At 68.4% G+C, this 57,211-nt stretch carries 48 protein-coding genes and 8 pseudogenes (2 of these 56 only partly in view); 28 read left to right on the forward strand and 28 right to left on the reverse strand.

Annotation, left to right across the window (positions count from 1 at the left end; translation table 11 throughout):
* The 4 genes from OHA03_RS33890 to OHA03_RS33905 all read right to left on the reverse strand — a co-directional run.
* Positions 1–182 carry the 5' end (the start) of an NADPH-dependent F420 reductase gene (locus OHA03_RS33890; protein WP_267007494.1) on the reverse strand. The gene continues 481 nt to the left of window position 1, outside the view, so the window shows 182 of its 663 coding nt (coding positions 1–182); its start codon is at positions 180–182; its stop codon lies off the left edge, out of view.
* A gap of 933 nt (positions 183–1,115) precedes the next feature.
* Positions 1,116–1,490 (reverse strand): hypothetical protein, encoded by a 375-nt coding sequence (locus OHA03_RS33895; protein WP_267007495.1) that lies wholly within the window; start codon positions 1,488–1,490, stop codon positions 1,116–1,118.
* Between the two features lie 1,012 nt (positions 1,491–2,502).
* Positions 2,503–3,081, reverse strand: a complete 579-nt coding sequence (locus tag OHA03_RS33900) for a TetR/AcrR family transcriptional regulator (protein ID WP_267007496.1) — start codon at positions 3,079–3,081, stop codon at positions 2,503–2,505.
* A gap of 358 nt (positions 3,082–3,439) precedes the next feature.
* Entirely contained in the window at positions 3,440–3,889 is a 450-nt protein-coding gene (locus OHA03_RS33905; RefSeq protein WP_267007497.1) for a lipocalin-like domain-containing protein, read from the reverse strand.
* A gap of 329 nt (positions 3,890–4,218) precedes the next feature.
* On the opposite strand from OHA03_RS33905, the gene OHA03_RS33910 reads away from it, so the two are divergent.
* A complete protein-coding gene (locus OHA03_RS33910) occupies positions 4,219–4,848 on the forward strand; it encodes an isochorismatase family cysteine hydrolase (protein WP_267007498.1) in 630 nt (209 codons plus the stop codon).
* A 1-nt stretch (position 4,849) separates the two neighbouring features.
* Complete coding sequence (locus OHA03_RS33915) at positions 4,850–6,427, forward strand: aldehyde dehydrogenase (NADP(+)) (protein WP_267007499.1); 1,578 nt, start codon at positions 4,850–4,852, stop codon at positions 6,425–6,427.
* Positions 6,428–6,658: 231 nt separating this feature from the next.
* On the opposite strand, the gene OHA03_RS33920 is transcribed toward OHA03_RS33915, so the two are convergent.
* Positions 6,659–9,436, reverse strand: coding sequence for a LuxR family transcriptional regulator (locus tag OHA03_RS33920; RefSeq protein WP_267007500.1), 2,778 nt, complete (start codon positions 9,434–9,436; stop codon positions 6,659–6,661).
* Positions 9,437–9,643: 207 nt separating this feature from the next.
* A complete protein-coding gene (locus tag OHA03_RS33925) occupies positions 9,644–10,315 on the reverse strand; it encodes a pyridoxamine 5'-phosphate oxidase family protein (protein ID WP_267008257.1) in 672 nt (223 codons plus the stop codon).
* A 37-nt stretch (positions 10,316–10,352) separates the two neighbouring features.
* Between OHA03_RS33925 and OHA03_RS33930 the strand changes: the two genes are divergently transcribed.
* On the forward strand, positions 10,353–11,684 hold the full coding sequence (locus OHA03_RS33930) for an aminotransferase class I/II-fold pyridoxal phosphate-dependent enzyme (protein WP_267008258.1): 1,332 nt from the start codon (positions 10,353–10,355) through the stop codon (positions 11,682–11,684).
* A 38-nt stretch (positions 11,685–11,722) separates the two neighbouring features.
* Here OHA03_RS33930 and OHA03_RS33935 read toward each other — a convergent pair.
* The 3 genes and pseudogenes from OHA03_RS33935 to OHA03_RS33945 all read right to left on the reverse strand — a co-directional run.
* Positions 11,723–12,016, reverse strand: a pseudogene (locus OHA03_RS33935) (alpha/beta hydrolase fold domain-containing protein); the annotation flags it as partial.
* 266 nt (positions 12,017–12,282) lie between these two features.
* Positions 12,283–12,750: an SsgA family sporulation/cell division regulator gene (locus OHA03_RS33940; protein WP_267007501.1), complete on the reverse strand. Its 468-nt coding sequence runs from the start codon at positions 12,748–12,750 to the stop codon at positions 12,283–12,285.
* A 424-nt stretch (positions 12,751–13,174) separates the two neighbouring features.
* Positions 13,175–13,513, reverse strand: a pseudogene (locus tag OHA03_RS33945) (transposase); the annotation flags it as partial.
* Between the two features lie 328 nt (positions 13,514–13,841).
* Here OHA03_RS33945 and OHA03_RS33950 point away from each other — a divergent pair.
* From OHA03_RS33950 to OHA03_RS33975, 6 genes are all read left to right on the forward strand, one after another.
* On the forward strand, positions 13,842–15,041 hold the full coding sequence (locus tag OHA03_RS33950) for an epoxide hydrolase family protein (RefSeq protein ID WP_267007502.1): 1,200 nt from the start codon (positions 13,842–13,844) through the stop codon (positions 15,039–15,041).
* 1,230 nt (positions 15,042–16,271) lie between these two features.
* Entirely contained in the window at positions 16,272–16,676 is a 405-nt protein-coding gene (locus tag OHA03_RS33955) for a sigma factor-like helix-turn-helix DNA-binding protein (protein ID WP_323181298.1), read from the forward strand.
* A 515-nt stretch (positions 16,677–17,191) separates the two neighbouring features.
* Positions 17,192–18,091, forward strand: coding sequence for a Bax inhibitor-1/YccA family protein (locus tag OHA03_RS33960; protein ID WP_267007503.1), 900 nt, complete (start codon positions 17,192–17,194; stop codon positions 18,089–18,091).
* 610 nt (positions 18,092–18,701) lie between these two features.
* Entirely contained in the window at positions 18,702–19,904 is a 1,203-nt protein-coding gene (locus OHA03_RS33965) for an epoxide hydrolase family protein (RefSeq protein ID WP_267007504.1), read from the forward strand.
* Between the two features lie 667 nt (positions 19,905–20,571).
* Positions 20,572–21,084, forward strand: coding sequence for a peptide-methionine (S)-S-oxide reductase MsrA (gene msrA / locus OHA03_RS33970; RefSeq protein ID WP_267007505.1), 513 nt, complete (start codon positions 20,572–20,574; stop codon positions 21,082–21,084).
* A 364-nt stretch (positions 21,085–21,448) separates the two neighbouring features.
* Complete coding sequence (locus OHA03_RS33975; RefSeq protein WP_267007506.1) at positions 21,449–21,625, forward strand: hypothetical protein; 177 nt, start codon at positions 21,449–21,451, stop codon at positions 21,623–21,625.
* Between the two features lie 595 nt (positions 21,626–22,220).
* On the opposite strand, the gene OHA03_RS33980 is transcribed toward OHA03_RS33975, so the two are convergent.
* On the reverse strand, positions 22,221–22,454 hold the full coding sequence (locus OHA03_RS33980) for a hypothetical protein (protein WP_267007507.1): 234 nt from the start codon (positions 22,452–22,454) through the stop codon (positions 22,221–22,223).
* Positions 22,455–24,122: 1,668 nt separating this feature from the next.
* Between OHA03_RS33980 and OHA03_RS33985 the strand changes: the two genes are divergently transcribed.
* Positions 24,123–26,903 carry a LuxR family transcriptional regulator gene (locus tag OHA03_RS33985; RefSeq protein ID WP_267007508.1) on the forward strand — a complete coding sequence of 927 codons (2,781 nt, stop codon included), beginning with the start codon at positions 24,123–24,125 and terminating at the stop codon, positions 26,901–26,903.
* A 307-nt stretch (positions 26,904–27,210) separates the two neighbouring features.
* Here the strand turns inward: OHA03_RS33985 and OHA03_RS33990 are convergent.
* A pseudogene (locus OHA03_RS33990) lies at positions 27,211–27,447 on the reverse strand (helicase C-terminal domain-containing protein); the annotation flags it as partial.
* A gap of 248 nt (positions 27,448–27,695) precedes the next feature.
* Here OHA03_RS33990 and OHA03_RS33995 point away from each other — a divergent pair.
* On the forward strand, positions 27,696–27,854 hold the full coding sequence (locus tag OHA03_RS33995) for a hypothetical protein (protein ID WP_267007509.1): 159 nt from the start codon (positions 27,696–27,698) through the stop codon (positions 27,852–27,854).
* Positions 27,855–28,100: an integrase gene (locus OHA03_RS34000; RefSeq protein WP_267007510.1), complete on the forward strand. Its 246-nt coding sequence runs from the start codon at positions 27,855–27,857 to the stop codon at positions 28,098–28,100.
* Between the two features lie 505 nt (positions 28,101–28,605).
* Here OHA03_RS34000 and msrB read toward each other — a convergent pair.
* From msrB to OHA03_RS34035, 7 genes and pseudogenes are all read right to left on the reverse strand, one after another.
* Complete coding sequence (msrB, locus tag OHA03_RS34005) at positions 28,606–29,013, reverse strand: peptide-methionine (R)-S-oxide reductase MsrB (RefSeq protein WP_267007511.1); 408 nt, start codon at positions 29,011–29,013, stop codon at positions 28,606–28,608.
* A 75-nt stretch (positions 29,014–29,088) separates the two neighbouring features.
* Entirely contained in the window at positions 29,089–29,589 is a 501-nt protein-coding gene (locus OHA03_RS34010) for a cysteine dioxygenase family protein (protein ID WP_267007512.1), read from the reverse strand.
* A gap of 40 nt (positions 29,590–29,629) precedes the next feature.
* Positions 29,630–29,785, reverse strand: coding sequence for a hypothetical protein (locus OHA03_RS34015; RefSeq protein ID WP_267007513.1), 156 nt, complete (start codon positions 29,783–29,785; stop codon positions 29,630–29,632).
* Between the two features lie 91 nt (positions 29,786–29,876).
* Positions 29,877–30,479: a GPP34 family phosphoprotein gene (locus OHA03_RS34020; RefSeq protein WP_267007514.1), complete on the reverse strand. Its 603-nt coding sequence runs from the start codon at positions 30,477–30,479 to the stop codon at positions 29,877–29,879.
* A 10-nt stretch (positions 30,480–30,489) separates the two neighbouring features.
* Positions 30,490–30,741 carry a hypothetical protein gene (locus OHA03_RS34025; protein ID WP_267007515.1) on the reverse strand — a complete coding sequence of 84 codons (252 nt, stop codon included), beginning with the start codon at positions 30,739–30,741 and terminating at the stop codon, positions 30,490–30,492.
* A 264-nt stretch (positions 30,742–31,005) separates the two neighbouring features.
* Positions 31,006–31,508 (reverse strand): annotated as a pseudogene (msrA, locus tag OHA03_RS34030) (peptide-methionine (S)-S-oxide reductase MsrA).
* Positions 31,509–31,975: 467 nt separating this feature from the next.
* Positions 31,976–32,206, reverse strand: a complete 231-nt coding sequence (locus OHA03_RS34035; protein ID WP_267007516.1) for a hypothetical protein — start codon at positions 32,204–32,206, stop codon at positions 31,976–31,978.
* 654 nt (positions 32,207–32,860) lie between these two features.
* On the opposite strand from OHA03_RS34035, the gene OHA03_RS34040 reads away from it, so the two are divergent.
* The 4 genes and pseudogenes from OHA03_RS34040 to OHA03_RS34055 all read left to right on the forward strand — a co-directional run.
* The gene (locus OHA03_RS34040) at positions 32,861–33,385 is read left to right on the forward strand and encodes a hypothetical protein (protein ID WP_267007517.1); all 525 of its coding nucleotides are present in this window, start codon (positions 32,861–32,863) and stop codon (positions 33,383–33,385) included.
* A 119-nt stretch (positions 33,386–33,504) separates the two neighbouring features.
* Positions 33,505–33,684 (forward strand): hypothetical protein, encoded by a 180-nt coding sequence (locus tag OHA03_RS34045; protein WP_267007518.1) that lies wholly within the window; start codon positions 33,505–33,507, stop codon positions 33,682–33,684.
* Complete coding sequence (locus OHA03_RS34050) at positions 33,684–34,448, forward strand: hypothetical protein (protein ID WP_267007519.1); 765 nt, start codon at positions 33,684–33,686, stop codon at positions 34,446–34,448. The genes OHA03_RS34045 and OHA03_RS34050 overlap by 1 nt, the downstream gene beginning before the upstream one ends.
* Positions 34,449–34,676: 228 nt before the next feature.
* Positions 34,677–35,708: pseudogene (locus OHA03_RS34055) on the forward strand (sensor histidine kinase); the annotation flags it as partial.
* 453 nt (positions 35,709–36,161) lie between these two features.
* On the opposite strand, the gene OHA03_RS34060 reads toward OHA03_RS34055, so the two are convergent.
* Complete coding sequence (locus OHA03_RS34060) at positions 36,162–36,662, reverse strand: MarR family winged helix-turn-helix transcriptional regulator (RefSeq protein ID WP_267007520.1); 501 nt, start codon at positions 36,660–36,662, stop codon at positions 36,162–36,164.
* Positions 36,663–36,797: 135 nt separating this feature from the next.
* On the opposite strand from OHA03_RS34060, the gene OHA03_RS34065 reads away from it, so the two are divergent.
* Positions 36,798–37,313 carry a YceI family protein gene (locus OHA03_RS34065; RefSeq protein ID WP_267007521.1) on the forward strand — a complete coding sequence of 172 codons (516 nt, stop codon included), beginning with the start codon at positions 36,798–36,800 and terminating at the stop codon, positions 37,311–37,313.
* Positions 37,314–37,806: 493 nt separating this feature from the next.
* Here the strand turns inward: OHA03_RS34065 and OHA03_RS34070 are convergent, their stop codons facing one another.
* Entirely contained in the window at positions 37,807–38,289 is a 483-nt protein-coding gene (locus tag OHA03_RS34070; protein WP_267007522.1) for a helix-turn-helix transcriptional regulator, read from the reverse strand.
* Positions 38,290–38,771: 482 nt separating this feature from the next.
* On the opposite strand from OHA03_RS34070, the pseudogene OHA03_RS34075 reads away from it, so the two are divergent.
* The 4 genes and pseudogenes from OHA03_RS34075 to OHA03_RS34090 all read left to right on the forward strand — a co-directional run.
* Positions 38,772–39,047 (forward strand): annotated as a pseudogene (locus tag OHA03_RS34075) (helix-turn-helix domain-containing protein); the annotation flags it as partial.
* A 51-nt stretch (positions 39,048–39,098) separates the two neighbouring features.
* A protein-coding gene (locus OHA03_RS34080) for an IS3 family transposase (protein WP_267007523.1) occupies positions 39,099–40,351 on the forward strand; the annotation gives its coding sequence in 2 pieces (ribosomal slippage) (positions 39,099–39,381 and positions 39,381–40,351; 1,254 coding nt in all).
* Complete coding sequence (locus OHA03_RS34085) at positions 40,348–41,319, forward strand: transposase (protein WP_267008260.1); 972 nt, start codon at positions 40,348–40,350, stop codon at positions 41,317–41,319. The genes OHA03_RS34080 and OHA03_RS34085 overlap by 4 nt, the downstream gene beginning before the upstream one ends.
* A gap of 55 nt (positions 41,320–41,374) precedes the next feature.
* Entirely contained in the window at positions 41,375–42,331 is a 957-nt protein-coding gene (locus OHA03_RS34090; RefSeq protein WP_267007524.1) for a hypothetical protein, read from the forward strand.
* Between the two features lie 118 nt (positions 42,332–42,449).
* Here OHA03_RS34090 and OHA03_RS34095 read toward each other — a convergent pair.
* Positions 42,450–42,746 (reverse strand): annotated as a pseudogene (locus tag OHA03_RS34095) (helicase associated domain-containing protein); the annotation flags it as partial.
* A gap of 193 nt (positions 42,747–42,939) precedes the next feature.
* Between OHA03_RS34095 and OHA03_RS34100 the strand changes: the two are divergent.
* On the forward strand, positions 42,940–43,491 hold the full coding sequence (locus tag OHA03_RS34100) for a SigE family RNA polymerase sigma factor (RefSeq protein WP_267007525.1): 552 nt from the start codon (positions 42,940–42,942) through the stop codon (positions 43,489–43,491).
* On the forward strand, positions 43,488–44,870 hold the full coding sequence (locus OHA03_RS34105) for a PQQ-binding-like beta-propeller repeat protein (RefSeq protein WP_267007526.1): 1,383 nt from the start codon (positions 43,488–43,490) through the stop codon (positions 44,868–44,870). The genes OHA03_RS34100 and OHA03_RS34105 overlap by 4 nt, the downstream gene beginning before the upstream one ends.
* A 687-nt stretch (positions 44,871–45,557) precedes the next feature.
* Here OHA03_RS34105 and OHA03_RS34110 read toward each other — a convergent pair.
* The 3 genes from OHA03_RS34110 to OHA03_RS34120 form a co-directional block, all read right to left on the reverse strand.
* Positions 45,558–46,388: an oxidoreductase gene (locus OHA03_RS34110; protein WP_267007527.1), complete on the reverse strand. Its 831-nt coding sequence runs from the start codon at positions 46,386–46,388 to the stop codon at positions 45,558–45,560.
* A 15-nt stretch (positions 46,389–46,403) separates the two neighbouring features.
* Complete coding sequence (locus tag OHA03_RS34115) at positions 46,404–47,279, reverse strand: NmrA family NAD(P)-binding protein (protein ID WP_267007528.1); 876 nt, start codon at positions 47,277–47,279, stop codon at positions 46,404–46,406.
* Between the two features lie 154 nt (positions 47,280–47,433).
* On the reverse strand, positions 47,434–48,855 hold the full coding sequence (locus tag OHA03_RS34120) for an MFS transporter (protein ID WP_267007529.1): 1,422 nt from the start codon (positions 48,853–48,855) through the stop codon (positions 47,434–47,436).
* A gap of 111 nt (positions 48,856–48,966) precedes the next feature.
* On the opposite strand from OHA03_RS34120, the gene OHA03_RS34125 reads away from it, so the two are divergent.
* The gene (locus OHA03_RS34125) at positions 48,967–49,593 is read left to right on the forward strand and encodes a TetR/AcrR family transcriptional regulator (protein WP_267007530.1); all 627 of its coding nucleotides are present in this window, start codon (positions 48,967–48,969) and stop codon (positions 49,591–49,593) included.
* Between the two features lie 396 nt (positions 49,594–49,989).
* Here the strand turns inward: OHA03_RS34125 and OHA03_RS34130 are convergent, their stop codons facing one another.
* Positions 49,990–50,631: a TetR/AcrR family transcriptional regulator gene (locus tag OHA03_RS34130; protein ID WP_267007531.1), complete on the reverse strand. Its 642-nt coding sequence runs from the start codon at positions 50,629–50,631 to the stop codon at positions 49,990–49,992.
* Positions 50,632–50,759: 128 nt separating this feature from the next.
* On the opposite strand from OHA03_RS34130, the gene OHA03_RS34135 reads away from it, so the two are divergent.
* The 3 genes and pseudogenes from OHA03_RS34135 to OHA03_RS34145 form a co-directional block, all read left to right on the forward strand.
* Entirely contained in the window at positions 50,760–52,358 is a 1,599-nt protein-coding gene (locus tag OHA03_RS34135) for an MFS transporter (protein ID WP_267007532.1), read from the forward strand.
* A gap of 248 nt (positions 52,359–52,606) precedes the next feature.
* On the forward strand, positions 52,607–53,092 hold the full coding sequence (locus OHA03_RS34140; protein ID WP_267007533.1) for a DUF2269 family protein: 486 nt from the start codon (positions 52,607–52,609) through the stop codon (positions 53,090–53,092).
* A 131-nt stretch (positions 53,093–53,223) separates the two neighbouring features.
* Positions 53,224–53,566: pseudogene (locus OHA03_RS34145) on the forward strand (MBL fold metallo-hydrolase); the annotation flags it as partial.
* A 153-nt stretch (positions 53,567–53,719) separates the two neighbouring features.
* Here OHA03_RS34145 and OHA03_RS34150 read toward each other — a convergent pair.
* Positions 53,720–55,177, reverse strand: a complete 1,458-nt coding sequence (locus OHA03_RS34150) for an MFS transporter (protein ID WP_267007534.1) — start codon at positions 55,175–55,177, stop codon at positions 53,720–53,722.
* Between the two features lie 169 nt (positions 55,178–55,346).
* On the opposite strand from OHA03_RS34150, the gene OHA03_RS34155 reads away from it, so the two are divergent.
* On the forward strand, positions 55,347–55,799 hold the full coding sequence (locus OHA03_RS34155) for a MarR family winged helix-turn-helix transcriptional regulator (protein ID WP_267008261.1): 453 nt from the start codon (positions 55,347–55,349) through the stop codon (positions 55,797–55,799).
* Positions 55,800–55,852: 53 nt separating this feature from the next.
* On the opposite strand, the gene OHA03_RS34160 is transcribed toward OHA03_RS34155, so the two are convergent.
* Both OHA03_RS34160 and OHA03_RS34165 read right to left on the reverse strand, forming a co-directional pair.
* Positions 55,853–56,101, reverse strand: coding sequence for a hypothetical protein (locus tag OHA03_RS34160; protein WP_267007535.1), 249 nt, complete (start codon positions 56,099–56,101; stop codon positions 55,853–55,855).
* Positions 56,091–57,211, reverse strand: the 3' portion of a protein-coding gene (locus OHA03_RS34165; RefSeq protein ID WP_267007536.1) for an MFS transporter. The gene runs 103 nt beyond the window's last position; 1,121 of the gene's 1,224 nt are visible here — the last part of the coding sequence; its start codon lies beyond the right edge, outside the window; the stop codon is at positions 56,091–56,093. The genes OHA03_RS34160 and OHA03_RS34165 overlap by 11 nt, the downstream gene beginning before the upstream one ends.

Here is a 57,211-nt window from a genome sequence, read left to right on the forward strand (position 1 = left end):
ACGATTTCCGCGCCGCGGGCGGCTTCGGCGGCAGTGACCGGGGTGGCACCGGTCTCCTCGGCCAGGTCGGCCAAGGTCTCAGGGCCACGGGAGTTGGCCACGGACACGTCGTGCCCGAGCGCGGTGAGGCGACGGGTGAGATTGCCGCCGATATTGCCTGCTCCGATGATGCCGATCTTCATGAGCTGCCCTTCGAGAGTGGTTCGGTGTCCGGCGTCGGCATCCAGCGTCGGTCAGACGGGGCTGCTGAGCGCGTCGAACTCGCCGTCGGTGAGGGTGATGAGCGCGGACACCGGTGTGCGCCGAGGACGCCGGCCGCGCGGGGCCTGCCCCAGGGCCTGTCCGGCCGTTCATGTGACTACTTCACATCCGGATGGTTGTTGTGGACATGGGGCGAGGCGATCCGACGGATGCCGAGTGGGAACGGCTGAGGCCGTTCCTGCCGGAAGGTTGCGGTCGTTCGTAGCTGTTGATGTCGGAGGTGAATGTCAGCGGAACGGCATCGGGCGGTCCGCGAGCCGGCTCATCCGGCTGAGTAGCCCCCAGTCGTGCACCGACGAGGCGGGAAGCGATCAGCTCGTCCGCCGCCGGCACGGATGCTGCGAGGTGCGGTCTTCTGCTCACTTGGTCGGAGCCTGTCGGACGACTGGACGAAGACCGCGTCGGCGGTGTGATCTACGAACGAATCCCGTCCGGGCTCCGCGCCTGGAGCGTCCTGCATCACGGCAGAGCCGCATGCAGATCGACCGTGCACTTCGGGTTGTCAGCTGAGCCAGTGGCGCCAGCGAGCTGCCGGCGGCTCGCAACGTCCTGACGCGACCAGGTCCTGGTAGGCACGTTCGTCCAATTCACCCCAGGTCACTTCCTCCCCGCCCTCGGGGAGCGGCTGTCCGTCACCGTCAGCAAATGCGGAAACAGTGACCTCGCAGTCAGGAGGACGTACGGTCTGGGTGGCGTACCACCCAAACGCAACGACGGCGACGACGGAGCAGGCCAGCAGTATTCGGCCGCGATGGTTGTTCACCAGCCGCATCGTAGGACACCCGTACGACTTCCCACCTCGGGTGCCGCCCGCCAACTACTGTCCTGAGTCAGAGATTCTCCGACTCAGGTAACTAGCGGGTCAGCGTCTCGAAGCCGACATCTCCGCAGTACTGCACGATGCGCCCCTCCGCCTCGGAGTCACTGTTGTTCATCGCTGCCACCGTCGCCTCCGCCAAGGTGCGGCCTCCGCCGACGGCCTCGTCCCGGAGCGGTCGCATCGCGAGGAAGGCGTCCTGAGCGACGGCCCCGACCTCGTCGTACCCTGACGACTCCGGCGTGTCCGTGCCCGCCGCGTTCCGCGCCTTCTGCCACGCCCCCAGCTGCGTGCAGTAGTTCTCCCGCTGCGCGGTCAGCCGCTCCTCGTCCTTGGCCTCGGACGAGGAACACCCCGCCGCCACCGTCACCAGGGCGAGGACCGGGACTATCGCCTTAAGTACACGCACCACGTTGCCCCCGGCTGAAACTGCGCCCGATCGTCCCTGTCACCTGCAACTCAGGCAGCAGGATACCCGCGTGGGATACCCGGGGAATCTCCCCAGCAGTACTGCCCTGTTGCTGACCGGCTACGGACTCTCGGCCTGGTTGCCCGCTGCCGCAGCGCCTCCGGTGAACTGTCATCTCCGGTCCCGCACAGCAGCCGCTGCCGCCTCGAATCGGCCGAGCCCGACGTGCGGACGACCGACCGACAGCGAGGGTCCTTGGGATCGGACGAGGGCACCATGACTCGCTGAGCGGTGCTGCTGCGACTCGCTGAGCGGTGCTGCTGCGCAGCATTCGCATGACGTTGCCAGTCGTCGCCGTAGAGGGTTCACAACTGCTGGGCACACAAGCCGCTTTGGCAAACATGGGCACGATTGAGTGAACGGTGTGACGGTCTGTGGGCATGGCTGGCGGGGTGTGCGTAATGTTCTCGGTGCGATCTGGGACGCCGGGTGTGGCGTCAGCGGTCGGGGCCCCCGTGTCACCAGCGAGATGGTTCGGGGCCTCCCCGTCGCCTCTGGCTACACCCATATGGCCAGGTCGTGAGGGATTCCGCCCACTTGGGACGGACCGCATACGGGATATGCGTCGCCGACCGGGACGCGAAAGCGGAGGACCAGCGCGCCCAAAACCGTTCGGGGCGCGCCGGTGAGCCAGGACTCACTCCTGCTCACTGCCCAGGAACGGTGCGCATCACCTCGTTTCCCATCCCTGCGGCCGGCAAGGCGCGCAGCCGTGGCCGGGAGACCACGCGCAGAGCCCAGTCGGCAGCCCGGTGGCGGTCTTGCCAGGCAGGTTCCTGGGGCGGACACGACCGTCGCACTGGTGATCGCCGGGAGCAACAACTCCTGCTCAGGAACCGACCGCTGAGCGCGGAGCGCCGCGCCGCGGGCGCGGCGGGAGGGCCGGGGGTGGGGATGGGCAGCGGGCGGCCCGCGCCCTGATGGCGTCGGCCCTGGGGCAGTGGGATGCGTTCGGTCAGGCCTTCACGGGCGTGCGCTTGAGCCGCGCGGCGACCGTCTGCAGAAGCTGATCGGAGAGTTCGGGGTCGGCAACCGCCCGCGACATCAGCAGGGCGCCGACCATCGCACTCAGCGTGAGCATGGCGTCGGCCTGCACCTCATCGGAGTCGCCGCCCGCCGTCTCGCTGATGAGTTCCAGATAGCCTCGCACCTGCTTTTCGTACGCCTCCTTCATCTCGGCTTCGCCGCGCCCTGCCGAGGCGCCGAGCGTCACCACTGCGCAGCCCGTTCCGGGAGTATCACGGTGGCGGGCGCTGAGGTAGGAGTCGATCAGTCCCGTGCGGGGCTCCTCGCGGTTCCGACGGGCGGCGTCCGCCATCTTGCTCTCCCCATCGGCCAGGGCGAGGGCCGCAGCCTGATTCATCAGGTCGTCGCGCGAGGCGAAGTGCTTGTAGAACCCGCCGTGGGTCAGACCGGCCTCGTTCATCAGCTCCGCGACGCCCGGGCGGGTCAGCCCCTCCTCGCGGATACGGCGAGCGGCGATCCGTAGGACCCGCTCACGCGACTCCGCCTTGGCTGCCTGGGAGTGACCCATTTCAAGACCTCCCGATCTGCGACAGACTGCACCGAGCAAATGTGGATGACGGTCATCATACATCCTGATCGGGAATGCAGCCTCCCTCGCGACGGTCACGAGCGCACCATCCGACGCTCACGCTGTTGCTCGGGTGGGGTGACTGCGTTCAGGCACCCGGCGGCGAGGCCCGGCCGAGTCCGGTCCGGCAGGGCGAGGAGTGCGATTCGGCCGGGCCGGTGCCGCCTTGAGTGATCCACGCACCCACTCGTGCTCCCGGGCTGTCGCGCCGGCCGCGGCCGCACAGCGGTGAAGCCGAGGGTGCCTCGGACGCCTCACACACGCCATCCGGTACACGCGAAGTGCGACGGGGTGACCGTCACTGCGCGCGCTTCCAGATGAGGACGCCCGTGCGGCGGGCGCCCCGGATCAGGGCGGGCTCGGGCAGGGTCAGCCGGAGCCTGTTGCCGTCCCAGTCGGCGACCCGGGCCAGGGTGGTGCCCACCCAGTTGGGAAACAGGCTGAGTTCGACGTGGTGGACCACGAAGTCGTCTTCGGGAACCTCGTAGGTCCCTCCATAGGCCATATAGCCGTCGGCCGCCGTGGCCAGTTCCTCGGGCAGCCCCTCCTCGAGGCGCCCCTGTCGGAAACGGGGCCGCAGCGGACGCATGATCTGGGCCGACATGTGGCCACTGGGTGTGTACGTGATGAGGCCCTGGGGCTGCGGGCCGAAGGGCTCGATGACGTTGCCGTCGTCGACGGCGGTGGCCTTGTACGACACCAGGCGCCAGGCGCCGACAAGGGCCTTGCGCAGTTCATCGGGATTCATGTGGTTCCTCACTGGTATTTGACGCTTGCGAGGCGCCGTCTGCCGGTCGCCGCCCGGGGCGCTTCGAGGGGCGATAGGGCGACGAGGAGGCGCATGGCGCCGAATCCTCGGCACCGTCCCTCCGGCGGCCGTCGAGCCAGGGGGCAATCGGGGGCGCGCTCACGCCGCCCGCAGGCGCGTCGCCGCAGGGTTCCGGTGGCGACGTCATTGTGGATGATGCTCATCATACAGATGACCTCACGCCAAGCGCCTCCCTTTGACATTCAGGATGACGTCAATCATCCTGAATGTGGATGATGACAGTCATCCACGCTAGAGAAGGACGCACCATGACGGACACCTACGACCCCACCCGCACCGCGGTCCTGCTGGTCGACCCCTACAACGACTTCCTGTCCGAGGGGGGCAAGATCTGGCCGGCGGTCCGGCAGGTGGCCACCGACGTCGGCCTGCTGGACAACCTGCGCGCCGTCGTCGCCGCCGGCCGCCAGGCGGAGCTGCAGATCGCCTTCGTCCCCCACCGCCGCTGGCACGAAGGCGACTACGAGGACTGGGACCACCCCAACCCCACCCAGCAGCTGATACAGCAGCGCCACAGCTTCGCGCTGGGCACCTGGGGAGGCGAGTTCCACCAGGACCTCCAGCCCGCCGACGGTGACGTGATCGTCCAGGAGCACTGGGCGCAGAGCGGTTTCGCCAACACCGATCTGGACTTCCAGCTCAAGCAGCACGGCATCACCCATGTGATCGTCATCGGCCTGCTCGCCAACACCTGCATCGAATCCACCGGCCGTTACGCGATGGAGCTCGGCTACCACGTGACCCTCGTCCGCGACGCCACCGCCGCGTTCATGCCCGAGATGATGCACGCCGCCCACGAACTCAACGGCCCCACCTACGCCCACACCATCACCACCACCGCAGAACTGCTGCGGACGCTGGACAACGGAGAGTACTGAGATGGCACTGACCGGAGACATGCTGATCGGCTCGTCGAACGTCCCGGCATCCGCCGGCACGATGAAGGCACTCAACCCCGCAACGGGCGAGCACATCGGACCGGAGTTCGCGCTCGGCGGCCCGGCCGAGGTCGACCGTGCCGCGCGCCTGGCCGACGAGGCCTTCGACAGCTACAACCGCACCGGCCTCAAGGAACGCGCAGCGTTCCTCGAGCTGATCGCGGACCGGCTGGACGGGATCAACCAGGAGCTGGCCGAGCGGGCGGCACTGGAGACCGGCCTGCCCGCAGCGCAACTTCAGGGCGAGGCGGCCAAGGCCGCCTCCCAGTTCCGGCAGTTCGCCGACGTGGTCCGCGAGGGCCGCTTCCGCGACGCCACCGTCGACCCGGCGCAGCCTGAGCGGCATCCGCGGCCGCGGATGGACCACCGCATGCAGAAGATCGCTATCGGGCCGGTCGCCATCTTCGGCGCGAGCAACTTCCCCATCTCCTACTCCATCGCCGGCGGCGACACCGCCTCCGCGCTGGCCGCGGGCGCCCCAGTCATCCTCAAGGCCCACAACGCCCACCCGGGCGCCTCGGAGCTGCAGGCGCGCGCCATCCGGAGCGCGGTCGTCGACTCCGGGCTGCATGAGGGAGTGTTCTCCATGGTGCGGGGGGCGGGCAACGAGATCGGTGAGGCGCTGGTGGACCACCCGCTGATCAAGGCGGTGACCTTCACCGGTTCCGAGGGCGGTGGCATGGCGCTGTACCGGCGGGCCCAGCTGCGCCCCGACCCGATCCCGGTCTTCGCCGAGATGACCAGCGTCAACCCCACCTTCATCCTGCCCGCGGCGCTCGCAGCACGCGGCGCCGAGGCCGGCGACGGTTTCGCCGAGCGCATGCTCGTCAACGTCGGCCAGGCCTGCCTCAAACCGGCCATCCTGCTCGCTGTCGACGGTCCGGGCTACGCCGAGATGCGCGACGCGGCCAGAGCACGGGTGAACGCCATGGGCGCGCGCACCATGCTGACCCCGGGCATCCACGACGCATACGACCAAGGCGCGCAGCGGCTGCGCGAGTCCGGCGCCGAGACCCTCACCGAGGGCCCGGAGCCCCAGGGCTCCTGGGAGGGCCGCTCGCGGCTGCTCGAGGTCGACGGGGAGCGGTTCCTGGCAGATCCCGGCCTGTCCGAGGAGGTCTTCGGACCGGCCGCGGTCCTGGTCCGCCTGACCGGCATGGCCCAGCTCCTCGAGGTGGCCCGGACATTCCGCGGTCAGCTGTCGGCGACGATGCACCTCGACGAGGCCGACCACAGTGACGCCGCGCGCCTGCTGCCGATCCTGGAGCGCCGTACCGGCCGGATCGTGGTGAACGCGTTCGCCCACCCGCAGGAGGTCGGACACGCCACCATCCACGGCGGCCCCTTCCCGGCCACCACCGACAGCCGCTTCACCTCGGTCGGCATGACGTCGATCGACCGTTTCCTGCGACCCGTCACCTACCAGGGCTTCCCTGACGCGCTGCTGCCGGACGCACTGGCCGCGGACAACCCCCTGGGGCTGCGGCGGCTGGTCGACGGGCACCCCACCCAGGACTGACGCACCCGTTCCGCCAGTTGCCCTGCAAGCGACCGCCCGCGATTCCCGCCACACCGGAGGCGGTACTCGTGGTCCGGTGCAACGGGCAGGGTCCCGTCGCGACCACCGCCCCTGCGGTCGTCACCGCCCCCGAGAGGCGACTGCTCGCTCCCCAGCGCGCGCACCCCGTCGGGGGCCTGCCCCGTGCTTCTGCTCGCACCGGCCTCGCACCCGCTCCGAGTTTGAGGGGGATCAGGATTCCAGGGCGTCTCGCAGCATGGCGCGGGAGGTGATGCCCAACTTCGGGTAGATCTGGTAGAGATGGGCGCCGACGGTCCGGTGGGAGAGGAACAGGCGCTCCGCTACCTGCTTGTTGGTCAGGCCGGAGGCGGCGAGCCGGGCTATTTCCAGTTCCTGGGGGGTGAGCGTATGTGCTGTGGAAGCCCCGGGTCGGCGCCTGCCGGAGCCGGCGGCCCGCAGTTCCGTCTCGGCGCGTTCGACCCATGGACGGGCCCCGAGGTGTTCGAATGTGGACAGTGCGGCGCTGAGGGGTCCTCTGGATTCTGTGGTTGCCCTGACGCGTCGCAATCGTTCGCCGTAGGCGAGTTGGACGCGGGCGAAGTCGAACATCCACCGCTCAGCGCCCGCGACCGCCAGGGCTTTCGTGAACAGTGCGAGGGCCTCGTCGTCGTCGGTGGTGGCCAGGGCGGCGCAGGCCTCCATGAGCAGGGCGTGGCGTGAGGAGATCCTGGCCACGTCGGCTTCCCGCATCGCGCGTACATGGGCGGCGGCCTCCTTCTGCTTGTTGGTCCGGACGGCGGCTTCGACCAGGTCCATCGTCGCCCACAGGGCGTGCGGCGCGTGCGAGGCGAGGGTCCCCGCGGGGCTGATGGCGGCTGCGTGCTCGTATGCGTTGGCGAAGTCACCGCGTCCCAGGGCTGCCACGGCTGCCGCGTGATGGGCATAGTGCGCGGCACAGAACGCCCTGCGGCGCGTCGCCCAGTGGATGACGCCCTCGGCTGTCGCGTCCGCTCGGTCCGCGTCCCCGCGGGCGCCGGCGAGGAGGGCCTGGACGTACAGGAAGTACCAGGCGAAGGCGGTGTAGCCGTGTGTTTCGCACAGCTGGACCCCCTCGTCGGCCAGTTGCGCCGCCTCGTCCCACATTCCGGTGAGGTAGTCGTCCAGGCACAGGTGGATCAGTCCGGCCAGGTGCCGGCGGGCCGGCCCGCCGTCGCGTCCCATGCGGACCATCCGCCACTGTGCTTCGCGGACATCTCCCAGCCGGTCGACATAGAGGGCCGCCGAACCGGTCCGCTGCATCGGGACGGGGTCGGTCATCTCGGCCAACTCCGCCACGAGGTGGTCGAGTTCCTCCGTGGCCGCGGCACCGGTGCGTGCCGGGTCGGAGAACGTTTTGCCCAGCGCGGACAGGACCACGGGCACCTCGGGCGTCAGCTTCTCCAGCGCCCGGTAGTACGGCTGCCACAGATCGTGCCGGGCACCGAAGAAGCAGACCAGCGCAAGCGCGTGAAGCGCGTCCACGAGCGCCTTGTCGTCGGCGTCGTACGCGTGGGTTCCGGCTTCGATCGCGTCGACCAGCAGACGGTGGGCCGTGTCGACATCGCTGTCGCCGTTGAGGATGAGAACGGCAGTGGTTGCCGCCGAGTGCAGGCAGCTCTGTGAACCCGGGGCCGTGTGCCTGGCGTCGTCGAGGAGTTTTTGGGCGCTGGGCAGCGCGCCGGTGGATTCGGCGCCGACGTAGGCCGCCTCCGCAAGCCGGCGGGCGCGGTCGGGCCCGGGAGGGGTGAGGTCTGCGGACCGGATCAGTGTGCGCATGCTGCCCGCGGCGTCACCGCGGCGCAGAGTGATCCGGGCGGCGTGCTCCAGCAGGGCGGCCACGTTCTCGTCCGGTTCCAGGGTCGCCTCGCCCAGGTGCCAGGCCCGTCGTTCGGGCTGGTCCACCAGGACATGGGCGAGCGCGGCGTGCACCGCACGCCGTTCGCCGCTGGTGGAGTTCTCCACCACTGCCGAGCGGATGAGGGGGTGACGGAACCTCAGCCGTCGCCCTCCCTCGTCGATGTGGACCAGTTGGTCGCGTTCGGCAGGTGCCAGGTCGTCCAGGTCGTATCCGTCGTTCGCCTGCCGCGTGGCCGCCTGCAGCACTCCGAGGTCGCCTACACCTTCCAGTGCGGCCAGCAGCAGAAGGCGCTGCGACGGCTGCGGCAGACTTGTGATCCGGGAGCCGAAGACTGTCTCCAGGCGCCGGCTGAGCGGCAGCACGGCGGGGACATCGCCGGCCGGGCCCCGCATCGCGGGCAGGGCGGACGGCAACTCCAGCAGGGCCAGTGGGTTGCCATGCGCCACGGTCAGCAGGCGCCGGCGGGCACTGGCGACCAGGTTCGGGAACCTTGTACTGACCAGGTGGTCAGCCGACGCTTCGTCCAACGGCTGCAGCTGGTATTCGGGCAGGACACCGCTGTCGTGCAGGCTCTGCGAACCGGAACGCGATGTGGCGAGAAAGCTCACGCGGATGCCGGTTGCCCGGCGCGCGACGAAACCCAGCACGGCCGCACTCGCCCGGTCGAGCCAGGGCAGGTCGTCGATGAGCAGGAGAAGCGGGTCACCGGCCGCCACCTTCTGCAGCAGGAGCAGGACGGCGTTGGAGACCATGAGCCGTTCCGGCGGTGAGCCGCTTTCGAAACCGAGCGCGACGCGCAGGGCGTCGCGGAAGGGCGCCTGCAGTTCGCCGAGCGCGTCCTGGAAGGGAAAGAGGACCTGGTTGAGACCCGAGTAGCTGCAGTTCGCCTCGAACTCCACACCACCGGCGCGCAGAACCCGGGTTCCCTCCGCCCGGGCCGCCTCGGCCAGAGCGTCCAGCACGGCCGTCTTCCCGACGCCCGCTTCCCCCGACAGCAGAAGTGCGCCGCCTGCGGCTCCGATGCCGAGAAGGGCACGGATCCGCTGAAGGTCGCGGTCCCGGCCGATCAGGCGGTCGGCCGTGCCGCGCGCGGGGGAGTGACTGCCGATCATTACACGCTCTCATTGCTGTTCGCGGGCCTGGGGGGTGGGCCGGGCGAGGTGGGCGACGGCCTCGCGTTGCTGCGCACCGTGGGCGATGTGCAGCAGCTGGGCGAAGGACGGCCGGCCGGGTGAAGTCGTGCGCAGTGAGTCAGTCCTGCCATGCGCTGTCGTCGACGGCGGCGTCCCGGGGACGGATGATTGTGCGCGGGACTTCTTTCAGCGTTCCGTGAGGTAGCCGGGGACGGTGATCGACGGGGCGAGGTCGTCGGCGGGCACAGGCTCCCCGTAGGTACGCGTCACGGGCAGCACGCCCGTCCAGTGGGGGAGGGCGAGGTCTTCGGGGTCGTCGTTGGGGTCACCGGTGCGCACCTTGGCGGAGACCTCGTGGAGGTCGAGGGCGACGACGGCGGTGGCGGCCAGTTCCTTGACGTTCGCGGGGCGGGAGTCTGCGGCACGGCCGGGCACGATGTGGTCGATCAGGGCGTCCAGGGCGGCCGAGCGTTCGGCGGGGTCGGTGACCTGGCGGGCGACGCCGTGCACGACCACGCAGCGGTAGTTGATCGAGTGATGGATCGCGGACCGGGCCAGCACGAGCCCGTCCACGTGCGTGACGGTCAGGCACACGGCGAGCCCGGTGTCCTCGCCGGCGCCGCGCAGCGGCCGGGAGCCGGCGGAGCCGTGCACGTAGAGCCGTTCCCCGACGCGGGCGTACAGGGTCGGCAGCACGACCGGGGCGCCGTCACGGACGAAGCCGAGGTGGCAGAGGTAGTCCGCGTCGAGAATCGCGTGCACCAGCTCGCGGTCGTACGAGGCGTGCCTGCGGATGCGGGTCGGGACAGTGCGGTCCGTAGCGGCGTACGCATCGCTGACGGAGGGCGGGGAAGATATAGCGCAATCCTTTTGAACTAGTGCATAATGGATGTTTGTGATAGGAGAGTACACGTTTACGGGTCGGGGCGCGGCGGAGATCGCGGCGAGCGTCGAGCAGGCCATCGGACAGGGCACGCTTGCGCCGGGCACCGCGCTGCCACCGCTGCGGGAGCTCGCCACCGAACTCGGCGTCAACCCCAACACCGTCGCCGCCGCCTACCGCCTGCTGCGCGACCGCGGCGTCATCGAGACCGCGGGCCGGCGCGGCAGCCGCGTGCGGCCGCGCCCCGCCACCACCGCGCACGACGAGATCCGCCTGGAGGTGCCGCCCGGAACACGGGACCTCTCCGCCGGCAACCCGGACACCGCGCTGCTACCCCCACTCGGCGAGGCACTGGCCGAGGCCGCCGCCCGGCACGCCCGACAGCCCATGCTGTACGGCCACGCCCCGGTCGATGACGAGCTCGGCCGCCTGGCCCGCGCCGCCTTCGACGCCGACGGCGTCCCCGACGGCCCGGTCGGACTCACCTCCGGATCGCTCGACGCCATGGAGCGCGCGCTCCTTGCCCACCTGCGCCCTGGCGACGCGGTGGCGGTGGAGGACCCGGGCTGGGGCAGCCTCTTCGACCTCGTCCCCGCCCTCGGACTGCGGCCGATCCCGGTCGGCGTCGACGACGACGGCCCCCTGCCCCACGACGTGGAGCGGGCGCTTGGGCAAGGCGCACGGGCACTGATCGTCACCGACCGCGGCCAGAACCCCACCGGCGCCACGATCTCGGCCACCCGCGCCCGCGACCTGCGCGCCATCCTCACCGGCCACCCGCAGGTCCTCGTCATCGACGACGACCACGTGCACGGACTCACCGAACTACCGCTCCACCCGCTCGCCGGCAGCACACAACACTGGATGCTCGTCCGCTCGACAGCCAAGGCCTACGGCCCCGACCTGCGCCTGGCCGCCCTCACCGGCGACCCCCTCACCGTCGACCGGGTCCGCGGCCGCTACCGCCTCGGCCCCGGCTGGGTCAGCCACCTGATCCAGCACACCGTGACCCATCTGTGGCGCACCGACGCCGTGGACATCGCGGCGGTGTCCGCCGCCTACGCCGCGCGGCGCGACGGTCTCGTACGGGCACTGGCCGACCGCGGCGTCACGGCCTACGGCCGCAGCAGCATGAACGTCTGGGTACCGGTCCCCGACGAGACCGGGGCGGTGACCCGGCTGCTGCAGGCCGGCTGGGCGGTCGCACCCGGCGCGCGCTTCCGGCTCTCCTCGCCGCCCGGCATCCGTATCACCATCTCGCCTCTCACCGTGGACGAGGTGCCGACCCTGGCCGACGCCGTCGCCGCCGCGATCCGCCCACACCGCACCGGACGCTTCGGCTGACGGACGACACAACCGGGACTCACCCTGGCCACTCCCACAGCGCGGAGCTTCACCCCATACGCCTCACCTCCGTCCCGCAGGACATCGGCCCCCGCGGCGATGACAAGCGCCGGAAACAGACCGGCGAGCTGCTCCTCAGCGGCCGCAGCGCACTTACGGAGCTCCGCGCGGTGCACTCGTGCCTCGTTGTACTGCTCCCGGAACCACTGCATGGCGTCGCGGCGCACAGGACAGCCCCGGGCAAACGGAGCGAAGGCAGTGGCACACGCACATGAATTCAATGCAGGTGGACGACGCCCAGCGATCACCAAGACCGCTGCTTGCGTCCACACTCCTGCGGCAGCGTCTGTGCATCAGTCATGTGACTGAGAACCCTCGGTGCACTTTCGACACGCCATCGCCGCGGATGCTGAAACCACTGCCGCCAATCACACGCCGATGTCGTTGCCCCGGCCACCCTGGCTGACCGTAAGCACCCGCGGCCGGGGACACTGCCCCGCTTGTCCCTGCCCCGACGAGCGCGGCTCCGCCACCAAGGGCGATCTCATACGAGATATGCCCCTGCGCACCCTGACCTCTGCGCTCCATGGCTCCTGATTCAGGGCTGATCCCGCTTCCCCTCGACAAGGGCAGCCACACCGGCGTCCCAGTCGACCTGGCAGAACTCCGTGCCAGGATGAACCAGATCGAAGGTCTCCATCAGCCATTCCTCCAGCTGCCCTCGATCCATCTCGAGAAGGCATGACCGGCCATGTCCCTCCAGCCTCATGTACACCACACGGCGTCCGTGGACGACCGACGGCCACAACCGTACGTCCCCCATGCCACTCGGTTCCTCAGTGCCGTCGAAGAGCAGGTCACGCGAGACTGTCCACGTGACCACACCACCCCCTGGCAGGCGCAGTTCCAACAGCACGACAAGAGGATCCGCCTCGGTGTAATGAAGTTCTGCCTCGAGCGGGAGACGGATCGACGGCCAGAGAACCCTGTTGATACGCAGACGCAGCGAGCGCATGCAGGAGTCAGACCGGTCACGAGCCGAAAGGCCTGGCTTCTTGAGTGGCATGGGGCGGCGCCCCTTTCAGGATGCGGGAGTGTTCCATCTACCTTGACCGTCAGGGCCCATCCTGGGCATCAGTCAGCTGACTGAAGACCGTGTCCTATGTACTGAGATGGGCGACGGCCGGGCATGAGAGGAACGCCTGAGCCCTGACCACAGACTTGATTCCGAAGTGATCGCTCCAGAGTTTTTGCTCAGGCATGGGATGACCGCCGGTCTGCCCGGCTTCTCCGCTTGATCGCAGGCCCCGGGCCCTCTCGGGCAGGCCGCGGCCAAGGCGCTGGTCACGGTTGCGCGGGTGCTGACTCCAAGGCCGGCGCTCGGGCCGGTATGGATGAGGCACGGGCAGAGCGGGCCAGGGGACAGGGTGGCGCAGGCACTGCAAGCGTTCATGGCATGGGAGCTGTGGGCCGAAGACGCGCCTATTTTTCGCCCGGACGTGGGAGCCGTCCGCGCAGACGCGCGACCAGTCGAGCTCGCCGGCCGCGTTCAATTCCGCGAGCAGGATCTCGTGCAGCCGTTGCCAGCGACCGGCCTCGTGCCAGTCCCGCAGCCGCCGCCAGCACGTCATGCCCGAGCTGAAGCCCAGGTTCAGCGGCAGGTACTTCCACTGGATCCCGGTGTGCAGCATGTACAGGATCCTGCACAGCACCTTCCGGTCCGGCAACGGCTTGCGACCTGGATACCGAAAGCGCCGCTCACGCTGCGGCAGCAGCGGCTCAAGACGGTCCCACAGCTCATCCGACACGATCCACGGCGATGTCCCCACACCAGGCCGAATGCTCAACTCCCGCCCCGGACAAGACCATCAGGGCCGATCCACCTCTTTGTGTCAGCCGTTCTAAGTCGCATGACTGGCTGCGGCACCAGTGAGATGCCGTGTCAGGTTACCGAGGAAGAACGACATCACCTCTGCGGAATCTAGGTCACATTCCGGATTACCGAGGCGGCATCCCACGCCCAATATTGGAACTGCGCCGGAAAGCGGGATCGGGTCACCCGACCCTGCACCGGCGGGGGAGACGACTCGCGAATATGTCTGCGAGCTCAGTTTCGAAGCCTCCTCCTGCAACTAACTAGACATCAAGGAGACCAACATGTCTGTTACCCCTGACCAGCACGCGATCCGTCCGTTCACGTTCGAGTTCCCGGAGGCGGAGCTCGAGGCGCTGCGTGCACGCATCGAGGCGACGCGCTTTCCTGAAAAGGAGACTGTCGCGGACCATTCGCAGGGCGTGCCGCTGGAGACGATGCGGGAACTCGCGCGGTATTGGGCGTCGGAGTACGACTGGCGCAAGGTCGAGGCGAAGCTGAAGGCCCTGCCGCACTTCATCACCGAGATCGACGGGCTGGACATCCACTTCATCCACGTCCGTTCCAAGCACGAGAATGCCCTGCCGCTGATCGTCACGCACGGATGGCCGGGTTCGGTCATCGAGCAGCTGAAGATCATCGAGCCGCTCACCAACCCGACCGAGCATGGCGGCGACGCCTCGGATGCCTTCCACCTGGTGATCCCGTCGATGCCGGGCTACGGGTTCTCGGGCAAGCCGGCCGAGGGCGGCTGGGACGCCGAGCACATCGCGCGTGCCTGGGGCGAGCTGATGAAGCGTCTGGGCTACACGAAGTACGTGGCGCAGGGCGGCGACTGGGGTGCGATCATCTCGGACCTCATGGGTGTGCAGGAGCCCGAGGGGCTGGCGGGCATCCACGTCAACCTGCCCGGCACGGTTCCGCCCGCCATCGAGCAGGCGCTCGCGGTCGGCAACCCGCTGCCCTGCGATGTCGTTCTGGCGAACGATGAGGAGAAGCGCGCGGTCGAGCAGGTCGGCCACCTGTACCAGAACATCGCCCAGTTCCTCATGATGGCCTCGCGCCCGCAGTCGCTGGCCGCCCTCGCGGATTCGCCCGTCGGCCTGGCGGCCTACCTGCTCGACCATGACGCGCCCAGCCTGGAGATGATCTCCCGGGCCTTCGCCGGACAGACCGAAGGCCTCACCCGGGACGACGTCCTGGACAACATCACGCTCTTCTGGCTGACGAACACGGGCATATCCGCGGCGCGTCTCTATGCGGAGAACAAGACCCCGTTCCTCGGTGCCAAGGGCGTCAAGCTCCCGGTCGCCGTGAGTGTCTTCCCCGACGAGGTCTACCAGGCCCCGAAGAGCTGGGCCGAGCAGGCGTACCCGAACCTCGTCCACTACAACCAGCTCCCCGAGGGCGGCCACTTCGCCGCCTGGGAGCAGCCGGAGCAGCTCGTGAACGAGGTCCGCGCGGGCTTCCGGTCCCTCCGGTAACTCGTCGTCCACAAACGACGGCACGGCTCTGACTTGCCGGGGCGGTCGAGCGGCTCCCCTTCGAGTCACTCGACCGCCCCGAGTCATGCAGCCACACGGTGCATCCCGAGCGGTGACCTTTCCGAGTACCTGCACATCAACACGTGGCTCCCGGCCGACGGAGAGGCCGCTCCGCCGCCCGGGAGCAGCCGGAGCTCCTTGTGAACGAGGTACGCGCGGGCTTTTGTGCCCTGCGCTAACCGGCCGCGCCCTACTGCTTGCACAGGCCGTAGCACAGCCGGGCGGCCGGGCGGCTCGACACCGAGCCACTCGGCCACCCCCGAGCACGCGGCCACACCGGCACCGCGTGCACGAGCACCCCGGGCGCCCGCACGTCAACCGCCAGCCCCTGGCCGGCGAGGAGCCGATCGGACCTGAGAGTGCCGCGCTCGACCAAGCCGGCGGAAGTACCGCCTGCCGGTGCGCGATGCTCAACGGGTGCCTCGGGAAACGTTCAACCCGAGCACGTTCCTCACGGCCTGATGTTCCCGCAAGGGCACATGGCGTGATCGTCGAGGAGCACGGCGCGGCTTGCTCCGGTACGGCCGTCCGTACCGGCCCGTGGACGAGCCGGTCCGCGAGCTGACGCTGCAACGTCAGTGCGCGAATCCGGCGCCGAGGCTTGCCTGTTGCCCTACGGGCAGCCGGAGACCGCGGCCTACCCGATCGACTTTCCTGTCGCCGAATGCCCGGTGGCCAGGCTTCCTGCAGGTCCGTCCTGTGCCGCAGGAAGAATTCTGTTTCCATTCTGGAGAACACCATGCCTTCGTCGATATTTCTGACTGTCGACGCCCCGTGGCGGCCAGTGGCCGCCGATCGCGCGAAGGGCCGGCACCGTGGGGGAGCGGCGTCCGAACGCGTGTGGGACCTCAGGATTCCCGGACACGGGCGGCATCGCTGTCCGGCCGTTCACGATCCCTCAGGGATGCAGACGTGAACCGGACCACCTGCCGCACCGGGCACCTCGGCCAGGACCGTTGTACGGGCGAGGGGAACGGTGAGAGCGGGAGCGGGCACCGAAGCCCACAGAGAACCTTCACGGCTGCCGAACTCGCACGGTTCGAGCGCGAGGCCATGCCGTTGCTGGACCGGTTGTACGCAGCCGCGACACAGATGACATGCACCAGCGCCCACGCGGAAGACCTGGTCCAGCAGACGTATCTTCGAACTCTCGACGCGTTCGGGTCGTGCGTGGAGATCACCGACCTCAGGGTTTGGATGTTCCGGATCTTGGACGACAGCGCGCTCGGAGTCCGCGGCGAGCGGCAGTGCCTGCCGAACTTCGACTGTTCGACAGGACAGGCCCGCGGCCGGTGGCCCGGAGGGCAACGCCCGAACATCCCTGTTCCGCGTACGCCCGGAGTTCAGGCCCTGGAGCGGCTGCCCGACCATGATGTGACGGCCGCGCTTCTGCAACTTCCGCGGGCGCTGAGGATGGTTGTGTACCTGGCTGACGTCGAGGACTTTTCCCCCATGGAGATCGCGGAGATCCTGGGCTTCTCCTTGAGTACCGTGACATCGCGCTTGCGCCACGGACGTCTACGTTTGGTTCAGATGCTCGCCGACGCCGCATGCCGGCGTGGCTTCTTCGATTGACGACGGCCTCGGGGCTCCTACGAACGGGCTGCCCGCGGACACTTTCCCGCGATGTGCCTGTCGGCAGGACCGAAGGAACCGCTCGGCCGCCTCCCACCGCAACCGCTCACCGAACGCCCGGCGGCCGGCCCGCCCTCCTTGCGCATACCTCATACAGACGGTGCCGCCACAGGGATCACGGTCCGTCAGACCCCGACTGCATCACGCCCTATCGGCCACCAGGCACTCTCCGGTGCGAGCGCGACCGACAGCCGTCCGCCATCCCCAGATCGTCACCACCTGAACTGGTGACAAAGGATGGTTGATGGCCGAGAACGAACACAAGAGCACGTCAGCCCCATGTGGTTGGCGCGCCCTCCGAAAATCTCAGGCACCCGACCGCACGAGCCAGTGATGCCACCGGCACCCGTGTCACAGGTCATCGATGAAAGCCGTTTGAGGCATCCCGCAGGGCCGGTACTCGGATCTTCAGATCCGTATCGAGGCCGGGGTGCGACCACAGAGGAATGAGTGAGATGAAGAGCAGCAACCCCGTCTTCTCGCGACGGATGTTCAACCGCAACAACAGCTACGCGGGCTTCAACGAGCAGAAGCCGCACGACGGTGACTCCGCTGTGGGTATCAACCCCTACACGCAGGGCACCGCCGACCTGGGCAAGACCGTACAGAACGCGGATGCTCCGCCCGACACCCAACTTGCTGGTCCGCAGCAGGATTCCGGCACTGCGATGACCATCGACGACGTCGTGGCCCGCACGGCAATGACACTCGGCACGGTCGTGCTCTCCGCCGTCCTTGCATGGGTGCTGCTGCCTGTCGACGAGACCAACCTGAGCAGGTCGTACGGCATCGCCTTCGGAGCCGCCCTACTGGCCTTTGGCCTGTCACTCGTCCAAACATTCAAGGCCAAGCCGCTCCCGGCACTGATTCTGGCGTACGCAGCGTTCGAAGGCATCTTCCTCGGAGTCATCTCCAGCGTCGCCTCCACCTACATCAGCCCCGGTGTGGTGATTCAGGCGGTGCTCGGCACAATGGCGGTCTTCGCCGGCGTGCTGATCGCGTACAAGATGCGCTGGATCCGCGTCACTCGACGTTTCTACGGTTTCGTGACGGCCGCCGCGATGGGCTTCTTGCTGCTCACCGTCGCCAACTTGCTGTTCTCCGCTTTCGCTGGTGGTGACGGCCTGGGCTTCCGCAGCGGTGGCCTCGGCATCCTCTTCGGCATCGTCGGTATCATCCTCGGCGCGTGCTTCCTGGCCCTGGACTTCAAGCAGGTCGAGGACGGTATTGCCCACGGCGCCCCGCGCGAGGAGTCCTGGCTGGCGGCCTTCGGCCTCACAGTGACCCTGGTGTGGATCTACCTGGAGGCGTTGCAGCTGTTCTCCATCCTGAGCGGCGGCGACAAGTCCGCCTGAGAGTCTGTCGGGTGGCTGTTCATGCGCGAAGCATGACGGCCGGGTGGGCGGATGCTTCCGCGCGATCTGATGTCCTGGGACGCGGCCAGCCGCTGGTTTACCAGGTGGCGCCGGGGACGACACCTGGGACCGCGCCCACGACGAGGCTCCGCCGTCAGGTCCGAATCAGGGCCGGACGCGATTCCAACCGTCGGCCTGTGATCGACGCCCAGTCGATCAGGACCAGCGAGGGCGGCGAGGCACGCGGATTGCCCGGCGATCTCCCACCAGCCGTCCGGAACAACCCAACTCCACGTGCTCCGCCCCCATGACCAGCCCCACGAGCGGGCTCCACACAGGTCGCCGTCTAAGTCGCATGACTGGCCGCGACACCAGTGAGATACCGCGTCAGGTTACCGAGGTACAGCGACACCACCTCTGCGGAATCTAGGTCACATTCCGGATTACCGAGGCGGTATCCCACGCCCATCATGGAAGTGCGCCGGAAAGCAGGATCGGGTCACATGGCCCAGCGCCGGCCGGCGGGATCGACAAGTCGCGGAAACGTCTGCGAACTCGGTGCCGAATCCCGCCTTCTCTTGCAATTCATTTAGATACCAAGGAGTCCAACATGTCTGTCGTATCCGACAAGACGGCGATCCGTCCGTTCACGTTCGAGTTCCAGGAGGCGGAGCTTCAGGATCTGCGTGCGCGTATCGAGGCGACGCGTTTCCCTGAGAAGGAGACGGTTGCTGACCAGTCCCAGGGCACTCAGCTGGCCACCCTTCAGAAGCTGGCGCAGTACTGGGCGTCGGAGTACGACTGGAGCAAGGCCGAGGCGAAGCTGAAGGCCCTGCCGCACTTCATCACCGAGATCGACGGGCTGGACATCCACTTCATCCACGTCCGCTCGAAGCACGAGGACGCCCTGCCGCTGATCGTCACGCACGGATGGCCGGGCACGGTCATCGAGCAGATGAAGCTGATTGAGCCGCTCACCAACCCGACCGAGCACGGCGGCGACGCCTCTGATGCTTTCCACCTGGTGATCCCGTCGATGCCGGGTTACGGGTTCTCGGGCAAGCCGACCTCGACCGGCTGGGACCCGGAGCGCATCGCCCTGGCCTGGGCCGAGCTGATGAAGCGTCTGGGCTACACCAAGTACGTTGCGCAGGGCGGCGACTGGGGCGCGCTCATCACCGAAATGATGGGCGTGCATGAGCCCGAGGGCCTGGTCGGTATCCACACCAACCTGGCGTGTGTGTTCCCGCCGGCCATCGAGCAGGCCGTCTCGGCCGGCAATCCGCTGCCGTCCGATGTGGTTCTGGCGAACGATGAGGAGAAGGCGGCTGTTGAGCAGCTGGACTTCTTCTACAAGCATGTCTATTACGCATTCATGATGGCTTCCCGCCCGCAGACGCTGACCGGGCTTGCGGATTCTCCGGTCGGTCTGGCGGCTTTCCTGCTCGACCACGACGCGGCCAGTCTGGAGATGATCTCCCGGGCGTTCGACGGAGTGAGCGAGGGTCTGTCCCGGGACGACGTCCTGGACAACATCACGCTCTACTGGCTGACGAACAGCGCGATCTCCGCCGCTCGTCTCTACGCCGAGAACCGGATCTCTCCGTTCTTCGCTCCCAAGGGTGTCAAGCTCCCGGTCGCCGTGAGTGTCTTTCCCGACGAGCTCTTCCAGCCCCCGAAGAGCTGGACCGAGAAGGCCTACCCGAACCTCGTCCACTACAACCGGCTCCCCAAGGGCGGCCACTTCGCGGCCTGGGAGCAGCCGGCCCTGTTCGTGAACGAGCTCCGCACCGGCTTCCGGTCGCTGCGCTAGCAGGCCGCGCCCGCTTCCCGGGGTGGCCGAGCGACTCAACCCCGAGCCACTCGGCCACCCCGGGCACACGGCCACACCGGCACCGCGTGCACGAGCACCCCGGGCGCCTACGCCTGAACACCGGGTACCGGGCCGACCCTCATACGGCCCCCTCAAGCGGCGGGTCCCGCAACACCCCCGCCTCGGCCCCGCGCCCGACGGCGTGGGACCGGAGCGCGGGACCCGCTTTTCCCGTGAACTCGTCACCTTCCGTACGCACGGATGAGACACCCCTAAAGGCGGCAGGGCATGTTGCCTGCGACAGATACACCCGAACAAACCGATCGGCATGATCCGTGCGACGCCCGGACGGCATCCGACAGGTTCCGCGATGCGTCCCGGACGGCCGGCGTGGACTGCTGCGACGGATGGCCTAACCCCTCCTTGGTGTGGTCATGGGTACAGACGGTGGTGATGTGGGGGTACGGGCCTGCGAACGGGGCCTTCGTGCCGGGCTGTCCGTCGCCGACATACCGCCAGTAGCAGATCGCAGCAGTACGAACCGGCCGGGCGCGTGGGCTGTCCGGAAGTACCTCTGGACGCCTGAGCGTTTCCGCGCCGTCGCTTTGGACGGGCATCGGCTCGTATACACGTGTGTTCCCGAACACGAAAGAAGGATGAACAGGTTATGAGTGAATTCCAGCAAAAGGCATGGCTTGCGGGCGGCTGCTTCTGGGGAATGCAGGATCTGCTCCGGACGCTCCCCGGCGTCGTGAGCACTCGGGTGGGATACAGCGGCGGCGACATGCCCCATCCGACCTATGACAACCACGGAAACCACGCAGAGTCGATCGAGATCACCTTCGACCCTGCCGTCACCGACTACCGCACCATCCTGGAATATTTCTTCCAGATCCACGACCCAACGACGAAGAACCGGCAGGGAAACGACGTCGGCGCCAGTTACCGCTCCGCCATCTTCCATCTCGACGGCGAGCAGTGGCGCGTCGCCGAGGACACCATCGCCGATGTCGAGGCGTCGGGCATGTGGCCGGGAAGCGTGGTGACCGAAGTCGTGCCGGCCAACACATTCTGGGAAGCCGAGCCGGAGCATCAGGATTACCTGACACGCTATCCGGACGGCTACACCTGCCACTTTCCACGCCCGAACTGGAGGCTGCCGAAACGGGCAGACTCCTGATCTTGCGATGGTTGCCGGCAACTCTGTTCCTGCCCGCCGGCGCCGGCCGCACGGTGCTGAAGCAAGTGCGCGCGCAGGACATGCCGGGGTGCATGCGAGGGTCCGCCGCGACGACGATCGTGCGGCCGGAGGCGGTCCCCGACCCGGCCCGAGAGTGACACATCGCGTCATGAGCCGACCGCATAGGCGAACCGCCACGACCGCGCGCCCGACGACGTCGAACACGTGACGGGCGTACCTGCCCAGCGATCGAGGCGTTCGTCGCCGCGCGCAAGGACTTCCGCCTGGGCTGAGCCGCACCAGCCGGGGCCGGGGGTCCGCCACCGACCAGGAACTGTCACCGATCTCTCAAGGAGACGATGCAATGCAATCTGCGCAGGAGGGCCCCGACCCCGCTGAAACGGCGCGCCGCGCCCGCTTCGGCAAACTGCCGAAGCGAATCCGCACCGAGGAGATGGTCGAAGAACAGGCAACCACGGTGCCGGACCCGGCGAAGGACACCTACAGCCCCGACGAATGGCTCGTTCGATACTGCCTGTGAGCCACATCGGCCCCACAGTGGAGATCTCTCGTGCACATACCCAAACCGTTCCTGGGCGGTGAGCAGGGGTGAGTCCTGACTCATCGGCGCGCCCCGAACGGTTTTGGGCGCGCTGGTCCTCCGCTTTCGCGTCCCGGTCGGCGACGCATATCGCGTATGCGGTCCGTCCCGGGCGGGCGGGATCCCTACGACCTGGCCATATGGTGTGTGGCCAGAGGCGACGGGGAGGCCTCGCACCATCTCGCTGGTGACACGGGGGCCCCGACCGCTGACGCCACACCCGGCGTCCCAGATCGCACCGAACACGCTACGCACACCCCGCCAGACATGCCCACAGATCGTCGCACGGTTCATTCATTTGTGCCCATGTTCGCCAAAGGAGCTTGTGTGCCCAGCAGTTGTGAACCCCTCATGGCAGTGTTGCTGGCCATGCTCTCAGCCGCCGTTGTCGTGGGCTGCTTCGTGCAGGTCAGGTCTTCTGACTATCCCGGCGCCGATCGCTCACGCCCGGCGACGGGCACCGCGACCACCGTCCGTCGGCTCTCCCCTCTGAGTCGGCAACACAGGACCGCCAACGGGACACCGCCCGGAGCGGCTATCGGGTCCACCTGACCGAGACTGCGACACCGTCCGGTTCGAGGTGGTCGTCCACGTGACCCCCGTCCAGGACGTCGAAATCACCGAGCAGATCCACGAAGACCTCGTCGACGCTCACCTGGCCCCGGCCGGACACGTCGTCGATGCCGTCTGCATCACCCGGCGAGGATCGAGTGCGTCCGCCGGGCCTGGCATCACCCTGCTGGGCCCGGCGGTTCCCGACCGCAGTCACCAGGCCAGGAGTGGTCGCGGCTTCGACAAGTCCGCTTCGCCGTGGACGCGTCGCCGACCGGATGAACAACGGCCGCTGCTTTCCCCGCTGCGTCACGCCGGGGAGACACCCTGGTGGTCCCCGGTTCTGCGCCTTTTCACAGCCCTTATGGCACGGGCGCAAGATCCGGCGAGCTTGGTGGGGCCGAGCGGCTCGGAGTTCAGCCCCTCGGTCCCACCGGGTGAAAGCCTGCCCGGACGTCCGGGCATTGTCCGCCAGGGCCTGTCTTGAGTCGTGATCATGTGGGGCGGAGGCTGCGCATCCAGATCACCGCTCTGCGCAGGTAGAGGCCGCCGAGGCGGCACCCGACCATCCTCACAGTCGTAGCGGGTGACGAGTCCGCGCCATGCCTTGAACTTGTTGATGCAGCGTTCCACGGTGTTGCGATCTTTTGGAGCTCGGCGTTGGGGGAGACGGGGTGCCCACCCCGTCGGCCCTTCCTCATACGGCGGCCCAAGGGCTGTCCCGCAATCCCTGGCGGGCGCGAGGCCGGCCACGGACCTTGATCCTGCCCAGGACCGGGACGAACCGGGGACTGTCGGCCGCCTTCCGCTCGGTCAGGACGAAGGACAGCGGGCGGCAGTGCGGATCGGAGGTGAGATGGACCTTGCCGGTCAGGCTGCCCCGCGCGAGCGCCCGGGCAGGGGCCGCCTTCAGCCCGGCGTCGACACCCCGGGGCGTCGTCCGTCTGCTCCACGCGCATCGCCGGACTCGCCGCAATACCTCACGGGCCCCCGGAGGGGGCCCGTCACGCTCACAGTCACATGACGGATGCGCAGACGCTTCTGGGGAAGTTGTCTTGCAAGCAGTCCCGCGCTGCGCGGCTACGGCCAGCCTTTTGTCGATCGATGGGCGTTTGCCGTCGGTGATTCCCGTGCCTTAGCGCGGTGCCCTCAGTCGCCAAGGAATGTGTGATGCCTGATTACGTCCTACCCCAGAGGGAACCGTTGTCTGACCTGCCGGGCCTGGGAGCGACAGCGGGTCGCAGGGCGTCGTGGCATGCGCCGGTGTCAGGGCGCGACCGCGCCCCGTGGCCGGGTGGAGCCGCGGTGGGGACCGAAGCCGGTCCGGAGCGGTCGTACTGACCGGGTGCAGGTGTTCCCGGAGCACGCCGATGGCGCCTGGGCGAGCCGCGGTGCTTGCCTGGGTCCGCTGGGCGGCCGTACTGGTCGTCTGCTGGGATTCGCCGCGTGATGTCGCCTGGCGCAGCCTTCTGCGCTGCGGCGATGGCTCCCTCGCGAACGACTCCATTCGAAGATCGTCAGTGACCGATCCCGCTCGTCGCGACTGCGGCTGGTGTCGCCCTGCCGGGGCCGAGGCGGTAGCGGCCGCGGACCCGGTCGACGGTGAGGAGGTCGCTCGTGAGGACGGCCAGGCGCAGGTCGGGGCCGTAGGTCTTGGCTGTCGAGCGGACGAGCGTCCGGTGCTGTCGGCGAGCTGGAGCGGCAGTCCGGTGAGTCCGTTCACGTGGTCGTCATCGACGACGAGGACCTGCGGGTGGTCGTCGTCGCGGGCCAGGGCTGAGCGCGTCATCGACCGAGGCGCAGACGTGTATTCTCCTGTTTCAATCCCTACTATGTACTAGTTCAAAGCGCCTGGTTGGCTCGCGAACAGCGACGAGAGCATGTAATGATCAACAGTCACTCCCCCCCACGCGGCACGGCCGATCGCCTGATCGGCCGGGACCGCGACCTTCAGCGGATCCGTGCCCTTCTCGGCATCGGAGCCGCAGGCGGCGCACTTCTGCTGTCGGGGGAAGCGGGCGTCGGGAAGACGGCCGTGCTGGACGTCCTGGCCGAGGCGGCCCAGGCAGAGGGAACCCGGGTTCTGCGCGCCGGTGGTGTGGAGTCCGAGGCGAACTACAGCTACTCGGGTCTCAACCAGGTCCTCTTTCCCTTCCAGGACGCGCTCGGCGAACTGCAGGCGCCCTTCCGCGACGCCCTGCGCGTCGCGCTCGGTTTCGAAAGCGGCTCACCGCCGGAACGGCTCATGGTCTCCAACGCCGTCCTGCTCCTGCTGCAGAAGGTGGCGGCCGGTGACCCGCTTCTCCTGCTCATCGACGACCTGCCCTGGCTCGACCGGGCGAGTGCGGCCGTGCTGGGTTTCGTCGCGCGCCGGGCAACCGGCATCCGCGTGAGCTTTCTCGCCACATCGCGTTCCGATTCACACAGCCTGATCGACCGCGGCGCCATCCCCACCTACTGGCTGCAGCCACTGGACGAGGAGTCGGCGGACCACCTGGTCAGCACGAGATACCCGGACCTCGTCGTCGGCGCACGCCGACGCCTGCTGACCGTGGCGCATGGCAACCCACTGGCCCTGCTGGAGTTGCCGTCCGCGCTGCCCACGGTGCGGGGCCCGGTCCACGACGACATCCCCGCCGTGCTGCCGCTCGGCCGGCGACTGGCGACCGTGTTCGGCTCCCGGATCACAAGTCTGCCGCAGCCGTCGCAGCGCCTTCTGCTGCTGGCCGCACTGGAAGGTGACGGCGACCTCGGAGTGCTGCAGGCGGCCACGCGGCAGGCAGACGACGGATACGACCTGGACGACCTGGCACCTGCCGAACGCGACCAACTGGTCCACATCGACGAAGGAGCAGGACGGCTGAAGTTCCGTCATCCGCTCATCCGCTCGGCAGTGGTGGAGAACTCCACCAGCGGCGAACGGCGTGCGGTGCACGCGGCGCTCGCCCATGTCCTGGTGGACCAGCCCGAACGACGGGCCTGGCACCTGGGTGAGGCGACCCTGGAACCGGACGAGAACGTGGCCGCCCTGCTGGAGCACGCCGCCCGGATCACCCTGCGCCGCGGTGACGCCGCGGGCGGCATGCGCACACTGATCCGGGCAGCGCACCTCACCCCGCCCTGCCCCGACCGCAGCCGCCGGCTCGCGGAGGCGGCCTACGTCGGCGCCGAATCCACCGGAGCGCTGCCCAGCGCCCGAAAGCTCCTCGACGACGCCAGGCGCACGGCCCCGGGTCCACGGCGCTGTCTGTACTCGGCGGCAGCCACTGCCGTTCTCATCCTCAACGGCGACGGTGACGTCGACACGGCCCACGGCCTGCTGGTAGCTGCCATCGACACCGGCACCCACGCCTTCGACGCCGATGACAAGGCGCTCGTGGACGTTCTTTACACGCTTGCGTTTGTCTGCTTCTTCGGTGCCCGGCACGATCTGTGGCAGCCGTACTACCGGGCACTGGAGAAGCTGACGCCCGAGGTGCCCGTGGTCCTGTCCGCGCTGGGCAAGACGTTCTCCGACCCGGCACGCACCGGTGCCGCGGCCACGGAGGAACTCGACGAGCTCGTGGCGGAGTTGGCCACCGCGACCGACCCCCTCCAGATCACCCAGGCCAGCACGGCAGCCATCTACCTCGACCGGCTGGGAGATGTCCGCGAAGCGGCGTGGCGAGTGGTCCGCATGGGACGCGACGGCGGGCCGGCCCGCCGGTACCTGGCCGCTCTGGTCCACCTGTGCCTGGACGACTACCTGACCGGGATGTGGGACGAGGCGGCGCAACTGGCCGACGAGGGGGTCCAGCTGTGCGAGACCCACGGCTACACCGCCTTCGTCTGGTACTTCCTGTACGTCCAGGCCCTCCTCGCCGGCGCCCGCGGGGACGCGGACCGAGCGGACGCGACAGCCGAGGGCGTCATCCACTGGGCGACGCGCCGCAGGGCGTTCTGTGCCGCGCACTATGCCCATCACGCAGCGGCCGTGACAGCGCTGGGACGCGGTGACTTCGCCAACGCATACGAGCACGCAGCCGCCATCAGCCCCGCGGGGACCCTCGCCTCACACGCCCCGCACGCCCTGTGGGCGACGATGGACCTGGTCGAAGCCGCCGTCCGGACCAACAAGCAGAAGGAGGCCGCCGCCCATGTACGCGCGATGCGGGAAGCCGACGTGGCCAGGATCTCCTCACGCCACGCCCTGCTCATGGAGGCCTGCGCCGCCCTGGCCACCACCGACGACGACGAGGCCCTCGCACTGTTCACGAAAGCCCTGGCAATCACGGGTGCTGAGCGGTGGATGTTCGACTTCGCCCGCGTCCAACTCGCCTACGGCGAACGGCTACGACGCGTCAGGGCAACCACAGAATCCAGAGGACCCCTCAGCGCCGCACTGTCCACATTCGAACACCTCGGGGCCCGTCCATGGGCGGAACGCGCCGAGACGGAACTGCGAGCTGCCGGCTCCGGCCGGCGCCGGCCCGGGATATCCACAGCACATACGCTCACCCCCCAGGAACTGGAAATAGCCCGGCTCGCCGCCTCCGGCCTGACCAACAAGCAGGTAGCGGAGCGCCTGTTCCTCTCCCACCGGACCGTCGGCGCCCATCTCTACCAGATCTACCCGAAACTGGGCATCACCTCCCGCGCCATGCTGCGAGACGCCCTGGAATCCTGATCTCCGTCGGAGAGCCAGCCGTAGAGACACGGGCCCTGCACCACCGAACCTGATACGGAGCATCCCTCCGCGAGGCCCTGCACTGTCTCCGGCGGACCCTCCTGTCTGTGGCAGACGGTACGTACGGCTGATCACCTGCCTGCAGGCGGCGTTCGTTCAGCACATCGACCGGTTGACCTTCCGGTGTGGGCGGCGAAGCTCCGCTCTGTGCAAGGCACTTGAGTGTCTTGAGGTGTGCGGTGCGGTGGCGTCGGTGCTGCTGGCCGACCACCCGTGGGGGCACCGGTGCGGATCCTGGCGCTGTTGACTTGCCCTCGCCGGGCTGCATTCGCAGCGCCCGTCCGACGGCCTGGACGAGGTCGGGCATGGACCAGCGCACGTCAGCGAAATACACAGAGTCACAGTTTCGGGTGTCGACGCCTTCACCGAGGACTTTCACGGACCACAGTTAGCTCTTCTCGACTGCGGTGCCGTCGTCTGCGATCCCGGCGGCGAATTCATCCAGCACCCGTCTGCGATGAAGCGGCTTGCGCTCCCTGCACACCCGGGCAGGCCACCTCAGCCTCCCGAGTACGCGCCATCAAGCGAATCACTCCGCAATCGAAGAGCACGCGCTCCACCAGCACCTCGCTGAGGTGCGGAACAGGTCACCGACAGCTCATCACACCGCACCACGGTCTCAGATGACGCCACGTCACCGAGGCCGAGCGCGACAGTCGCCGGATCCGCATCCTGGGTGCGACCGCGCACCCGTCCAGCGCTTGGGTGGTGCAGGCCGCGAAGAATCTGGTCATGGACTTGGAGGACACAGGCTGCCGGGCGCGGTTCTTGATCCGGGACCGGGACGGCAAGTTTTCCGACCTGTTCGACACGGTCCTGCGGGATGCGGGGATAGAGGTCGTGCTCAGTGGCGTCCAGATGCCGCGAATGAACTCGATCATGGAACGCTGAGTGCAGACCTGCCGACGCGAACTGCTGGACCGCACCTTGATCTGGAACCAGCGACATCTGATCCACGCCCTGCGCGAGTTCGAACACTTCTACAACGGGCACCGACCCCATCAGGGCATCGCCAACGCCCGTCCGCTGTACCTGCTGCCCACGCCGATCACCGATCCGCACGGGATAACCCGCCTGGACATACGACGACGCGACCGCGTCGGCGGCACTCTCCACGAATACCAACATGCAGCCTGACCTCGGTGGATGAGGTTTTCGGCAGGGGGCAGGGTCAGACCGCCTGCGCGGGGCTGCACGCGGGCGGCCCCGAGGGCGTCACGACCGGCCGATGGGTACCGGCCGATGGGATGCGGTGCGGGCGATGCCCCGGGTGCCGTCACCCCCTACGACACTGCTCCCACGCAGAACGCGGAATGCGGGCCCCTGTCCGGCAGTTGAGTGGCACTGCGTTCCCGTGCGGCCTTGCTCGGCTGGGGTGTTCGCCGCTGGACGTGAGGGGGCGGCCCGGGGTTCAGTGCTCGGATGGACGCCCGGGCCGCCAGTCCACCACGATGCCCCGGGCTCACCTCTGCTCCCAGGCCGGCGCGGCCACGTGGGTGAGGGCCCGGAACCGGTCAGGGTTTTCGGGCCCTCGTGCCGCCGCGTATCCACGGGAGCGTCGGATGCCTTTGCGCGCACCGTCCCGCAACGACGCCGAGAGCTGACATTCCGTACTGACGCGATGATCAGCTCTCGTCGGCTGTCAGCTCTCGTCGCTTGTCAGACGCAGCGAGATGCTGTTGATGCAGTAGCGCTGGTCGGTCGGGGTGGCAAAGCCCTCTCCCTCGAAGACGTGCCCGAGGTGCGATCCACAGCGAGCACACCGCACCTCGGTCTGCACCATGCCGTACGACCGGTCCTCGGCCAGTTCGACTGCATCGCTGTCCTTCGGGTCATAGAAGGAGGGCCAGCCACAGCCGGAGTCGAACTTTTCTGCGGAGGTGAACAGTTCAGCGCCACAAGCCCGGCAGGAGTAGACGCCTCGCGTCTTGGTGTCGGTGTACTCGCCGGTGAAGGCCATCTCCGTGGCGGCGCGGCGCAGGACCTGGTACTCGGAAGGGGTCAGCTCGGCGCGCCACTGCTCGTCCGGCTTATCGATGTCGTACGGCACAGAACTCAGTCCTCACAAAGGGTCGGGAATGTATGTTTCACCGCGACGCGCCGGTCGTCGTGGCGCGGGCGGGTTTCAGGCGGCGGGGTTGTCCAGGGGGCGCAGTTCGTCCGCGTAGGAAACGGAGATGCGGCGCATCAGGCCGTCCTCGGTGATGTCGTACTGGCCCAGACGCCACAGCGGCGGCGAGTACGCGTGGATGGAGACCGCGTCGTCCGTGGCCCCGGTGAGCCGGTGGATGTGCTCGGGGCCGAAGCAGAAGGACGTGCCTGCGCTGACGGTGACGGACAGGTGGCTGCCGCCTATGCGCGGATTGGACTCGCTCAGCGCGCCCTGTACGACGCTGACCGCGCCGGAGGAGATGTCGTGGTCGTGCCAGCCGGTGTCGTTGGCCCGGGTCCAGCACAGCAGCCACACGTCGATGTACTCGTCGCGGTGCAGTGAGGCGTAGTGCCGTGCCTCGTCGGAGAAGGCGACCTGCTCGCTCCAGAGGTCGTGGCGGGCGGCGAGGGTGTCGACGAGTTCCTGGAGCTCGCGCTTGTCCAGGGTGCGGTCCGGCAGGCAGTCGTACGTCATGGTGTTCCTCCTTCGAGGTACGGTCCGTCCCGTGCGGGGCTCAGGGGCTCCCGTGCAGCAGACAGAGGGGATTGGTGGTGCGCAGGGCGTGCCGCGCGGTGTCCGCGCCGAGGTCGGGCACGACGGGAGCGGCGTAGGGGCGGTCGCTGCCGTTGACGGTCACGTCGATGCCGACGGTCCGGACGAGGGCGTCCACGGCGGCGTCCCGTACGAGGACGTCTCGCAGGAGACGCCGAGGGGAGACAGGCTGGGAGATCCCCGACCCCGCATGGTGACTTTCGACGAGGTCAGTCGAGGCTGCGCCATATGTTGTCGAAGGCAGCCTGCTCGACACGACGCCGTTGCCGTTCGCCTTCCAGCTCTTGGAGGGCCCTATTGGCTGCGGCCAGCACGATCTCCACGGCATAGTCCGTAATATCTGGTGGATCTATGGCGTTCCGGTGTCGGATCCCGAGATCTTTCGCGAGGGTGCTCAGGACGGGCTCGGCTGAATCCCAGCGCTCGGTTGCCTGACGACGGGGCAACGAATCGACCAGGACTGTACGACCTTTCCGGAGGAGGTGCCCGCCCCGTCGTGCGACGACGCCCTCTGCTTCGAGGGCAGCCATATATCTTTCTGTCAAGCTCTTTCCTCGACGCCACAGAAAATCGCCGACCGATTCGAATGGTTCGGCCATCACGAATGAGGCTGCTGCCTCCTTCAGGATTGGGTCCGCCAGGGCGGGAAGATGGCCCGGAACAATACGGCCGCCGTCCAGGCGGATGGTCGGGGCCATCAGAAGATCGATCAACTCTGCCCCTGCGAGGGCGAGTGACAATTCACCCGCACGCACGGCTCGGCTACCCTCATCGTCAAGGGCAATGATCAGCAGATCCCGTGGCGTTGTCATGCGGGTCCTCTCAAATGCCGTTGGTGTCCTCGACCACACAGGCCGAGCGAGCGGTCAGGTTCCGGACCCGCCCGGTGCTGCAGTCGACCTGCCTGATGTCGTTCGTGGATGTTTTCACTCGCTTCAGCGAGCATCTGACAAATCTCCCGTTCAGTGGGTCGAACAAGCCGGACGAGCCGTGGCACCAGAACAGACCCTCGATCATCGAGGCCACGCGGAACGCTCCGAATTCGATGGCATCACGGTGAGCGAGCTCTTCCACGCCGGTCCGGACGGGCCGGCCCCTGGCCCGGACCCCGAGCGTCGCAGCCACGTCACTCACGCTGACGTTCCGCCTTTTCGATCGCGACTGGCCGCGGCTTCTCGACGTCGCACGCCATGGGGTGTCATGCGTCGTCGGGGGAGCCGCTGCTTCTGCGCCAGGATGGAAAATTGATTTCCTGTGGGGATATCAATTCCTGTGGCTGGGTGGGCGCGCACGAACCGTTTCGCCTGAACTGTTTCTTCGACCGTCGAATTTTCGGTTCTAGGCCTGTGTGCGCTTCGGCAGCCGCCAGTTCGGTCGCGGAAAGTGGCAGGTGTATCCGGCTGGATAATTCTGCAGGTAGTTCTGGTGCTCCGGATCGGCTTCCCAGAACGTGCCGGCCGGCACGACCTCGGTGGCCACAGTGCTGGGCCACAGTCCGGAGGCGTTCACATCGGCGATAGTGTCTTGAGCGATGTGGTACTGCTCGTCATCAATGTAGAAGATGGCGGAACGATACTCGGGGCCGATGTCACCTCCTTGCCGGTTCCTCGTGGTCGGGTCGTGGATCTGGAAGAAATACTCAAGTATCGATCGATAGTCGGTTGTTGCAGGGTCGAAAATGATTTCTACTGCCTCGGCGAAGCTTTCGTGATTTCGGTAGGTCGCGTGGCCGCCGCTGTAGCCCACCCGGGTTCTCAGAACACCGGGGAGTGTGCGCAGCAGCTCCTGCATCCCCAGAAGCAGCCGCCCGCCAGAAGTGCCTTCTGTGGATCGTTGCTCATTGCGCTCGCCTTTCTCATCCACCCTCAGACGGGCGAAAGTCAATTCCTGTGCGGCCTCTCATGATGGATCCGGACCGGCGTGGAGGGGATCGGTCGGCTGACTGTGCTTCAGAGCGGGAGATGTCGGGCTTCCTAGGTCAATTGACGAGTCGGTCGCTGGCCGGACGTCTCAGTCATGGGTGTGCCTCGGCGGGCGCAGGCCTCCTGCAGCACTACAGGTGATCGGGCGCCTGTCGGAGAAGGAAGCTGGGCTGTCTGTCGGGCGATCGTGCGTCGATCGTCTGAAACGAAGCGTCGCAGAGTCAGTACCTCCCGGTCACCATGGCGGCGCCGGCCACCGCACTGAGGGCGCGAGGGAGCCTCGGGCACCACTCGCTGGAACAATTCCCACAACTCGTCCGGCACCAGCCGCCAACGATTCCTACGGGCTGTCGCGCCTACGGCTTGCTTGAGCAGTCGGTCTTGGTCTAGGTCGCTGGAAGCACGACCTCCATCTCATCGCCGCCGACACCTCGGATGGCCTGAAGCGTCAGGTCGTTCACGCATCGCCTGCTGTGGAAGTCGTAGTGGTTGCTGTCCGTGGCGAAGGCACGGGCACCGGGCGGCAGATCACCAGAGGTCGAGGACAGGTACTCCAGGTAGGGGTCCAAGACCCCTGCAAGGTCACCGACCTGCGCATCGAGATTGACGTACTCCATCGGTCTTTGCCGCGCTCGTGGCTTTCTGCTGGCCGACGAATCGTCGCACGACTCCTCGCAACCTTGGCCAGAGCTCCACACACTGATGAATGGTCTCGGATCGCGGTGGGACTCGGCGTCCGAATTGTTGTGGCAGCGCCGGGCAGCTATGTCCAGCGGATGAGGTCGGCCGGCTCGACTTCACACCGCAGACTCACCAAATGAGACGACGTCTCAGGGCTGTTGCCCGCCTCCGACGATCTTGTGCTGCCGATCAGCGCCCGCGGTGGCGTGTGGCCGTCCAGCAACGGCGGTCAGATTACCTAAGAATGACGGCGCCATCCCTCCAGGAAATAGGTCATTTGGCAGATAAGCGAGGCGGTGGGCGTAGCTCATCATGGGATGGCGTCGAAAACGGAAACGGCTGCACGGACAAGCCGACGCTATGACGCCATGCATTCCAGGCTTGGCCGCCCAGGCGCGTATGAGATAGCCCTCAGCGTTCAGGGCGCGACGATTTTCTCTCCGAAATGGGACATGGAAAGGGCGTAACCCCATGGAATCGACCTCGAAAAGGACAAGACGGTGGACGATAGTCATCGCCGTGATGGCAGTGGCCATGGGCGGCATTGCGATCTCCAGCTTCCCGGAGTGAATGATCAAAGGGGGCGGCTCATGGAGACAGCGCGGAGACAGCAGCAGGGGGCACCCGGCACCTTCACCGCGTTCGCCCGCTTCGTGCTCTGTGGCGGCGGAGTGGGGCTCGCCTCCAGCTTTGCCGTTGCGGCCCTCGTTTCCTGGATTGCCTGGGGCCTGGCCAATGCCCTGGTCACCGCAGTTTCCACGCTTTTCGCCACCGAGCTGCACGCCCGCTTCACCTTCGGCGCGGGCGGCCGCGCGACCGGGCGCCAGCATGCGCAGTCCGGCGGGTTTGCAGCGGCCGCGTATGCGGTGACCTGTGTGGCGATGTTTGTCCTGCAGCAACTGGTGGCGGCCCCCAGCGCGGCGCTCGAGCAGGGCGTCTACCTGTTCGCCTCCGCACTCGCCGGTGTCGCACGGTTCGCGGTGCTGCGCCTCGTCGTCTTCGCGCGGAACCGCTCGCAGGTAGCGGCCGCCGACCGCACCACCCGTCTCGTGCAAGCGACCGTGGCCAGCGACGCCGCACCCGCCGATCCCGTGGCGCTCGACCGCGCCGCCTGACCTTCCTTCGGGCGGCGGGCTGCGCGCCATGCAAAGGCGGACAGATCCCGCACAGGACAGGCGACCTCGCCGTGGGCCGACGTCAACGGGGCCATCGGCCGCTGCTCCACGATCACGTGGTGCTGTCGGTCAAGGTCCGCTGCCAGGACGACCGGAGGGGCACCCTGCACACCCACCCGTCCCTCGAGTGCGCCGTCGCTCTCTCAGAGCTCTACAACCAACCCCTCCTGGAAGAGATCTGTCGCGCGCTCGATCTGGCGACCGTGCCCCGCTACCCGACCGCCGGACAGCGGCCGTGATGGAACTCGCGGGGATCCCCGAGAAGCTCATCGCCTGGGCCGTCACCCGCAACACCGCGACCATGCAGCGCCTGGCAGAACTCGCCGACCAGTACCAGGAACGCACCCGCCAGCCCCTCACCACCAAAATCCGGCACCGGATGATGGCACGCGCCTCCCACGAGACCCGGCCCGCCAAGAAGAAGACCAGTCAGCCCCTACCCGCGTTGCGGGCACGCTGGCGGGACGGCGCCGTTGTCCGCGCCGGCGAGGCGGTCGTCGATAACCTCCTGAGCCTGGTCCGCCTCGCTGCCACAGTGATCCGCTCCACCGTCCGCACCGTCGTTGATGTCGCGGCCGCAGCTCTGGAGATCACCGCGATCGTCTCGGTCCACCACGGCGGCCGCTTCCGCCACCTGCTGGCCGAAGCCCGCCGCTACCTCACCCTCACCCTCCACGGACACCCCGCCCCATACCGATACCGCCATCACGGCGGCCGCCATCCGCGACCACTGCATCCCTGGCGACCCGCCGAACCCGGACAGGCCGATGCCGCTCGCGAACCGCACCTTCACCCCGGCCTGGGCACCCAAATCGCCCCGCAGTCCGAGCACACCCGCCGCCCACCGGATCCACCACCGTGCCCGCGCCGAAGCCGCGCGGCGCGCCGTCCTTGCTCCGCCGAAGCGCAACAGAGGCTGCCTGTACGGCAGCAAGAGCACACCCTGCAGGCGGACTCACAGCAACTGCTGCCTCCTACCCCGGGCCAGGCACCCGGCGGGTGAAGCCAGTGAACCGCACCAGGGGCCACAAGCTGCGACCGACGCCACCCCGCTCCTCTGGTCCCGCAAAATGCCCTGGCTGGACGGCGAGAAGGTAGCAGACATCGTGATCGAGAAAATGAGGGAGAAGCAGCGCGAAATCCTCAGGAAGAAACTGATCGCCGCACTCCCGGTCGCGTCAGTATCCCGGCGCACGGCAATGTCCGCTGGGTCGGTGGCAACCAGCAGACGCAGAGCTGCGTCGACAGCGCGACCCGCAAACAACTCGACCCGTACGTCGCCCCCAGAGCCAGCCTCTATCTGGGCAACCTGAGACAGCAACCGGCAGGTTTCGACCTCTCGCCCGCCAACAAGGCCAAGATCGTCGGCGTCACGGGGCTCGTTCTGGCCGTCACCGTCGCCATGACCACAGTCGTCGCGATCCGCCTCGTCCGTCCCCTGCGAGCGCTGACGGCCGCGGCCCAACAGCCACCGCAGCAGCACGCGCGCGTTGCCGTCACCACCAAGGACGAGACCGGATACCTGGCGGCGGCCTTCAACGATCTCACCGCTCGCCGCGAACAGATGGAATCCCAGCGCAAGGCCATGGTCAGCGACATCGCCCACGAGCTGCGGACCCCGCTGACCAATATTCGCGGCTGGCTGGAAGTCACCCGCGACGGGTTGCTCGACCCGGACCCGGGCCTCATCGCTTCGCTGCACGACGAGGCACTACTGCTGCAGCACATCATCGACGATCTGCAGGACCTCGCCGCCGTCGACGCCGGCACCCTGAGGCTGCATCGCGAGCCGGTTGGCGTGGACGAACTCGTCGCCCAGGTGGTAACGGCTCACAGCACTCGCGCCGAGGCCTCGGGCATCCGCCTGCTTACCCGCACCGACCCCGGCCTCTGGCTGGACGCCGACCCTGTGAGGATGCGCCAGGCTCTGGGCAATCTCGTCGCCAACGCGCTCCGGCACACGCCCACGGACGGCACGGTCACGGTCATCGCCCAGCTGGCCGGCGACCTTGCCGTCCTCACGGTGGAGGACACGGGCGACGGCATTGCCCCCGAGGACCTACCCCAAGTCTTCGAGCGTTTCTGGCGAGCCGAGAAGTCCCGCAGCAGACGCACCGGTGGCAGCGGACTGGGCCTGTCCATCGTCCGCCAGTTCGTCGAGGCGCACGGTGGAACCGTCACCGCCGACAGCGAGCCCGGCACCGGGGCGGTGTTCACCGTCCGCCTTCCCCGCAGACCAGATCCGGACAGTCCGTCGCAATGAAGTGCGTTGAACGTGCTCCTACGCGGAGCAGCCACGAGCCCCCGGCCGTGATACGAGGAGCGTCGAGCTCGCCGAAGCGGACCGTATCGGTGCCGGCCGTCTTGCCGCCGGCGACAGCGCCGAAGCGGCCGCGGCAACGGCCTCCTGGCTCGGCTACCGGGTGCAGAAGTTGTCCGGGACTGATCTCGTGCTCCGGCCGCCCGGCAGCGGTCTCGGGCATGACGGCTCTGCACGTACGGGCCGCCTCGCTGGTCGCAGCGGCTCAAGATCGAGACCGGGAGGGCGGGCCTGTGGACAGAGTCCGGTGCCGGGCGAGGAGAAATCTGCTCCGGGCTGTCCTCCGACAATGACCTTGGACCGTTTGCCATCGAAGTCGGACCGGCTGTGACGGGCGGGTCAGGCTCCGGAGAGTTCTGATCGAGACGGTCGAGGCCCAGGCCTTGGCCCGGGGACCTACGTGTTGTCCTCGGTATCCGCCGGCTTCGGCAGCAGGCTGTGCATCAGCGCGCAGTCGTGCGGGCCCTCCAGGCCCTTGATGGCTCGGGTGACGGCTTCGGCCAGCGCGCTGGATGCTTCTCGGAGGAGCTGCCGTGCCTTGTCGGTGAGCGTCACCTGGATGCCCCGCCGGTCGCCGCAGGCGGTACTGCGGGTGATCAGTCCGGCGTGCTGGAGGCAGGCGACCTGGTAGGTGAGCCGGGTCTTGGGGCGGCCGAGGCGTTCGGCGATCTGCGTCATGCGCAGGCCGGTGGGGGGCCCGTCGGCCAGGAGGCACAGCACGAGGAACTCGTCGTGGGAGACCCCGAGCGTCTCCTTCACGCGGGAACGCAGCTGCTGCTCGATCGCGCCGGCCGCGGCCAGCAGCCCCATCCAGGCCCGCAGTTCGGGCGGCAGCAACGCGGACTCGCCGGTCGCGTCACGTCCGGGCAGGTCGTCGGGGACGGGGAGGGTGGCCATGGTGCCCCAGTCTACCTGTTGTTCAAATTTGGAGTATCGGCTAGCCTCCAGTCATCCAAATTTGGATGACTGGAGCGGAGGCATCGCGCCCCGCCTCCCTTCCACTCACCTCAGGCATCCCATCAGGAGGACCGCATGTCCATGGCAGTCGAAACCGGCACCTGGCAGCTCGACCCCGCCCGTTCCACAGTCGGCGTCCGGCACAAGACGATGTGGGGCATGGTCACCGTGAAGGGCACCTTCACCGGTCTCACGGGTGGGGGTGAGGTCGGCCCCGACGGTTCCGCCAGCGGTTCGATCACCCTGGACGCCACCTCCCTGGACACCAAGAACGCCAAGCGCGACACGCACCTGCGGTCCGCCGACTTCTTCGACGCGGACCGGCACCCCGAGCTCACCTTCGCCGTGCGCAGCGCGACTCCCGGGGACGACAAGACGGTCCAGGTCGCCGGTCAGCTGACCGCGCGGGGCATCAGCCGTCCACACTCCTTCACCGCGCACCTCACCGAGGCGAGCGCCGACGCGGTCACACTCACGACGGAGTTCACCGTGGACCGGGAACAGTTCAGCATGGGCTGGAACCAGCTGGGCATGATCCGCGGCCTCACCACCGTCACCGCATCCCTCCGCTTCGTCCGCGCGACGTCCTGAGAGGGTCCCGCCTGGCCGAGGCACTGCTGTCGGCGTATCAAGTCGGCCCGTCAGGTCGGCGTGCTACATCGGCGTGTCATGTCGGCAGGCCGAGGATGCGCGAGGACGCGGCCGCCCGTCGGCCAGGGGCGCGATTCACCCGGTGAGGGTGCCGTTCCCACTGCACCCCACGCCTGCGGAGCACCCCGGTGGTCGGGCGCCGCCGGGACGCGGGCTGGGCAGCCGAAACCGTCCCGCCCAGGCAGGGGGCGACACGATGAATTGAGGCGTTGTCACTTGTTGGGTGCGCAGGTCCGTGACGGCGCGTTGGGTGTGGCGGAGGCTGGGCTTCGGGTCGGTGTTCAGGCCGTGGTGGAGCGGCCGGCGACGCCGGTGATCCGGTCCCGGACGGCGAAGTGGATGATCATCTCGGCTCGGTAGCCGGAGGCGCGCATCCCACGAGCCGCAGGGGCCCACCCGGCCCCGGAGCCGGACAGCCCTTTGCCGGTCGGTCTCAGCCGAGAGGGGCCGGGGGCTCGCCGTCCAGCAGGGCCCGGCCGAGTGGAGTGAGGCTGTGCAGGACCGCGGTGCCGATCCGGGTCGTGCGCACCAGCCCCGCGTTGCGCAGCACGGTGGCGTGCTGGCTGGCCGCGGCCAGGGAGGCGCCGACGCGTTCGGCGAGCGCGGTGGTCGTCGCCGGATCGCGCACACCGGCGAGGACCGCGGCGCGGGTCCGTCCGAGCAGCGGCCCGAGCACCTCGGGCGGGCCGGCCGGTGCGTCGGGGAGATGCATCGGGTAGGCGAGCACGGTCGACTCCTCGAGCCGGTACATGATCATGGGGCCCGTCGCGAACCAGGACGGCATGAGCAGCAGTCCCCGGCCGCACAGCGGGATGTCGTACGAGGAGCGCGACGGCAGGTGCAGGGTCGACGGGTCCCAGAGCCAGGTGGGGCTGAGAGTGGTCAGCAGGGCGTCGACGCCCCCGCGCAGCAGCATCTCGGCCCGTAGGACGCGATCGGCGGTGGCGTCGGTGCGGACCTGCGGCCACGCGTTCGGCCAGGCTGCCGTTCACCCGGCGTCGCCACTGGTCGACGGCGGGCCGCGCGCGGCCCTGGGCGGTCGTTCCGGTGCGCAGGCCGCGGACGCTGAGGGCCGCCTCGAACAGGGCGTTGGGTGCGGGGGCGAGGGTGATCCGGCGCAGGTCGGCGGCGTCGAGGTGTAAGCGAATCACGTCGACCGATTATCGTCCGGGCGAAGCCTTTCGCCCAGACGTGAAAGGCCATGCGATCGCGGGGCACCCTGGGCAGGCTCTCGAGCGTCCCCGTGCGGCGGGGCCCGCCCATCCCTGATCTTCGCAGGGAATCCCGGCCTTCAGGCCGGGCGGGAATGCGATCCTTGGCCCGGAGGCGCGGAGCGCCCTGCGTTGTCAGTGGCGCCAGCTATGTTGACCGTACTGACCGCAAAGGGGGGTGGGTTGGATGATTCGTGCGTACAAGTTTCTGATGCGGCCCACCGCCCGGCAGTCGGTCGCGCTCGGTGAGATGCTGCGCGATCATTGCTCCCTGTACAACGGGGCGTTAGAGGAACGGCGCGATGCCTACCGTCATCCCTCGAAGACGAGCATCAGGTACGGGCAGCAGTCCGCCCAGCTCAAGGACATCAGGGCGTTCGATCCGGAGCGTCAGGGGCGTTGGTCGTTCTCCTCGCAGCAGGCCACGCTGCGCCGTCTGGACAAGGCCTTCGTCGCGTTCTTCCTGAACCGCCCCGGGTTCGATGGAGACTCGATTTCGTGAAAGGATCGAGTCATGGCACGACCTTCCCGTTACCCGCTTGAGCTCCGCCGTCGTGCGGTGCGCATGGTCGCCGAGGTGCGCGACGGCTATCCGACCGAGACGGCTGCTCTCCAGGCGGTTGCCGAGAGGCTCGGCATCGGTTCCCGTGAGACGCTGCGGAACTGGCTGAAGCAGCACGAGATCGACGCGGGCCAGCGCCCGGGGACGACTTCGGAGGAGTCCGCCCAGCTCAAGGCGTTGAAGAAGGAGAACGCCGAACTCAAGCGGGCGAACGAGATCCTGAAGGCCGCGGCGAGTTTCTTCGCGGCCGAGCTCGACCGGCCACTCACACGCTCGTAGCGTTCATCGACGAGCACCGGGCCCGCTTCGGCGGCGTCGAGCCGATCTGCAGGACGCTCACCGAGCACGACTGCAAGATCGCCCCCTCCACCTATTACGCCCATAACAAACGCCTGGCCGAGCCCTCGGCCCGCAGTCTGCGCGACGAGGAACTCAAGCCGGTCATCCGCGAGGTGTTCGCCACCAACTACCGCGTCTACGGGGCCAGAAAGATCTGGCGCGAGCTGAACCGGCAAGGCCACGAGGTGGCCCGCTGCACCGTCGAACGCCTCATGCGCGAACTCGGCATCACCGGCGTGGTCCGCGGCAAGCGGGTGATCACCACGGTCCCCGGCGGGCAAGTCGAGCGGGCCCCGGACCTGGTGGACCGGAACTTCGTCGCCGCCGCACCGAACCGCTGCTGGGTCGCCGACTTCACGCACGTCAAGACCTGGTCCGGCGTCGTCTACATCGCGTTCGTCGTCGACACCTTCTCCCGCCGCATCGTCGGCTGGTCGGTCGCCACCACCAAGGAGACCCAGCTCGTCCTGGACGCCCTGGAGATGGCCCTTTGGCAACGCGACCGCGACCAAATCCCCTACACAAAAGGCGAGTTGATACATCACTCGGATGCCGGCTCGCAATACACGAGCTTCAAGCTTGCCGAGCACCTTCACGCCGCCGGCCTCGCGGCGAGCATCGGATCGGTCGGAGATGCGTACGACAACGCCCTGATGGAGTCCGCGATCGGGCTCTACAAAACCGAGCTGATCAGGCCCGGTCGTCCATGGAAGACGCTCTCCCAGGTCGAACTCGCCACCGCCGAGTGGATCGACTGGTACTGCCACCGCCGGCTCCACGGTGAAATAGGGCACATCCCGCCCGTCGAGTACGAGACCAACTACTACCTGACCGCCACGAAACCCCAGGTCACAACCACAATCTGAGCTCTCTACCGAACCCGGGGCGGTTCATCCGCCGGGTCGCAGCCGGTCTGGCGCCGGGGTATCCGCGTTTTCGTGGGGTGAGCTGGTTCGACACGGTGGAGTTCCCGAAGGACGGCGACGGGGTCCGGTGGGACTCCACCCCGCACGACCGGGTGACCCGCGTCCGCTTCCAGGGCATCGGGCATGTCAAGGTCAACCAGCACCGGCCCGTGGCCGGCAAGGTCAAGACCGTCTCGGTCAAGCGTGAGGGCCGCACGTGGTTCGTCGTGCTGACCGCCGAACAGGACCAGCCCGAACCGCTCCCGGCAACGGGCAGCATGGTCGGCATCGACCTGGGCATCGCGAACTTCCTCGCCGACTCGGGCGGCGGGTTCGTGCCCAACCCCAGGCACGCTCGCAAGGCCGCTGCGAAGCTTCAGGCCGCGCAACAGGCCCTGTCCCAGTTCCCGCGGCGCAAGGCGAAGGACCGTACCCGCAACCACCAGCGTGCGGTGGAGAAGGTCTCTGCCCTGCACGGCAAGGTTCGCCGTCAGCGGCTCGACCACGCGCACAAGACCGCCCTCCACCTGGTCCGCGAGCACGACTTCATCGCGCACGAAGACCTCAAGATCCGCAACATGACCAAGGCGCCCGCACCGAAACCCGACCCCGAGGTCCCCGGCAGTTTCCTGCCCAACGGGGCCACGGCCAAGGCCGGACTTAACCGTTCCATCACAGATGCCGGATGGGGGGTGTTCCTCGCGATCCTGAAAGCCAAGGCTGAGAGTGCCGGGCGGGAAGTGATGGCCGTGGACCCCCGCAACACCTCCCGGCGGTGTCCCGCATGCGGGCACACCGCCAAGGAGAACCGGCCCGCACAGGAGAAGTTCCACTGCACCGCGTGCGGCCACCCCGCGCACGCCGACACGGTGGGCGCCCTGAACGTACTACGGGCCGGGCTGGCCCGTCGCAACGCCAACACGGCTTAGTGAGAAGCCCCGGCGTTCACGCCGGGGAGGAGTCACGTACCCGGAGGTCGCAACGATGCCTGGCACCAACCGTCTTCTGTGTCTCGGCGCCTCGGTCCTGCTGGTCGGCCTGGCAGCCCAGCCCGCCCCGGCCGTCGCGCACGATCTGCCGCGCACCTATGTAGTCTCACGGTCCCCGGGGGTCCTGCCCGAGGGGATCGCGATCGACCGCGACGGCACGATGTACGTGTCCTCCGACGGCACCGGCGCGCTGTACCGGGGGACCGTCCGCGACCCGCGCCTGCGTCCCTTCCGCGCGGACGGCGTCGAGGACCGTACGAGCACCCTGGGGGTGCACACCGACGCCCGGGGGCGGGTCTTCTCGGTGGGAGGCGCCGAGCTGACCGTCCACGACCGCCGCGGGCGCCTGCTGGCCACGCGTACCGCGCAGAGCGGACCGCTCGGCGCGTCCGACCTCAACGACCTTGTGATCACCGAGGACGCCGTCTACGTCACGGACTGGGCCAATCCCGTCGTGCACCGCGCTGAGATCCACGACGGCGAACTCGGGCCCTTGGAGCCCTGGCTGGACGTCCGCTCCGCCTTCCCGCAGTTCCCGGCGAGGTTCTGGCTGCTCAATGGCATCGTGGCGGACCGGTCGGGGCGAACTCTGCTGGTGGCCTCCAACGGGACGGAGGCCGTGTGGCGGGTCGACGTCGCCACCCGGGAGGTCGGTCAACTGGATCTGGACGGGGCGTCCTTCGGTGCCGACGGCATGTTGCTGCGCGGGCGGACGTTGTACGCGGTGCTCAACTACGGCGCCCCGAGCGGGGTCTACGTCGCCACGCTCGACGAGGAGCTGCGCACCGGATCGGTGACCCACCGGATCACGGGCGAGCCGTTCGACCTGCCCACCACGCTGGCCCGCCATGGCTGCCGGCTCTACGTGGTGAACAGCCAGAACGACGACCCCCCGGGGGAGCCCCCGTACACCGTCAGCGCGATCGACGCCCCGGCCTGCGACCGTCCCTAGCCTGTTCGTCAGCTCCCGGCCATCGGTCGAAGGCTGAGGAAGTGGACCTGGTCCGCACGTACTGTGTTCGGCTCAGCCTTCGACGAACTCGATGGGGGAGAGCCGGACCATGGCCGCCGACCAGGTCGGCGAGCACGCGGTGGTGGCGTTGCCAGTTGAGTGGCCAGGGGCAGCACCAGTCCTCATCGACGGCGGAGAGCTGCGCCGCACGCTGCTCGGCCCGCTCGGCGTCCTTGCCCAGGCCGCCCTTCCTGCGGAGGTCGGCGATCAACTGTCCGATGGGTACCAGGGCGCTGTCGCGCTCACCCCACACGGCGCCCTGGCGCAGAGCCAGGTGTCCGTGGGCGCGGTGGAACAAGCGGAGTGTGGCGAGTTTCGTCTCCCATGCCTCGCCGCCTGGTTCCCGGACCATGCCTTGCTTGGTGGCGTAGTCCCTGGCAGCAGGGTTCGCGGCGTGCCCGTGGGCTACGGCGAAGGCGTCGGCGAGATGGACGAGCGCGCTGGTAGCGCGCGGCGCGCGCAAGGTCTCCCGGAAGAAACCCGCAACGACAGACATAGATTGCCTGCGGTCCACACGTCCTTGTGGGCGTTAGAGAACGGGAGGGGTCATGGACCCGCAGGACCACGAGAGATTCCGGGACTTCGTCGATGCCCGGTGGAGCGCCTTGCTGCGCCTGGCGAACCTACTCACCGGCGGTGACCGCCACGAGGCCGAAGACCTTGTGCAAACCGCTTTGATGAAGGCGCTGGGCCGCTGGCGACATATCGAGGACCCGGAAGGCTACGTGCGCAAGGTGATGTACCGCCACCAGATCAGCCGCTGGCGGCTGCGCCGGCCGCACAGAGAGGCGACGTTCGCCGCGCCGCCCGAGAGTTTCGGTGTCACCGACGGCACATCCGCCGCCGACCTGCGGATCACCGTGAGCCAGGCACTGGCCCGACTGACGCCGCGACAGCGCACCGTACTGGTGCTGCGCTACTTCGAGGACCTGTCCGAGACCGAGGTGGCCGGCGCGCTGGGCTGCTCGGTGGGCACCGTACGCAGCACCACCCACCGGTCGCTGGCCCGGTTGCGCAGACTTGCACCGGAGCTGGGTTCCCCCGCGCCCACCGCAACAACCACCCCGAGCAACATGTCCCTGAAGGGAGCCCGCACATGAACGCCGACCAGAACGCCGACCAGCTGGACCGCGCGATCCGGGACGTCCTGCACGCCTGGACCCCCAACGACCCCGGCGCTCCTGCGGACATCGCCGATCGTATCGTGCGACGCCGCCGACGACGCAACCTCGTTCGTGTGACCGGAGCCGCCCTCGGCCTGGCCGGCATCACCCTGGGCTCCGCCCTCGCCACCGGTGCGGGCGGCGACAACGAGGCGCAGCCACCGGCCGGGCGGGTGAGTAAGCAGAGCAAGCCCTGGCAGACCACATTGCCCGGCAAGTCCTGGGACGCCTGCACCATCGGTGCCGATACCGGTGACGTGTACTGCCGGGGGATGGAGTACGACAGCATCGGCGTGGACGCCCGTACCGGAAAGGTCGAATGGCAACGGAAGGCCAAGGACGCCAACGGCAGCAGCACCCCATCAGGATCGATGCCCGGCGTCCGTGACGGGGTGTTGTACACCTACGCCGATCACGCCCCGGGGGCGCCCCGGGCCGGCACCGACCTCGTCGCCCTCGACATCGACAGTCGGCGGGTGCTGTGGAAGCTCGAGCTGGCCGACGACAGCCGAGGCCGGACCTCCGCCGTGCTGTTCGACGGCGGGATCCTCGCCAACACTCCGTCGTTCAAGAGCGTGTTCGCGCTGGACGGAGCGACGGGCCAGGCGCTGTGGACGTACAAATGGAAGAAGGCCGATTGCGACCGGGCCGTGATCGGCGGTGTTCCGTACCTGACATGCTCGCCGGACAGCGAGAAGGCGCCGCAGCAGAGCACCGTAGTCCGCCTTGACCCGGCGACGGGCACGCCGCGGACGGTCGCGACCGTCAAGGGCCCGACCACGTACATCGGTACGGACGGGGACGCCGTGCTGCTGGGCGGTATGGCCGGCGGACAGAAGTTCTTCGGCGACCCCGGTCCCGCCACCCTGACCCGCGTCGACACCCGCTCCGGCTCGGTGACGCAGCACCGTGTCGACGGCCTGCCGGCGGGTGTGGTCGCGGACGGCCTCATCCTGGCCGCCGGCAGCAACGGCAGCGCCGTCGCGTACTCCGCCGACAGCGGCAAGCGGCTGTGGTCGCGCGACCTCGGGCTGACGTTGCGCAAGGATCCGCGCGCCCGCGGGATGCGGGAGTTGCCCTCCGCCGCCGCGGTGGACCTCACCAGCCGGGTGGCGTACTACCTCGACCCGTCCGGGCACCTGGTGGGCTTCGATCTGGACAGTGGTGCGGTGCGCTGGCGCGGCCGGGTGCCGCTGCCGAAGAGCCCGGTGCAGGGCGGGATCGCTCCCGAGCTCATGAGTTACGGCCACGACCTCATCGGCCAGGTCGGCGGCGAGCTCTTCAGGATCAAGCCCCAGCTGTCTCAAGGAGGTTGACGGCCGGGATGCAGCGAGGCCGCGCGGGCTCCGGCCGGGGGACCCGGTTCCGCGCTCTGCAACGAGCTCGTCATGACTGAGGTCTGCGAGGCCCCGGGGTTGGCCTCTGAGCCGCGCACGGTCACGCCGGGACGCCGACCGGTCATGGAGATCGCCGGGGTTCGCAACTGCTGGGCACGCAAGCTGCTTTGGCGAGCATGGGCACGATTGAGTGAATGGTGCGACGGTCTGTGGGTGTGTCTGGCGGGGTGTGCGTAATGTTCGCGCTGCGATCTGGGACGCCGGGTGTGGCGTCAGCGGTCGGGGCCCCCGTGTCACCAGCGAGATGGTCCGGGGCCTCCCCGTCGCCTCTGGCCACACCCATATGGCCAGGTCGTAGGGATGCCGCCCGCCCGGGACGGACCGCATACGGGATATGCGTCGCCGGCCGGGACGCGAAAGCGGAGGACCAGTGCGCCCAAGACCGTTCGGGGCGTGCCGGTGAGTCAGGACTCACTCCTGCTCACTGCCCAGGAACGGTACCGCACGAGCTGATCGGCTGGACGCCCGGCGCGGCGAGCGGATCGCCGCCTGTCTGACGGAGCTGGAGAACGAGTACGTCACGGTCATGGGTGATTGAAGCGCGGCCGAAGGTCCTGAGTGGCTTCGGACCGTGGTGGCGAAGAAGGCGGATTCAGCGGTGTTGTCCTAGTCGTGATCGGTGGTGAGGGCGACGTGCCGCCAGGCGTCCATCTCTTTGCGGAAGGTGTCCAGTTTGGCGTCGAAGGCTTGCAGGGTGTCGGCTCCGAGCGGGAGACGCAGGGGCGGCTCGGGGGCGGCGGCCATCTCGACTATGGCGCGCGCGGCCTTGACCGGGTCGCCGGGCTGGGCGTGGTTCAGGCTCGCGGCGGCTGCACGCATCGCGCCGACGGTGGGCGCGTAGTCGCCGATGGTGTCGGGGCCGGTGTGCAGGCTGGCGGGGTCGAGGAAGTCGGTGCGGAAGAAGCCCGGTTCCACGAGCGTCACGTGGATGCCGAGGGGGGACAGTTCGGTGTGGAGGGTCTCGGTGAAGCCTTCGACGGCGAACTTTGTGGAGGCGTAGATGCCCCAGCCCGGCGCGGTGGCGAAGCCCACGATGGAGCTGATGTTGATCACGTGGCCGGAGCGCTGGCGGCGCAGTACCGGCAGCACGGCGCGCTGGACGGCGAGCGGGCCGAACACATTGGTCTCGTACACCGCGCGGACCGCGTCGTCGTCGGACTCTTCGACGGCGGCGAGCAGTCCGGTGCCGGCGTTGTTGACCAGGACGTCGATCCGGCCGAGCCGCTCGACCGCCGCGTCGACGGCCACTTGGATGCTCCGGTGGTCGGTCACGTCCAGCGGCACGGGGAGCAGCGCGTCGCCGGCGTCGGGAAACTGCTCGCGGACGGTTTCGGCCTTCCGCGCGGTCGCGACCACCTGATGCCCGGCGGCGAGGGCGGCACGGGTGATTTCCAGGCCGAAGCCCCGGGATGATCCAGTGATGAACCAAACGCTCATTGTCTTCTCCAGTGTTCAGGCAGTGGGCAGGTCGAAGGCCGCGCGGTTTTGGGCGATGAAGCCCTCGACGTCGAGGGGGTCGCTGCCGCCGATCGTCTTCACGAGGTCGTTGGTGCCGGCGAAGACGCCGTTGCGGTAGTCGACGGCCACGGCGAGCAGGTGCTGGATCAGGTGATCCGGCGCGCCGCGCCCGTGCAGGATGGCGGCGAATTCGTCGAGTTCGATGGGAACGTAGGTGACTTCACGGTCCAGCGCCCGCGACATCTTCTCGGCGATCTCGTAGTGGTTGAGTTCCTCGGCCCCGTACAGCGGGTAGATCTGGCCGGCGTGCGGGGCGGGGTCCTCCAGGATGGCCGCGATCACCTTCGCCTGGTCGCTTTCCGCGATGGGGGCGTGGCGTCCGTCGGCGAACGGCAGGCGCAGTTCGCCGGTTCCGTCGGCCCAGGTGTCGATCAGCCACTGGGCGAAGAAGGTTGGGCGGATGTGGGTGACGGGGACCGGGGCGTGGTCCAGGACGCGTTCGGCGACCCAGTGCTGGCGTGCCGCGTTGCTGGCGGTTTTGCGGCGGGCGGAGACCTGCGACATGTTCACGATCGCCTGGACCCTGTTCTCCGCCGCCGCCTGGGCCACGTTCGCAGTGGCGTCCATCAGTCCGGGGCGGATCGGATAGGTGAAGTACAGGGCGTCGATCCCCTTGGCCGCCTGGGCCAGGGAGTCCAGGTCGAGGACGTCGCCTTCCACGACGTCCGCTCCGAGGGCGGCGAGCCGCTCGGCGCGCCCGTCGAGGCCGCGGACGAGTGCGCGGACGCGGTGTCCGCCCTGGAGCAGGAGTTCGGTGGTGTGGCCGCCGGTTTTGCCGGTGGCCCCGATCACGAGGAGGTTGCGTTCCATGATGGTGATCTCCGTTGTTCGAGAGGGAGCTGGTGGGAACTTCAGCGTCAGTCCTTCGAGCGGGTGTCGCACGAGATGGGTGAGAGGCGGTGCGATGCCCGTCCAGCAGGAGGCTGTGGTTGCGGACCCGGCCCGAGTGGCCGCGGCCGTGTGGTCAGGGTGTGTGGCGGGGCCGGAGGGCGAGCAGCGCGGTGGCCGCGGCGATTCCGGCGCCGCCCTGGACGGACCAGGCGCGGTCGAACCCGGTGGTCGTGGCCTGGGGGGTGAGGGCGACGAGCAGGGCCACGCCCACGGCGCTGCCGATCTGGCGGCTCATGTTGAGTACGGCGCTGGCGGTGGTGGCTCGTTCGGGTGCGAGGGTGCCGGCGGCGGCGAACAGCGGCGCCTGGGCCAGACCGCCGGCCAGGCCGACCAGGATCAGGCCTGGGAACATGCCGCCCCAGTAGTCGGGGGTGGTGTGCACGGTCGCGATCCAGTAGGCGGCGGCGAGTGCCATGGCCAGCGTGCCGGTCACGACGGGGGCGGTGCGTCCGAAGCGGCTCTGGATGGGGCCGGCGTTCATGGCGAAGGCGATCGAGGCCAGGGGAGCCGGGGCGATGGAGACGCCTGCGCGCAGCGGGCTGAAGTGCCAGACCTCCTGCATGAACAGGGCGGTGCTGAGCAGGACGATGGCGAAGCCGACGGAGAACAGGAACAGGGCCACAGTGGCGGCGGTGAACGGCCTGCCGGCGAACAGCTGCTTCTCGATCACCGGCGCCTTGGCGCGCAGGGTGCGCTCGATGGTCGCGGCAGCGGCCAGGGCGGCTGCGGTGAACAGGGCCACGGTGCGGATGTCCGTCCAGCCCCACCCTGATCCCTGGACGGTGGCGAGCACCAGCAGGCTCACGGCCAGCAGCAGTGCGAGGGCGGAAGCCGCGTCCGGCACAGCGGCCCCCTTGGGCTGGCGCACCTCGGGCAGCAGCAGCGCGCCGGCGACGAGGGTGGCGATGCCGACGGGAACGTTGATCAGGAAGATCCACCGCCAGTCGAGGGTGACGAGCAGTCCGCCGACGGGCGGGCCCGCCGAGGCCGCGATCGCGCCCATGCCCGCCCACAGGCCGACCACCAGGGTGTGCCGGCGCTTGGGGAAGCTCGAGTAGAGCAGGCCGAGCGAGGTCGGCACGATCATCGCAGCGCCGACGGCCTGGAGAGCCCGGGCACCGACCAGCACGCCGAGACTGGGTGCGGCGGCCGCGACGGCGGAGGTGAGGGTGAAGAGTGCCACTCCGGACAGCAGCATCTTCTTGCGCCCCCAGTGGTCCGCGATCCGGCCCGCGGGCACGAGCACGGAGGCGAAGACGATCGCGTAGGCCGACAGAACCCACGACACGCTCGCGACTCCCGTGCCCGGGAACGACCGGCCGATCCCATCGAGGGCGACGTTGACGACGAAGAAGTCGAGCTGCGCCATGAAGGCGACGGCACCCAGCACCGCCATGATGCTCCAGCGGCGCGGGTGACCCGCCTCGGTGACGGCCGGGGCCGGGCCGGTGCGCGGTGTCGTCGCGACCGCCTGCGGTGCAGCCTGTGTGGACATCCTGTCAGCCTCTCCAAAGGAATGGGCTTGGTAGCCCTTTTTCCGCCTGCCTCCAGGAGACACCTCGCAGAATGGGTTGTCAAGCCCCTTTTTTGCGGTATGGTGGAGACCATGACCGCCACCAGCGAAGCGCCGGGTCGGAAGCTGACCGCCAAGGGCCTGGCCACACGCGAACGCATCGTCAGGGCGGCAGCTGAGCTGATCTACGAGCACGGGGCGCAGAACACCAACAACGAGCAGATCCGTGCGGCCGCCGGAGTCAGCGGCTCACAGCTGACGCGCCACTTCCCCACCAAGGAGTCCCTGGTGCACGCAGTGCTCGCCTGGCAGGCCGACAGCATCGTCGCCCGCCACCAGGCGCCGGAGCTGGGAGAGTTGGACAGCTTCGCCGCCCTGCGCCGGTGGGCCGACTCCTACATCGCCTCGCAGGACATGATGCGCGGCGGCTGCACGTTCGGCTCCCTGGCCGCCGAGGTTGTCAAGACCGAGCCCTCCCACCGGGACGTGGTGGCCGACGGCTTCGAGCGGTGGCAGGAGCTGTTCAAGCGCGGCCTGAGCAAGATGCGCGAGCGCGGCGAACTGCGGCCGGAGGCCGACCCGGCCGCGCTGGCCCACCTGCTCGCCGCCGCGTTCCAGGGCGGAGCGCTGCTGGACCAGGCGGCCGGCGAGTCCACGCCCCTGCGTGACGCGCTGTACGGGGCCCTGGCCTACGTCGAGTCATTCGCCGCAGAACGCTGACCGCACTGCGGAGTACGGACCGTTCCTGGGCAGTGAGCAGGAGTGAGTCCTGACTCACCGGCGCGCTCCGAACGGTTTTGGGCGCGCTGGTCCTCCGCTTTCGCGTCCCGGCCGGCGACGCATATCCCGTATGCGGTCCGTCCCGGGCGGGCGGCATCCCTACGACCTGGCCATATGGGTGTGGCCAGAGGCGACGGGGAGGCCCCGGACCATCTCGCTGGTGACACGGGGGCCCCGACCGCTGACGCCACACCCGGCGTCCCAGATCGCAGCGCGAACATTACGCACACCCCACCAGCCATGCCCACAGACCGTCGCACCGTTCACTCATTCATGCCCATGTTCGCCAAAGCGGCTTGTGTGCCCAGCAGTTGTGAACCCTCAAGCAAGCAGCGTTCAGGAGGCGTCCGAGGCGAGCGGGCGGGGCGCCTGCTGGGACCGGGCCCGTGCCGTGAGCGGGAGTCCTGCGAATGCTTGATCGGCGACGCGCTCCAGTGCGACCGCGTCGAACCCGGCCCTGGCCAGTACTTCCATGCCCCGGTTGGTTGCCATGAGCAGTTGGCTGATTTCGGGGGCGTCCGCCTCGGGGTCGAGGTCGCCATGTCGCTGCGCAGCCTGAACGCACTCGGTCAGTGAACCTTCGATTCTCGTGAAGGCCTGCCGGACGCGTGCAGTGGCCTGCGGGTCGTGGTCGGCTCCCTCGACGACGAAGCCGGTCACCATGCAGCCGAGCCCGTCGGAGTCATCGTGCACAAACCGCGCTGACTTCACGAGATACGCGTGCAGCCGTTCCAGCGCGGTGTCATCGGGGCCTTCGAGTACGGCCACCCAGGCGGTCTCGTTGCGGTCGCAGTACGCCTGCAGCGTCCGCAGGTACAGCTTGCTCTTGTCGCCGAAGGCGGCGTAGAGGCTGCCGCGGCCCAGCCCGCCGGCCTTGGCGATGTCGTCAACGCTGGTACCGGCGTATCCGGTACGGCGGAACTGTCGCTCGACGGCCTGTACGACCTTGTCCTTGTCGAATCCTGGTGGGCGCCCCATGGGGGCCAGCCTACAGGCCGCACGAGCATTCTTGACATTCCGTTCCACAACTTCTTACGGTTCCTGACAGAGCGGTCCAGAACCCTGGTGTCCGTCACTCACGGCATCCCGCAGAACGGATGAGACGCATGTCTTCGCAAGATCGAAAGGGCGGCAGCCGGATGACGGCGTCCGTTCCGGCCCAGGCTTCCCGCGCCGCGGACCCCGGCAGCGGGCGGGCCCGCTGGCTTGGCCTTCTGGTGGTTTGTCTCGGCGTCATGATGGCCTTCGTCGACGTCACCTCCACCATCTCGGCCCTGGGCGATATGCAAAGTGACCTGCACGTCACTGCGAGCACGCTGGTATGGATCACCAGCGCGTACAGCCTTGCTGTCGTGAGCTTCGTGATGTCCGCCGGGACCTTCGGCGACCTCGTGGGGCGTCGGCGCGTGTTCAGCCTGGGTGCCGCCGTCTTCCTGGCCGGCAGCGTAGTCGCTGTTTTCGCCGACAGCGCCGGCATGCTCATCGCCGCACAGGCGATCGCGGGCCTCGGCGGCTCAGCCGTGTTGCCGACAAGCCTGGCGATTGTCAGTGCCACTTTCACCGACCCGCACGAGCGCACCTCCGCGATCGGCATCTGGGCCGCGTGCTCCGGAGTGGGCCTGGCCATCGGCCCGATCCTCGCCGGAGCCCTGCTCGAACATTTCTCCTGGCACGCTGTCTACATCGCCAACATCGTCATCGCCGGCGCGGCCCTCCTCCTGGCCCCGGTCTTCGTAGCCGAGTCCAGGCACCCCACGCGCAAGCCCGATCTTGCGGGCCTCGTCCTGGGCACAGTGATGACGGCTTCGGCTACCTACGCGATCATTCAGGGTGGCGCCACCGGATACACCAAGGCGCCGATCATCACCATGTATGTGGTCTTCGCCGTATCTCTGTTCATGTTCGTACGCGTAGAACTCCGTCACCCCGACCCCATGCTGGACCTGAAGCTCTTTCGGAGCGCTTCCTTCTCGGCCGTCATGGGCGTGGCTGCTGTCAGCGTTTTCGGACTGGTCGGTGTCGCCCTGCTCAGCGTGCTCTACATGGAACGTGTGGGACAGACCAGCCCCCTTGACGTCGGCGTGCGCCTGCTGCCGCTGTTCGGAACGTTCCTCCTGGTCACCGTGGCGGCCGCCCGAGTGCTGGTACACCGGGTCGGCTTCACACCCTTGATCACTGCGGGCCTGGTCCTCATCGGAGCCGGGTCTCTCGCGCTGCTCGCGACCGATGCCTCGGGAGGTTACGGGGCGATGTGGCCCGGGCTGCTCGTGGCGGGCATCGGCGCGGGCCTGCTGACGGCGCCTTCGACGGCTGCCGCAGTCAACAATGTCCCGCCACAACAGGAGGGCATGGCGGCAGCAGCGGTGAACATGGCTCGTCAGCTGGGAACGGTGCTCGGCCCCAGCGTGCTCGGAACTGTCGTCACCAGTCGCTTCCCCCGGAACCTCCATGACCGTCTCGTCGAGGCAGGCGTCCCGTCGCCGCAGGCGGACAGGATCGTGGAGGGTGCGTCACACGGCGGCAGCGCGACAGACCTCCCCGCATCCCTCGCTCGCGTGGTGGGAACCGCGGTACCGAGGGCGTTCACCGACGCCGTGCACTTGGGCAACGTCATAGGCGGAGTTGTACTGATCGTCATGGCCGTGCCTACGGCGCTGTTCGTCCGCCACAAGGTTTACAGTCCCCGGACATCCGCCGAAGCGTAAGCGGCACGTCAACGGGACGGTGTGAGGCGGCCACAGGACTTCTGGCCGAACAACGTCCCCCCGAACAGCCGGTGTTGATCGCTGAGCACAACCATCAACACCGGCACCGGCCGCGAACCGAGCACCGGTCAAACGGAGGGCCGGCCCCCCGGGCGACGCCGTGATCAACCGGCGGCCCAGTTCAAGCCAGACTGAAACCGTGCGCCTGACGCCCCGCGTCAGCGTGCGCGCGAAAGGGAGACACCGCCATGGCCAAATTCCTGCTCAGCATCCACGTGCTGGCGGCGATCCTGCTCATCGGACCGGTCACCATTGCGGCGAGCTTGTTCCCGCGTTTTGCACGCCAGGCACTGGCCGACGGACCCGAGCAGCAATCGGCCAAGGGATCGGTCCGGCTGCTGCACCGGATCTGCCGGGTCTACGCCGTGGCCGGCGTCTCCGTCCCAGCCTTCGGTATCGGCACCGCCCAGGTGATGGGCGTGATGGGCAGCGCCTGGCTCATCGCCTCCATGGCTCTGACAGCGGTGGCCGCCGTCCTGCTGGGCATCGCGGTGCTCGGCACCCAGGACAACGTGGTCACCCAGCTCGACAAGCCCGACCAGACGTCGACCGCCGCGGAGTCCCTGATCGCCCGGCTGCCCCGCCTGTCGATGATCACCGGCCTGTTCGCCCTCACCTGGCTGATCGTGGTGGTCCTGATGATCGTCCGCCCCGGCTCGACGACAGGCGCATAACGACTCAGCCACCGCAGTGAACCCCGCGCTCTACCGATGGCTGTTGACGTGGTCGTGCTGTTCAACGCAGAACTCGTTGCCCTCCGGGTCGGCGAGGCCCCCCGGCCACACCCCGGCGATGTCTCACGCCCACCGACCCCCTGGGTGACTATCTCGACTCACTGGAGCGCATCGGCCGGCTCGGGGTCGCCGAGGTGCTGCTGGCCCACCAGTACGCGTTCACGGACGCGGCAGGGCCGTACGGGAACTCCTCGACCATCACGAGGAACGGCTGACCGGCCTGCTCGCGCTGTTGGTCACCCCGCTAACACCGTGGCAGCTGGCCGAGCGGATGGAGTGGAACAGGCCGTGGGGACAGATCTCGCTCGGTTCACGGAACTTCGCCGTCTCCGGGACGGGGGCACATCTGCGCCGAAGCTGGGACCCGCGGAGACCGTGCCGGGAAGCGAGCCGGTGACATACGTTGCCGCGTGAGGGGCGCGAGTGATCCACCCGTGAGGAAGCGCCCAGTTCGCTCACAGAGACCTCTCGCCGCGGATTCGATGTCGGATCCGCGGCGAGATGCCGGATACAGGACCGGGCCGGCCGGTCGAGCAACTGCCGGGCTCGTCCGGCGCTACTGAGCCGTCAGGCCTTGACCGCGGCCTGATCGGATTCGGTGACAGGGGCGGTCTCGTCGCCGGAGCCTGCCACCACGCGGACTGCCGGAATGGCGGCCGCGATGACCGCACCGAGGAGGGCGACGCCGCCGCCGATCATCAGAGCAGTGCGGAAGCCGTCCTCGGAGGCGAAGGTGTAGCCGCCCGTCGTGGTGGTCATCTGGGCGAGGACCACTCCGATCACGGCCGAGCCGACCGAGGTGCCGAGCGAGCGCATCAGCGTGTTGAAGCCGTTGGCGGCGGCGGTCTCGGAGAGCGGGACCGAACCCATGATCAGGGCGGGCATCGCACCGTAGGCGAGACCCACACCGCTGCTGGTCACGATGGTGACCAGCATGAGACCCCAGGCCGAGCCCATCAGTGCCAGCGACAGACCGTAACCGGCCGCGATGACCAGGACCCCGGAGATCAGCGTGAACTTCGGGCCTCGGGCATCGGTGAGCTTCCCGCCGAGCGGGGAGACGATCATCATCATGAGTCCGCCGGGAGCCATCCACAGACCGGCGGCGAGCATCGACTGGCCCAGACCGTAACCCGTGGCCTCGGGGAACTGCAGCAGCTGCGGCACGACCAGCATGCTGGCGTACATGGCGGTGCCCACGAAGATCGAGGCGAGGTTGGTGAGCAGCACCCGGGGGCGGGCGGTGGTGCGAAGGTCGACCAGCGGGTCGCGGGTCCGCAGCTCCCACATCCCCCACCCGACCAGAATCACGACGGCCGCGGCGAACAGGCCGAGCGTGGTCGCCGAGCCCCAGCCCCAGTCGGCGCCCTTGGAGACCGCGAGCAGCAGGGAGACCAGGCCGGCGCCGAGGCCGAGCGCTCCCGGCAGGTCGAAGCGCTGACCCTTGGCGCCGGCCGGTACGTCCGGGATCAGGAACCAGATGAGAGCCGCAACCCCTACGGCCAGGGCCGCGGAGCCCCAGAACAGCACGCGCCAGTTCGTGTACTGGGCGACCGCTGAGGCGATCGGCAGGCCGAGGCCACCGCCGATGCCCATGGAAGCGCTGACCAGAGCGATCGAGGAGCTGAGCTTCTCCGCGGGGACCACGTCACGCAGAAGGGCGATGCCGAGCGGCAGCATGCCCATGCCCATGCCCTGCAGACCACGCCCGATGATCATGGGGATGACCGAGGAGGACAGCGCGCACACCACCGACCCCACGATCAGCGGCACCGAGCACGCGATAAGCATCCGGCGCTTGCCCAGCAGGTCGCCCAGGCGTCCGGAGACCGGCACGAAGACGGCCGCCACGAGCAGGGTGACGGTGATGACCCAGGCGGCGTTCGACGAGGTGGTGTGGAGGATCTGGGGCAGCTCCGCGATGAGCGGCGTGACCAGGGTCTGCATGATCGCTGCCGTGATGCCCGCGAAGGCCAGCGTGGCGACCACACCGCGTGAGCGGCTTGATGCCTGGGAGGCATCCATAGAGGACTCCTTGATTGCATGATGAGAGAACGATATGCATCGTACACGTCTCATGTATCACTCACATCTTGTGCGTGACACATATGTGCATGAGAGGATGCAGGAGAAGGTCGTCGCGAAGGACAAGGTCAGCGCATCGGACTGGCAGGAAAGGGAAGGCGGCAGGCATATGGTCAGGCCCACGAGTGACGTCGAGTACGAGCAGATGTTGCTCAGCCGCCACGGACTCGTTCACCACAGGAACGTCCGGCGCGAAGGCGGGCTGGAGCGCAGCGCTTACATACTGCTGAGCCGCATTCGTGTCCAAGGACCCATGTCCATCGGCGAACTGAGCGCCGCCCTCGGACTCGACACATCCACTCTCAACCGGCAGACCGGCGCAGCGATGCGCTCCGGCCTCGTGGACCGCATCCCCGACCCCGACGGCGGGATGGCCCGCAAGTTCCGCGTCACGGACAAGGGTGCGAGCCTGCTCGACGAGGAACGCGAACGCACCGTCGACAACCTGGACCGGGTCATGGCCGACTGGTCGGACGAGGACATCGCGGGCTTCGCCGCCTACCTCAAACGGTTCAACACCGACATCGAACGTCTCGCCGGACGCCCCTGGCCCCGGCCGTGAACCCGCGGTCGCGAGCGCGGGCCGACCTCCGCCTCGTGGCCGGGCAGGTGGGTTTACGGCACGAACGCTTCCACCGGGGCCTTGCCCGAGGCCGCGAGGATCTCCGGCATCCGGTCAGAGACGTAGCGCCGCACCATCTGGTAGGAAACATCGGCGCCGCGCTCCTCGACAAGCCGGTGGAAGATCCGCGAGATCGTATGACGCTGTTTACCGATGGCTTTTGATTTCGAGGCCGTGAAGGCCGAGACCGTCACCCGCCTTGGCTCGGTGCCCCGTGGTTCAAGCGGCTGATCACTGAACATGAGTTGCCTCTGTTCTTCTCGCCGACTCGCGACGAGCTGAAGTGGGCGGCCGAGGCGACGGACAGCGGCGGGACAGCAGGCATCCAGTCAGCGCGGCGGCGAGGCCGGCCAGCCCGGCCCCCGCGAAGCCGCCCGCCGGCACGGAGACGTCGATTACCACCCCGACGATCGGGGATCCGAGCGCGAAACCCGCACTCTGCGCCGAGGATTGCAGACCTGTCGCCTCACCCCGCACGCTGGCCGGCGCCAGTCGGCTCACCGCGTCGGCCACCGCGGAAAGGGTCGGCGCGGCGAGAAACCCGGTGCCGACAACGGCCACGCACAACCAGGGCCAGTCGTGGGCAAGCCCCGCGGGAATCGTCACGAGCCCGAGCAAGCCGAGCAGCAACCACATGGGCACCGACCGGGACAGCGCGCCGTAGATCAGCCCGCCGGCGACAGAGGTCACGCCGAGCACGGCCACGACCACGGCGGCCCAGGACACCTGACCTGCTTCTTCGAGCGTGGCGACGATGGCGAGGTCGACGCCGCTGAGCAGCGTCGTAGTACCGAACGCCATCGTCAGTACGGCCATCATGCCGACGCGCAGCCACTCCCGTCGCGGGGGCCGTCCGGCCGCGCCGGCATCCGCCTCGTCCTCGGCACGCAGCGGCGGGTTGAGCAAGGCGATCCCGGTTCCGCCGGCCACGATCGCGGCGCCGAGCCCCCACGCCACCACACCGGGGGACACCTTCGCGGCGCACAGGATCACGACCGCCGGGCCCACCATGTACGACAGCTCGCCCTGCACCGACTCCAGCGCGAACGCGGCCCGGCGCTGTTCCGCCGTCGTCATCGCGGCGATCGCCTGCCTGGTCACCGGCTGGGCCGGCACCATCAGTAGACCCGCCGCAAAGGCGGCACCCAATAGGGCCCTGTACGGCAGGATCGGCACGCTCAGCCAGAACACGACCTGCACTGCGACAGTTACCAGCAGCACCGCACGCAGGCCCCGCCGATCGATCATGCGGCCAAGCAGCGGCCCGCCCAGCGCCAGCCCGGTGGTCAGAGCCGCCGCGACACCGCCGGCTGCCGCATAGCTCATATTCAGGCCCAGCACGACATACATCG

Origin of the sequence: Streptomyces sp. NBC_00154 (assembly GCF_026342835.1) — a bacterium.
Lineage (GTDB): Bacteria > Actinomycetota > Actinomycetes > Streptomycetales > Streptomycetaceae > Streptomyces.

What these genes read in the sequence shown, in the direction of transcription:
- OHA03_RS34020 (WP_267007514.1), bottom strand. Translation starts at nt 30,479, where the DNA reads ATGACAACGCCACGGGATCTGCTGATCATTGCCCTTGACGATGAGGGT.
- OHA03_RS34040 (WP_267007517.1), top strand. Translation starts at nt 32,861, where the DNA reads ATGGAGACAGCGCGGAGACAGCAGCAGGGGGCACCCGGCACCTTCACC.
- OHA03_RS34130 (WP_267007531.1), bottom strand. Translation starts at nt 50,631, where the DNA reads ATGGGGCGCCCACCAGGATTCGACAAGGACAAGGTCGTACAGGCCGTC.
- OHA03_RS34050 (WP_267007519.1), top strand. Translation starts at nt 33,684, where the DNA reads ATGGAACTCGCGGGGATCCCCGAGAAGCTCATCGCCTGGGCCGTCACC.
- OHA03_RS34035 (WP_267007516.1), bottom strand. Translation starts at nt 32,206, where the DNA reads ATGGAGTACGTCAATCTCGATGCGCAGGTCGGTGACCTTGCAGGGGTC.
- OHA03_RS33905 (WP_267007497.1), bottom strand. Translation starts at nt 3,889, where the DNA reads ATGAATCCCGATGAACTGCGCAAGGCCCTTGTCGGCGCCTGGCGCCTG.
- OHA03_RS34125 (WP_267007530.1), top strand. Translation starts at nt 48,967, where the DNA reads ATGACCGCCACCAGCGAAGCGCCGGGTCGGAAGCTGACCGCCAAGGGC.
- OHA03_RS34120 (WP_267007529.1), bottom strand. Translation starts at nt 48,855, where the DNA reads ATGTCCACACAGGCTGCACCGCAGGCGGTCGCGACGACACCGCGCACC.
- OHA03_RS33920 (WP_267007500.1), bottom strand. Translation starts at nt 9,436, where the DNA reads ATGATCGGCAGTCACTCCCCCGCGCGCGGCACGGCCGACCGCCTGATC.
- OHA03_RS34110 (WP_267007527.1), bottom strand. Translation starts at nt 46,388, where the DNA reads ATGAGCGTTTGGTTCATCACTGGATCATCCCGGGGCTTCGGCCTGGAA.
- OHA03_RS33915 (WP_267007499.1), top strand. Translation starts at nt 4,850, where the DNA reads ATGGCACTGACCGGAGACATGCTGATCGGCTCGTCGAACGTCCCGGCA.
- OHA03_RS34155 (WP_267008261.1), top strand. Translation starts at nt 55,347, where the DNA reads ATGGTCAGGCCCACGAGTGACGTCGAGTACGAGCAGATGTTGCTCAGC.
- OHA03_RS34150 (WP_267007534.1), bottom strand. Translation starts at nt 55,177, where the DNA reads ATGGATGCCTCCCAGGCATCAAGCCGCTCACGCGGTGTGGTCGCCACG.
- OHA03_RS33900 (WP_267007496.1), bottom strand. Translation starts at nt 3,081, where the DNA reads ATGGGTCACTCCCAGGCAGCCAAGGCGGAGTCGCGTGAGCGGGTCCTA.
- msrA (WP_267007505.1), top strand. Translation starts at nt 20,572, where the DNA reads ATGAGTGAATTCCAGCAAAAGGCATGGCTTGCGGGCGGCTGCTTCTGG.
- OHA03_RS34105 (WP_267007526.1), top strand. Translation starts at nt 43,488, where the DNA reads ATGAACGCCGACCAGAACGCCGACCAGCTGGACCGCGCGATCCGGGAC.
- OHA03_RS34140 (WP_267007533.1), top strand. Translation starts at nt 52,607, where the DNA reads ATGGCCAAATTCCTGCTCAGCATCCACGTGCTGGCGGCGATCCTGCTC.
- OHA03_RS34135 (WP_267007532.1), top strand. Translation starts at nt 50,760, where the DNA reads ATGTCTTCGCAAGATCGAAAGGGCGGCAGCCGGATGACGGCGTCCGTT.
- OHA03_RS34090 (WP_267007524.1), top strand. Translation starts at nt 41,375, where the DNA reads ATGCCTGGCACCAACCGTCTTCTGTGTCTCGGCGCCTCGGTCCTGCTG.
- OHA03_RS33910 (WP_267007498.1), top strand. Translation starts at nt 4,219, where the DNA reads ATGACGGACACCTACGACCCCACCCGCACCGCGGTCCTGCTGGTCGAC.
- OHA03_RS33965 (WP_267007504.1), top strand. Translation starts at nt 18,702, where the DNA reads ATGTCTGTCGTATCCGACAAGACGGCGATCCGTCCGTTCACGTTCGAG.
- OHA03_RS34115 (WP_267007528.1), bottom strand. Translation starts at nt 47,279, where the DNA reads ATGGAACGCAACCTCCTCGTGATCGGGGCCACCGGCAAAACCGGCGGC.
- OHA03_RS34070 (WP_267007522.1), bottom strand. Translation starts at nt 38,289, where the DNA reads ATGCTGCTGCGCGGGGGCGTCGACGCCCTGCTGACCACTCTCAGCCCC.
- OHA03_RS33940 (WP_267007501.1), bottom strand. Translation starts at nt 12,750, where the DNA reads ATGCCACTCAAGAAGCCAGGCCTTTCGGCTCGTGACCGGTCTGACTCC.
- OHA03_RS34065 (WP_267007521.1), top strand. Translation starts at nt 36,798, where the DNA reads ATGTCCATGGCAGTCGAAACCGGCACCTGGCAGCTCGACCCCGCCCGT.
- OHA03_RS34060 (WP_267007520.1), bottom strand. Translation starts at nt 36,662, where the DNA reads ATGGCCACCCTCCCCGTCCCCGACGACCTGCCCGGACGTGACGCGACC.
- OHA03_RS33995 (WP_267007509.1), top strand. Translation starts at nt 27,696, where the DNA reads ATGGACTTGGAGGACACAGGCTGCCGGGCGCGGTTCTTGATCCGGGAC.
- OHA03_RS33950 (WP_267007502.1), top strand. Translation starts at nt 13,842, where the DNA reads ATGTCTGTTACCCCTGACCAGCACGCGATCCGTCCGTTCACGTTCGAG.
- OHA03_RS33985 (WP_267007508.1), top strand. Translation starts at nt 24,123, where the DNA reads ATGATCAACAGTCACTCCCCCCCACGCGGCACGGCCGATCGCCTGATC.
- OHA03_RS34100 (WP_267007525.1), top strand. Translation starts at nt 42,940, where the DNA reads ATGGACCCGCAGGACCACGAGAGATTCCGGGACTTCGTCGATGCCCGG.
- OHA03_RS33960 (WP_267007503.1), top strand. Translation starts at nt 17,192, where the DNA reads ATGAAGAGCAGCAACCCCGTCTTCTCGCGACGGATGTTCAACCGCAAC.
- OHA03_RS33975 (WP_267007506.1), top strand. Translation starts at nt 21,449, where the DNA reads ATGCAATCTGCGCAGGAGGGCCCCGACCCCGCTGAAACGGCGCGCCGC.
- OHA03_RS34160 (WP_267007535.1), bottom strand. Translation starts at nt 56,101, where the DNA reads ATGTTCAGTGATCAGCCGCTTGAACCACGGGGCACCGAGCCAAGGCGG.
- OHA03_RS34010 (WP_267007512.1), bottom strand. Translation starts at nt 29,589, where the DNA reads ATGACGTACGACTGCCTGCCGGACCGCACCCTGGACAAGCGCGAGCTC.